Origin of the sequence: Shewanella sp. M-Br (assembly GCF_036245925.1) — a bacterium.
In the GTDB taxonomy this organism is placed as follows: Bacteria; Pseudomonadota; Gammaproteobacteria; order Enterobacterales; family Shewanellaceae; genus Shewanella; species Shewanella oncorhynchi.
In genome coordinates this window covers 57,672-107,686 of record NZ_BJBV01000021.1, presented here as the reverse complement: position 1 = coordinate 107,686, position 50,015 = coordinate 57,672, and the positions used below count along the sequence as shown (strand labels likewise).

The following is a 50,015-nucleotide window of genomic DNA, read 5'->3' as shown; positions in this document are numbered from 1 at the left end:
AAAGGCGGGGTTCTTGTTTATGTGCGCTGCAGTTATTGAGGCCTGAAAAATCACTTAGAGTATTTATCCAACAGAAGTAACAAAGATTGGATCAGGCTTTTCCTGTCCAATAAGCCTCTTCTTTCGTTCCTTCTCTCTTTCTTTGATTGCGTCCTCCCTTGCATTGTTAAACATTGGGGCATAATGTGACCACTTACAATTTGTCGGAGGTTGCCTACTAATGCGTGCATCCATGCAGGTTTTGGCAATAATTAGATTTAGCCAGAATTCTTCTTGTGTTGGTGCGTCCCACATATTTTGAACCCATTTTTGTGTCCATAGAGCATTCTCATACTCTGTAAATGCATGTTTAGCTGCTTGTGCACATATACCTTTACCATTGATGTGTTTATCAATAATGCCAACGTGTTTATCAGACTGGGCCGAGTATCCTGCAATCGTTATGGCGTATGCTTGATCCAAACTATCTTCGCTGGAAGCAAATTGTCGAATCAATGATGTGATAAAGTCAGCCGCACCAAAACGCTCTGCTGCGAGTATTTCTCGCGCAAGAACTGCATCATTTTCAGCACCTAAAAGTCTTTGATACCACAATTTTTCTATTGGTTCAGACGCTTCGCTTCCCCAAATAGCTTGATGCTCAAGGGTTAGTTTGTCTCCCAACGCTAGTGTTACGAAACCTTGTGACGTTGCTGCTCGGTTTAGCAATGTCACAGCTTTTTCTGGATATTTCGAGGAAAGCAGGTTCGCCACGGCAAAGGCCAAGTTCTTGAGCCAAACGAATTTAGCAGTGCCTGTCTGCTCTAAAATGTTGAGCAGTTCATCGAGCAGCGAAGGCACTTGAAAAACTAGGCGTCGGAGATTGTCTATAGTAATTTCTTTAACTAAGAGTTCTGCATCAGTGCCTTTCAGTTTTGCGAAAAAAGCCTCCGTTACTGCATTGAGTCTGTTTTGCTTTTCGTCGAAATAATCATCGTTATCTAGAATTTCCCCTAAGCTCTTTTGCTTAGGGAAGCGTCTATCTTCTCGAGCTGTATCTTCGATAGATATGAAGGCATATGGATCAGGTTCAGTTCTCGAGAGTTCAAAGTCTGCAAGTGGAAGTTGTATCTTACAGGTGGCTGTAATCCCGCAACGAAGTCGTTGTACAAAGCAATCTACCATTGGTTTAGCAAATGCTGTTCCTAATCTATTGGCTGATGCGAACCAAGTCTTATGGCTGATCCGATTTAGAAGCTCTTCAACTGATAATTCGTTTTGAAAGCACGCCTCGACCAATAGCATAGAGCCGAACCACTCTTCATCAGTTTTTTCGTCAACTGAAGTTGCGTTCCATCTATCTACCGTATGCATCTGTCGAACACGCTCCAAATCATTGAGCACCGCTAATTGATAGATAACTGAGCGAAGCATAGAAGAATCATAAAGAAAACACTTTAATATAAGCTCTTCAAGTTCACTATTTATCTGCGTGTTTCCATATAGCGCAGCCGAAAGAGCTCCATACGCAGCATCTTTATCGTTACTTTCTAGTGATTTTTGAAGTGCTGCGACGATTGCTTCTGTTGGTTGTCGTTTAAGGCTTGGGATGACTTTTAGTAAATAGTTTGACCCGAAGATTTTGCCTGTCATGTATTTGAGCTGTTCATCTGCTGAAATTTGTGCGGCGGCATAGTAAAACGCAAACATCTTACAAATCGCTTGATCATTTTCTGGCAGTGTCTCAAAGGCATCGCTTTCCACCATTCTATTGAGCAAGTTCTTCGCTAAGTCAGGGGGGACCAATGGAATGTAATCTTCACTGTTCAGAATGAGTTGGCGCAGAGGAAGTCCTGTTCTTGTCAACAACCCAGCAAGGAGACTTTGAGTTTTTTCAATAGCGACTGCGGGTTCAAATCGGCATGCAACTGGCAGAAATTGTATGAAGCTGTGGTCTTCGCTGCTTTGCCCCATCATTGTCTGCAACATCATATCGGGAGCAAGAGCTGTGAATTGTTGGATCCCTTGCTCTATATCTGTTGGTCGAGTAGCGTCAGGATTTGCCACTTTAACCTGACGCCATTTGTCGGGTGATGGCGGTTCAAAGTTATACCACCCCTTTCGTAGCTCTTCAGCAATCGCATCGGCCTCTGTCGCGTCAACTTCTTCACCGCTCGAATTAAGCATTCGTACAATCGTCCACTGAGCCCCTTTCGAAGTAGTATTGGTGCGTAGTGGCTCAATCGCTCTGAGGAAGGAATATCTGGTTGCGGCGCGCTCCACCCGATTAAATGTAGTAAGTTGCTGAAATGCTTTTCGTACAAAAGACATATCTTTACTCAATGAAAACGCTAAGCCCATTGCAACAAAACTATCAGCGAAGTCAACGAGGGAGCGGCCCGCCAGTAGCCGAAGTGCCATCGTAAACAATTCGTCAGGCTCGCTTGATACCTCGGTCATCTGCGTTAGTAGTTGCTTTTCAAAAGAAGATAGAGAAGACAAGGTATCTTCGATTTCAGATTTCTTTCTCTCAAGCTGTTTTTCGTACTCTGAGTCATTTCGCCTGTGGTAACGATTAGTCTGTTCAACGGGATCCTTGTTATAGCAGTGAAGCCACTGATGTATGGCGGCTTCAGCCGCTTGCCATCCTTTTTCAGATAGCGTGACTTCAAACGCGGCGTGGATGAACCAGTCTTGATTTATCCTCCGCCCTTTTTCGAGACACAGAATCTTTAATATATCAAAAAGCGCTTGTGGCTGATGCACTACAATTCCAACGAACTCCTCAAAGCGACGGTCATCCACATTTTGGAGATTGGCAAACTCATTCAGTAGACCAGAAAAGATTTTAGTATCGAACCGTATGTCGTCGAGCACGCAGATCAATAAAGATGCAAAGAGCACATCAGCGGTTCGGTCCATGGCCTGTATCGGCTCGACAAGTTGGCATATCCGAGTGGCTAAATCCTGTTCTGCCAAAAGCGTTCGCCAAAGTTGGTCGACAAGCGTGAAGCCGAGTGCGAGAGTCAAACCCTCTTCACGCAGTTCGTACTGATCACCAGGCCCCGGGAGTGTTCGGAAGAAACGTGTCTCAATGACAGCGCTGGAATCTGCCTTAAAGTTCTGAGGCGGTTCGTTTATAGATGCCTGCACTCGCTTTAACACCTCTGTTGCGTGTGTACTGAGGCGGTTGGTCAAGTCCGTGAAGGTTTCGTCTTCGTAGTTTTCAAGCTGTGACGCGCGAAGGTGCTCCATTAGCAGCCTATCGGTTGTCAACCCTTTCCAAGCCATTGCCTCCTTATGAGGAAGTGTCGCAATGGCAATGCTGAGTAACCTTGGGTTTTGGAGTGTTTTCAGTGTTTGTTGGTCGAGCCAATCAAGGGATATACCATGGTATGTAAGCAGCGTATCGCGCTCTATTGGTGACCATTCAGGAACTTCAATGACTGTGGGGGTAAATGCTATTCCCCTTGCTATTATTTTCCGCCAAAAGTGAGGCCTGACAGTCACAATTAGCCTACCTCCAATTTGGGATAGTCGGGATTGTATACCGTTAATCAGCTTGTCCCAGCGGAGGTCTTGACGTTGGTTTGAACCATCAATAACGACCAAAATCTGAGCTTGTGGTGGTGCAAGTTTCCATGCCTGAAGGCGATGTCTCCATCGACTCTTAAGTGCTTCAGTAGCCACTTCGTTGGTTTGTTTAATCAAAATATCAATGAGGAAGTCATCAAGTTCTTCTAACGATGTTCCCTCAAGTTGCTCTGCGCTGACGAATAGCGCCAAGCCTTTAGCCTCAGAACACAATTGCGCTGAAAGCCATGACTTTCCGTGGCCTTCATCACCCAATAGTATGACTTCTTTGCCCGCTTGAGTTTCACTTGCAATTTGATCTCGCAGTTCATTGCGCATTGACGGGAAGGATTTATCTTTTAATACTGCTAGCCCTTGCCCTAAACGCTGCTGTGCTAAGCGCGTGTTGCAAAATGTTTCAACTCGCCATTCACGGTTCAACTCAATCGCTCGTTTTAACGCCAGCTTCGAAACATTGAGGTTCAACTTGAGCTTTTGAAGGAGATTTTCGAATTCTGGATGATGCAAGATATCTCGGAATGACGCCTTAAGGTCACCATCAGTTACCTTTGTTAGGTTCGTTTTCTCTGAGTAATTTTTGACGATGAAATCGATGGCAGTATCGCCACCTGCAACCACGGCTATAGCTAAAAGCGGGAGTGGGACGGAGGTCCAATCCAATATAAACGTAGAAATAGCATATCGGTCACCATCTTCCTGGATATCCCTTGCAATCTGTGAACTTACCTCTGTTGTCGCACCAAGAATCCACAAACGATCTGCGGCACTTTGTTTGCGAGCTAAATCCGCTATTTTCGTCAAGACGTCATTTCTATGAATATCACCAGAGTATCGCTTGGCTTCGAAACAAATTGAGTCGAGGGGGAGAGCAGCATCTCCGTCCATGCCACCCTGTAGCCCACTTGCAGCAAGACGAAATGGAATGCCTGTCAAATTCGTCAACACAATGCGAAGGAGACCTTCAAATCCATCGGCGCCTGCTGCCTTTAGTGATAAAATCCCAGTTTTGATTATTTCAAGGCTTTTTGAGTATCGACAAAGAGATTCGCTCATGTGTTTTCTCGTTTAATTTGGATGGAGCGTTGTCCCTATTAACAATGCTATTCTTTTTAAAATTAAATTACTGATAATGGGAATAGCTTAATTGAAAGGGATATCTATAGTGCGCATTCTTCTCAACATAGTAATTCCTCTAGATGTTACTTACCACACCAGATTTTTTGTAACTGATTTTTTTTAAAGGTATTTCTACTAGTTTTATACTTCAGTGGAAATAGTTTAAGAGTGATAAGTCTTCTAGGCTAAATGCGCCAAGTGCGCCTTTTTTATTGGTTATAGGTATAATTGCCGTATTTTTACAGATGAGTGACAGCCTAGTGGACCAAATGAAGTTAGACGAACATTGGATGCAAGTCGCGATGGAGATGGCCGAGAAAGCCGAGGCCGAGGGCGAAGTGCCCGTGGGTGCGGTATTGGTCAAAGACGGCCAGCAGATTGCGATGGGTTACAATTTATCCATTAGCCAGCACGATCCTAGCGCCCATGCGGAAATTTTATGTTTGCGGGAAGCGGGGCGTTTGGTCGAAAACTATCGTCTTTTAGATGCGACTTTATATGTCACCCTCGAGCCTTGCGCTATGTGTGCGGGCGCTATGGTGCATAGCAGAATTGCTCGTGTGGTATTTGGCGCACGGGATGAAAAAACGGGTGCAGCGGGTACTGTGGTGAATTTATTGCAACATCCGGCGTTTAATCACCAAGTTGAAGTCACATCAGGGGTGCTGGCCGATGCTTGTAGCGCGCAATTGAGTCGTTTTTTTAAACGTCGCAGGGAAGAGAAAAAAGCCCTGAAACAGGCTCAAAAGGCGCAGCAAGCTATTGGGTAAGTGCCGATTAACGTGACAGGATTAATCCTGAGACTGAATAAAAGTAAAGAAGAGTTTTTGACGATTTAAAATACGGCGATGACGAATTTTTAGCAAAGTACGACGACGCGCAACGGTATTGTTGATGGTTTTTCTTCTCATATTGACCCCATTAATTGTTATTATCGATGCCCTACAGAGATTTATCTTAGGTCATAACCCAAGACAGTAGCAGTTGCACAGGAGTGCAGCAATAGCACTGGTCAGATAAGCTGAACTAAGCGATGTTTTTCATCGCAAATTTGAGTTAGGTTGGCAAACCTTAATTCGGTTCTCCTGTTGTTTGATATCGCACCTTGTTGAAGACATCTACGTACATCTTGAGTTTTTATATTGATGTTCTTGTTACGTAAAACTCTGTACTTGATATATAAGAAGTGAGTTGTTGGATTGTCGTTTGGCCCATGCACCTGAGCGCTAACGAGTTAAGCTATTTAGGTTGATCAGGGCTTAACGTTCCCGCAGGAATCACGGGTTCTTCCACAGTAAGGTCGCTCGAGTCATCATCGGGGTCAGGTTGTTTCGACTGATTATCCACCCAGACTAACGTGTCATAGTAGCGACGGATGCTGTCGACGTAATGAACGGCTTCACTGCCTCGGGCGTAACCATAACGTGTTTTTTGATAATATTTACGCTTTTGCAGTAGCGGTAGTACCTTTTTTAAATCTCGCCAAGCATTGGGATTTAACTCCATCGATTCCGCAAGCTTACGTGCATCTTCAATATGGGCATATCCTATGTTGTAAGAGGCCAGCGCAAACCACATGCGTTGACTCTCGGGGATCGATTCTGGCAGGCGGTTGATCATATCGTTCAAATACGCCGCGCCGCCGCGAATACTTTCTTCGGCATCGAGTCGGTTGGTGATCCCAATCTCTTTGGCGGTTGGCTGAGTCAACATCATCATGCCACGCACTCCTGTGGCCGAGCGGGCATTAGGATTCCAATGTGATTCTTGATAGCTGGTTGCTGCCAGTTTACGCCAATCTAAATTGCCTGCATGGGTTTCAAATAATTGTCGATAACGCGGCAATACTGTCTCAATGGCACGGATAAATGCGCGAGTATCGATATAATCGAAGCGTTTTACATGACCAAAGTATTTCTCGTTGAGGTGATCCAGCGTGCCGGCAAGCTTCTCTTGGTGCCAAAAGGCCAGCAATTTACTCATAAGTTCATCACTGTGAGTGGGAGGTAACAGCCAGATCACATCGAGTTTTTCTTCTAGCACAGGGCCTGAGCGTAGGTCGGGCAGGTAGCGACGGTTGATCTGTACGCTGCTGGAGTCGGCGATAGTGTAGTCAATTTCTTTGTTGGCAATCATGGCCAACAACTCTTCACTGTCTTTGTCGGTAATTTGATCCCACACCAGCGTTGGATAATGCTTTTGCAACTGGGTCAAGGTCTCGACGAAGGAAGAGTCGGCGATAACGGTGATCTTGCCTTTTAAGTCACTGATGTCTTTTGGGGTTGGCATGCCTTCGCGATACACCAACACTTGATTCACCCGGTATAGCGGTGGACCTAAGCGGAACTGTTCTCGCCTTGTGGGCGTTTCTGTCATGCCTGCAGCAATAATATCGATTTCATTCTTTTTGAGGGCTTCGTACAACTCGATACGGTTTGTGTAGGGCACCATTTTTAAGGGCACATTTAAGTATTCGGCAAACAATACCGCCATATCGTAATCGAAACCGCTATCACCTTGGCCCGAGGTCATATAAATCTGTGGGCCGTAAAGTGTACCGACTCTTAGCTCAGTTAATTTTTTCGGCACGAATTCTGTTTCGTCCACGGTCACCTGCTGACAGGCAGTCAGTAGGAAACCTAAGATAAGAGCGAACAGAAATCGAGTCATTAAATGTACTTATAGTAAATAAAATCAATATTATAGATAGCGAGTTAACAGTGGGGCATTAGTGGTGAACTGGCTGACATTGGTGGGATTATATCCGTTTGTCTGCGATTTCGAAAAAAAATCATTCTGGGGGAAAGTACAGCCGACACAATACTGGGCTTTTTATATCACAGGAAACACTGTTTTGCGTAAGGTCGCAGGTGATTTGTGACAGACATTTCCTTATAATAGCGCCACCTCTGACCCCTGCAATAATAAATAATAAGGTGAATAGACGTGATGGAGATCATCCGCGGAGCCCCTGCACTCTCGACGTTTAGGGTGCAAAAGCTGATGGAGGCCTGCGAAAACGCGGCGCTTCCGGTACGCCAAATCTATGCTGAGTATGTTCATTTAGCGGATTTGAGCGAGTTGCTCGACACAAATGAACGCCAGCAACTTGAAAAAATTCTCACCTATGGACCTGCGATAGAAGCTCATATCCCCCAAGGTTCACTCCTGTTTGTCACTCCTCGCCCCGGTACTATTTCTCCTTGGTCTTCAAAAGCCACTGACATCGCGCACAATTGTGGCCTTGGTAAAGTGAAGCGTTTGGAGCGAGGCGTTGCGTATTATGTCGAGTCAGATGCACTGACAGCGGCTCAGCAACAAACCTTAAATGCGTTGCTGCACGATCGCATGGTTGAAATTATCCTCGATGATTTTGCCAAAGCCGATGTGCTGTTCAAACGCACTGAGCCTGCGCCGTTTAAGAGTGTCAATATTCTTGCCGAAGGTCGCCGCGCACTTGAAGTGGCTAACACTACATTGGGCCTCGCCTTAGCCGAAGATGAAATCGACTATTTAGTCGAAAACTTCGTCCGTTTAGGCCGCAATCCCCATGACATCGAATTGATGATGTTTGCTCAGGCGAACTCTGAGCATTGTCGTCATAAGATTTTTAATGCAGATTGGACCATTGACGGTGAAGTTCAGCCTAAGTCACTGTTCAAGATGATCAAGAACACCTTTGAAACCACGCCTGATCACGTGTTATCTGCCTACAAAGATAACGCTGCTGTGATGGAAGGTTCGGTTGCGGGTCGTTTCTTCCCCGATCCTGATGGGGTATACAACTACCACACTGAACCTATGCACATCCTGATGAAAGTGGAAACCCACAACCATCCAACCGCCATCAGCCCCTATCCTGGCGCTGCAACTGGTTCGGGTGGTGAAATCCGTGATGAAGGCGCAACGGGTCGTGGTTCTAAACCTAAAGCGGGTTTAACAGGCTTTAGTGTATCCAATTTAAAAATCCCGGGTTTTGTTCAACCATGGGAAGGTAACTATGGCAAGCCAGAACGTATCGTGAGCGCGCTGGACATCATGACCGAAGGACCACTCGGCGGCGCGGCATTTAACAACGAGTTTGGTCGTCCGGCATTGGTCGGTTATTTCCGTACCTATGAGCAGGAAGTCAGCAGCCACAACGGTGTTGAAGTCCGTGGTTACCACAAGCCCATTATGTTGGCCGGTGGTTTAGGTAACATTCGTGAAGAACACGTACAAAAGGGCGAAATCACCGTTGGCGCTAAGCTGATTGTGCTGGGTGGCCCAGCGATGAACATAGGTTTGGGTGGCGGCGCTGCTTCATCTATGGCATCGGGTCAATCGAGTGAAGATCTCGACTTTGCTTCTGTGCAACGTGAAAACCCTGAAATGGAGCGTCGTTGTCAGGAAGTGATCGACCGTTGTTGGCAGCTTGGCGATAAAAACCCTATCCAATTTATCCACGATGTGGGCGCGGGCGGTTTGTCGAACGCTTTCCCTGAGCTCGTGAATGACGGCGAGCGCGGAGGTTTGTTTAATCTGCGTAACGTGCCTTCGGATGAGCCAGGCATGAGTCCGCTGGAAATCTGGTGTAACGAATCACAAGAACGTTATGTGATGTCCGTTGCCCCTGAAAACCTCGCGCTATTTACTGCCATCTGTGAGCGTGAGCGCGCACCGTTTGCGGTTGCGGGTGAAGCGACAGCGGAGAAACACCTGACGCTTAGCGACAGCCATTTCGACAATAATCCTATCGATTTACCGCTCGAAGTCTTATTAGGCAAAGCGCCTAAGATGAGCCGCGATGTGGTATCGGCAAAAGCCGTATCGCCAGCGCTCGAACAAAACAAGATTGATGTTAAAGAAGCGGTTAAACGCGTACTGAGCTTGCCTACAGTTGCGGATAAAACCTTCCTTATCACTATTGGCGACCGCACAGTTACGGGTTTAGTGAACCGTGACCAAATGGTGGGCCCATGGCAAGTGCCTGTGGCCGATTGCGCGGTCACAGCGGCAAGCTTTGATACCTACGCCGGTGAAGCTATGTCACTGGGTGAACGTACACCGCTAGCGCTACTAGACTTTGGCGCCTCTGCCCGTATGGCTGTGGCTGAGTCAATCATGAATATCGCTGGTGCTGATATCGGTTCATTTAAGCGTATTAAGCTTTCTGCCAACTGGATGTCTGCCGCGGGTCACCCTGGTGAAGATGCGGGTCTTTATGAAGCGGTGAAAGCCGTAGGTGAAGAACTGTGTCCAGAGCTGAGCCTGACCATTCCGGTCGGTAAAGACTCTATGTCGATGAAGACCGCATGGCAACAAGATGGCGCGGATAAAACCGTGACCTCACCTATGTCATTGGTCATTACCGCCTTTGGTGTGGTGCAAGATATTCGCAATACAGTGACGCCAGAGCTACGCACAGATAAAGGCGAAACGTCTTTACTGTTAGTGGATTTAGGTGCGGGCAAAAATCGTTTAGGCGGTTCTTGTTTAGCTCAAGTGTTTGGTGAGCTGGGTGATATTGCGCCGGATCTTGACGATGCTGCACTGCTGCGTGGTTTCTTCGAAACCATGCAAAATCTGGTGGCTAAGAAGTCGGTTATCGCTTACCACGACCGTAGCGACGGTGGTTTATTCACTACCTTAGTGGAAATGGCTTTTGCTGGTAATACAGGTTTAGACATAGATGTAGAAGACTTGCAGGGCACTGATTTAGAACGACTCTTTAATGAAGAACTCGGCGCTGTACTGCAAGTGAGCCGTGACAATGCTGCGAAAATTGCCGCTCAGTTTGCTATCGCTGGCGTGCCTTGCCATGTGATCGGAACTCTAGCCGACGATCAACGCATCACCATTAAAGATGGCGCGCGTGAAATCTTCAGTGATACCCGTGTGGCGCTGCGTACTGTGTGGTCAGAAACCACGTATCGTATGCAAGCTCTACGTGATAACCCAGCCTGCGCGCTTGAAGAGTTCAAACTTAAGCAAGACGAAACCGATTTAGGCTTAACTGTTAACTTAAGTTTTGATCCAAGCACAGATGTTGCCGCACCTTATATCCTTAAGGGCGCTGCGCCTAAGATGGCGATTTTGCGTGAGCAGGGCGTTAACTCCCACGTGGAAATGGCAGCAGCTTTTGATCGCGCCGGATTTGAAAGCCGCGACGTACACATGTCGGACATTCTATCTGGCCGTATCAGCCTAGAGGAGTTCCAAGGCCTAGTGGCCTGTGGTGGCTTCTCCTACGGTGATGTATTAGGTGCGGGTGAAGGTTGGGCTAAGTCGATTCTGTTTAATGAGCGAGCTCGCGATGAGTTTTCTCGTTTCTTTGAACGTGACTCAAGCTTTGCCCTTGGCGTGTGTAATGGCTGTCAAATGCTGTCAAACCTGAAAGAAATCATTCCAGGAAGCGAGCATTGGCCACGTTTTGTGCGTAACCGCTCAGAGCGTTTTGAAGCGCGTTTCAGCTTAGTTGAAGTGCAACAGAGTCCGTCGCTATTCTTCCAAGGTATGGCAGGTTCACGTATGCCAATCGCCGTATCACACGGGGAAGGTTTGGCTGAGTTTGCCAGCCCTGAAGCGCTGGCGATTGCCGAAGCGTCAGGCACAATTGCATTGCGTTTTGTCAATGGTAAGGGTGATATCGCGACTCAGTATCCACAAAACCCGAACGGCTCGCCAAATGGCTTGACAGGGATTTGTACGACTGATGGCCGCGTGACTTTGATGATGCCACACCCAGAACGTGTGTTCAGGACTGTCGCGAACTCTTGGCATCCAGATGCTTGGGGTGAAGATAGCCCTTGGATGCGTATGTTCCGTAATGCACGAGTGACCTTAGGTTAAGCGTTTAAAGTCAACGGCTTTTGCCTTTGTTGAGGGGCAAAAGCAGGTTAATGAAAGCGTAAAAAAGGAGCGATAATTTCGCTCCTTTTTTTATATATAAAATGCATTTTATGGAAGTGATTGTATTTCAAATTATTAACGCTTATTGCAAATAATCTAATGGACTAAAGTGGCAAAATAGCCACTTTAATCGGTAAATACCTATTAATAGGTATGTTGCGCATTTGATACGGGGCGTGGTGTTTTATGGGGTTCTGGAGTTGTTGGGGGATGCTAGGGTCTTAATATAGAAAAAGCCCCCAATCTCAGGGAGATGGGGGCCCGTTTTGCGCTAACAAAACTTCACATAAATGCAATTAATTTCACGAGTAATTCTGGGGATTATTTCAGCTCATTAGCTGTATAAAGTTCAACAAAAACACGCTTGTAGCTGTTAACCAGACGTTCAAATAATTTAGTCATATCGATATCTCCACACCAAAAGTTAGTACCTATGTGCGCGAAGTTGGTCTTGGCTGGGCTACGACACCAGTTCTACCAAATTGTCTCCTTAACACAGGACATATATTAAACAACTTAGGTTAGCTTCTCAAACGAGAAAAAATACAAATATTCATTATTAAAACTAATGTATTTTAGAGTGTGTTATTGTGATTTTTTATATTTATATGTATTTATATTTGATTTTAAAGGTTTTAAATTATAGGACACTTAAATTTGTGACAATATTTTTTAGTTAATTTGTTGCAACATTATTTATTTGTTGGTTTTTTGATGATTAGAGCTTATTTTTGCTGCCTAGTTAGTGAAAGTATGACTTTATATCAATTAATGGTTGCTCACTACTCTTGTTTTTATCGATTGTCAATCCTCTCTGGTGGGGAAGTGTGTGCCTCACCGCAAAACCCACCTAAACCCCTGAGTTTGATTGATTTGCATCAAAGCGAGGTGGTATAAAATAGCCACAAATGAAAATGAATAAATATCTTAACTATCTGATATTTATATCGATGAAATCATTTGATTGAGTGAGTGGTAGGGTGTCGGTCTCAGTTACTTGTGATAGTGTGACTCGCGTCTCAATATGCAACAGATATTGGTACTTTTTAGCCCTTGCTGCTTCGAACTAATGCAAAAGATTAAATTTAACGGTTTATACTGTTGTCGCAGATATAAACACAAAATGAAAACTCACTATCCTACAAAGGCACTTGCTGTGATTGACGCGGGTTATGTCATAGCAATTGGACGCACCAAGTAAGGAGTCACCGATGATTGTTGAAGAGGTTGTTGAGCTATCGCGGTTGCAGTTTGCGCTGACAGCCATGTATCACTTCCTATTTGTTCCCTTGACTTTGGGGTTGGCATTTTTGCTGGCTATCATGGAATCACTGTATGTGATGACAGATAAACAAATTTATAAAGATATGACTAAGTTCTGGGGTAAGTTATTTGGTATTAACTTTGCCTTGGGGGTTACCACAGGTTTGGCAATGGAATTCCAGTTTGGTACTAACTGGTCTTACTATTCGCATTACGTAGGGGACATCTTTGGTGCGCCTCTGGCTATTGAAGGTTTAATGGCCTTCTTCCTTGAATCTACCTTCGTGGGTATGTTCTTCTTCGGTTGGGATCGTTTCACTAAGCGTCAGCATTTAGTCGTGACTTGGTTAGTGGCCTTTGGTTCTAACATGTCGGCATTGTGGATCTTAGTGGCAAACGGTTGGATGCAAAACCCTGTGGGTTCAGTGTTCAACTACGAAACCATGCGTATGGAAATGACCAGCTTCGCTGAGGTTGTGTTTAACCCTGTCGCGCAGGTTAAGTTTGTTCACACCGTCGCTTCGGGTTATGTGGCGGGTGCCATGTTTGTACTGGCGATCAGTGCTTATTACATCCTCAAGAAACGTGACTTACCTTTTGCCCGTCGCTCATTCGCGATTGCAGCTAGCTTTGGTATGGCGGCGATTCTGTCGGTTATCGTGTTAGGTGACGAATCTGGCTATAAAGTGGGTGAAGCACAGCGCGTTAAGTTAGCAGCGATTGAAGCTGAGTGGCATACAGAGCCTGCTCCAGCGGCCTTTACTGCTGTCGGTTTTCCGAATCAAGAAACCATGAAAACAGATTTTGCAGTCAAAATTCCTTATGCGATGGGTATAGTGGCAACACGCTCGTTAGATGAAGAAGTGACTGGTATTCATGACTTGATTGCTGAGCATGAAGTGCGTATCCGTAACGGTATGAAAGCCTATGCCATGCTAGTGAAACTGCGTGCGGGTGAAGAAACGCCTGAACTACGTGCTGCTTTTGAAGAAGCGAAAGTCGACTTAGGCTACGGTTTCTTACTGAAACGCTACACAGACAAAGTGGTCGATGCGACTGAAGAGCAAATTAAAGCAGCAGCTAAAGATTCTATCCCGAACGTAGCACCGATTTTCTGGAGCTTCCGTGTGATGGTAGGTCTAGGCTTTATCATGTTGTTCGTATTTGCTGCGGCATTCTGGCAAAGCACACGTCATCAAATCGCCGAGAAAAAATGGGTACTTAAAGCTGCACTTTATAGCTTGCCATTGCCTTGGATCGCGATTGAGTGTGGTTGGTTTGTGGCTGAGTATGGTCGTCAACCTTGGACGATTTCTGAGGTACTACCGACCTTTATGTCTGCGTCAAGCTTAACGACTGGCGACTTATGGTTCAGTATCCTTTCTATCACCTTGTTCTACACTGTACTGCTGGTGATTGAGATGTTCTTGATGTTTAAGTTTGCCCGCATTGGTCCGAGCAGTTTGAAAACTGGTCGTTATCATTTCGAGAACCTAGAAGCCTAAGCAGAGGATTTCATTATGTTTGATTATGAAATATTAAGAGTTATCTGGTGGGCTCTGATCGGCGTACTGTTCATCGGATTTGCGGTTACTGATGGTTTTGACATGGGCGTCGGTGCGTTACTGCCAATTATAGGCAAAGACGATACTGAGCGCCGTATCATGGTTAACACTATTGCTCCCCATTGGGACGGCAACCAAGTGTGGTTAATCACAGCAGGTGGTGCGTTATTTGCCGCTTGGCCTATGGTGTATGCAGTGTCTTTCTCTGGCTTCTATGTCGCCATGATGTTAGTGCTGTTTGCCCTCTACATGCGTCCAGTCGGATTCGATTATCGTTCTAAAATCGAAAATCCAAAATGGCGTAAGTCGTGGGACTGGGCTTTGTTTGCCGGTGGTTTTGTACCTCCGCTAATCATAGGCGTGGCCTTTGGTAACTTGTTGCAAGGTGTGCCTTTTGAATTCGACGAGTTCCTACGTGCGACTTATCATGGTGGTCTGTTCGGCCTGTTGAATCCTTTCGGTTTGCTGGCAGGTCTTGTGAGCGTGAGCATGTTTATGATGCAAGGCGCTTCTTGGCTACAAATGAAGACTGACAGTGAGCTGCGTGTTCGTGCTGCGAAAGCCACGCAATTCTTCGCACTGTTAGTGGCTGTGTTGTTTGCTGCTGCGGGTGTGTGGTTAGCCAATGGTATTGATGGTTATGTAGTGACTTCAGTACTGGACCATAATGCGGTTTCTAACCCAGCCATGAAAACCGTCGCAATTGAAGCGGGTGCTTGGCTTGCCAACTATGACAAATACCCCATCACTATGCTGTTCCCCATCTTAGGTGTGGCATTGCCTCTGCTAGTGATTTTGGTTAGCCGCTTTAACCGTTCAGGTTTTGCGTTCCTATTCAGCTCACTCACTGTGGCTATGGTGATTTTGACTTGCGGTGCAGCAATGTTCCCATTCGTCATGCCATCATCACTTAACCCTAACGTCAGTTTGACTATGTGGGATGCAACAGCCAGTAAAATGACCTTAGGTGTTATGACTGCTGCTGCAGCGATTTTCGTACCTATAGTGTTGAGCTACACTGTCTGGACTTACTACAAGATGTTTGGTCGTATCGGCCGTAAGCATATTGAAGATAACAAAGCCTCACTCTATTAGGCATTAAGGAGCATCTGCTATGTGGTATTTTACGTGGATATTAGGGGTTTTGCTGGCCTGTTCTTTTGGGATTATCAATGCCCTGTGGCTTGAGAATACAGAGAACATGGACAGATCGGCAGAAGATGCCGAGTAACGTCTAAACTCGATTTAAAAACCTCGCATCAGCGGGGTTTTTTATTGGGATTTTTTGATGGGCTGAGGTTATTTTAGTTTGAAGTAGAGCTGCGTTATCGTATTAGGCCAAGCAGTTAACTTCGCTGCAGAGTGGTGATGTAACTGCAGCGAATAGGTCTGATATCATTGTTTTTTGATTGTGCTCTCTGCAGATGCTTGCTCTGCATGGTTTTAGATATTTTCTCCATTATTCCTTCACGTCAGGCTCCTAAATCAAAGTCCCAAATCCCATTTCTTAAATGTGGCTCCTATCGTTTTGATGTACTGCTGTTATAAAAAATGCCGCCCTGTTAGGGCGGCATTTAACGTTTGATAAAGCACTAACTCTGTATCTAAGTCTGTATTTGAGTTAGGCCTTAAACTGGCTTATTTGGTGTTTTAAGGCGGCGGCTAAGGAAGACAGTTGATTGGCAGAATGCACTGTTTCAGTGGCACGGTGCTCGCCTTCGTTAGCGAGTTCGCTGATCTGATGCAAATTGTGGGTTATCTCTAGTGCAACACTGCTTTGCTGCTCAGTAGCCGAGGCAATATTGCGTGAGCTAATCGCGAGTTCGCCAATCCTACGGGTGATTTCCTTCAGTTGTTCACCCGTTGCTTCACCCTGTGCTGCAGATTCCATTCCTAATTGATGACTTTGGCTCATTTGTTCTGTGGTGCTTTTCACTTGAGTTTGCAGCTTTTCAATTGTTTGGCCAATTTCTACAATGGATGACTGGGTCCGCTGGGCGAGAGTCCTCACCTCATCGGCAACGACGGCAAAGCCTCGACCTTGATCGCCTGCGCGCGCCGCTTCAATCGCTGCATTTAATGCGAGTAAATTAGTTTGTTCGGCAATGCTGTTAATGACTTCGGTCACCTTGCTGATCGCTTCACTTTCATGGCTGACTTTTTCAACCGATTGATGACTGTTGCTGAGTTGCTGACTGAGTTTGAGTAAATCCTGCACCACTTTCGTCTGTTGGTTTTGACCTTCTTTGGCTGCGGCATCCACTTGCTGGCTTTGAACTGCGCCATCTTGGGCATGATTAGCCACATCACGGATCGAGGTCGACATTTCTTCGATGGCAGTTGCGATTTGATCCGTTTGTAGCATTAGGGCTTGAGCTTCTTCACCATTTTGCTTCGCGATGCTCTGTGCCTTGGAGGCCTGTTGCTCTAGACTCATGACTGAATCCTGCAATGCAATAATCAATTGTCTGAGCTCTGAGGACATAGTTGATACGCTGGTCGTAATTCGATCCACTTCGTTTTGACTCTGTGGTTCTGATGGCGCTAAGTGATGGCTAAAATCGCCACTGCCTAAATTTTCCATATGCACTTGGAGGGCATGCAAAGGTTTGAGTGCGCGAATTAAGACAACTGATAATAGCGCTGTGATCAGCGCGATCCCAGTGATAGCAACGATGGCGTTGATGGTGAGCAATTGCATACTTTCTTCATTAAGCTCACTTGCCTTGACTTGACCCACTAGCACCCAATTCCAGCCTGTTACGGTTTGGCTATAGGCAAACATAGGCTCATTTTTACTATTGCTGTAATGGGATTCCGCATCATTTTGGGTGGCATTTGCAACACTTAAGCCATCAAGCATACTTTCGGTGATGATGTCACCTGCATTGAACTTAGGATGGGCGACCAACACATTGTCTGCTTTGCGTACTAATAGAAAATGGCCACTTTCTTCTAAGGTAATTCTGTTAACTGCTTCTTGTAATTGTTTTAAGGAACTGGTGATGTCGAAGCCAATATATAAGATACCAATAACTTTGCCCTGTGTGTCTTTCACTGGACGATAGACTGTCATGTAGTCTTTGCCGAAAAGTTTGGCATAACCTTCGTATTCATTACCGCTGAGCAGCACTTGATAGCCTGGATGTGTTTTGCCAAGGGAAGTACCTAGTGCACGGCTGCCATCGGCTTTTTTGAGTGAAGTCGAAACTCGCATAAAGTCATCGCCATCACGTACGAATACCGTAGCGGTACCGCCAGTTAGATTAGCAAAACGATCGACTTTACTTTTTGATGAGTTCACTTGTTCTTGTTCATGCATTAGGGCTGGAGAGCCAACTCCCATCACATTGACAGTTTTATTTTGCAGACTAAATTGTCCAGGATACATTTCCTTAAAAACATCGGCGTTGCGTCTCGCAAGTTGCAGAAGACTATCGTACTGCAGCTCTAACATGTCTGAAACTGCACGCATTTCAGATTTCATGGCACTGATACCTTTATCTTCTAATACATTTGAAGCGGCTTTATAGGAGACGGTACTCAGTACGCCAAAGATGAGAAGAGTGAGAATAAACGCGAGGGCGCCAATTTGTTTTGCAATAGGCCAATTTTTATAATTCATCGTAAGATCCTATAGGTAACGGTTACATCAATGTAGCCTAAGTTTTACTTTGTAGTCTTGATGTGGGTCTAAAACTTCTGCAATTTTAAACTCATTTCGTTGATATTTTTGCAGTTTTAGACTTGGACTCATCTGCTTATTTTGCAGAAATGTTAGTAGATAACATGTCCAAGTACTGGCTGTATTTTGAGGGTATAGACTAAGCTGCTTAAGGTAAATGGAGTTTATAGTGTTAGAACCACATTATAGGAGAAGTGTATATGCTAGGTGAGAATCATGCGTTGGTTTATGAGTTTCCTGATTTCGTCGATCAAATTAAGCATTTAAAAGTCAATAATACCGTCTTCGCGACCATGGCTAGTCGTTACCATGAACTCGATAATAAAATTAGGGCGCTGGAGTTAACAAAAGTGCCCACCGCCGATGAGCACTTTTTAGCGTTAAAATTAGAGCGATTAAACCTTAAAGATAAACTGTACCAATATCTAGTTCATGATGCGATTTGAGCTTGAATCGCGGATGGGGTGTTCGCCGTACGGGTTTTCATCAGCAGCAAATACATAGTTGGAACCCATACCAGAGAAAGTAAAGTCGTCAGCAGGGTGCCGCCCGCGATAGCAATGGCAAAGGGAGGCCAAAACCCGCCGCCAGCAATGATGAGCGGAATAAAACCGCCCACGGTGGTAATAGTCGTTGAGCTGATATGACGGCCACAGCTGCTGACGGTAGACACTATGGTTTCCATATCGCCGAGCCGAGCGCTCGGCATATCTTCTAGTTCGGCCAAGATCACAATCGCAGCGTTAATGGCAAGTCCCATTAATCCAAGCAGTCCTATGATGACCGGGAATCCAAAGGGATAACCAAATACAAACACGGCTAATAGGCCAAGTCCTGCTGATTGTATCGCGCTCAATAGAATAATCGCCGTGAGCCTAAAGGAGTTGAACGACAACACCACAGTGGCTAATAACAAGGTGACGACCAACATCATATTGGACAGTAAATTACCGACTGCTTCGTTACGCTTAGCGCTTTCCCCACCGATTTCAATGCGATAACCCGATGGCAACGGTAATTGAGCCACTTTATCTTTAACATCATTAAGCACTTGGGCTGGTAATACCCCACTGACGATGTAGGCTTCTATGGTATTAACCCTTTGGCCGTTGCGCCTTGGAATGGCGCCGCGACTCACTTGCACTTCGTTGTGGGCGAGGGCGGATAATGCAACAGACTCACCCGAAGGTGTCATTAATTGAATTTCAGAAAGGCGGCTCACCTGCTCGCGACTGTCATCAGCAAGGCGAACTCGTACGGGTAACGATTCTGTTTGCTCAAGCACGCTACCACCGATAACGCCTGTGGTTGACATTTGGATCTGTTTGGCAATGTCCGTCAGGCTTAACCCACTCATTAGACTGGCATCTTCATTTACCTGTAGCCACAGCTTAGGTGCACCGGCACTTAAGGTTGCACGTGTGTGAAGTACGTCCGGCGTTTGCGCGAGAATATTACGAACGTTGTCGCCCAATGATCGCAAAGTATCTAGATTCGGGCCGAAGATCATTAACTCCACTGGCGCATTAAAGGGCGGGCCTTGCTCGAGTTTTCGTACTAGTACTTGCGCTTCGGGAAAAGCGTTATCAAATTGCTGTTGTAATTCGGGGATTAACTCATTGGTACGCTCAAAGTCAGTCACTTTTACCATGGCCTGTGCATAGTTAGTCGCCCCTTGTTGGCGCTGCGTCAGGTTGTAATAAAATGAGGGCGTATTACCGCCGACCACCCAATCGACTTGAGTGATCCCTGTGACTGCGTGGAGTTTTTTATCCATCAACTGCACTTGGTTCAAGGTGTTTTCTAAACTCACATGGGGCGCAAGATAGATTTCAATTTGGAACATGTCCCTGTCCGATGGCGGAAAGAATTGCTCCGTCATCTTACCCGAGGCGAAAAAACCTAATACTGGTGTAATGCCGATAAGCAGCGCGCTGACGATAGGGCGTTTAAGGGCAATTCTCAGGCTCGCTTGAAAATATTGGCTCACTAGCGGGAGATTGATCCCGTGTTGATACCAGACATCATGTTTGCCTTCATGGCTAAATCGTCCCGCAAGCCCTGCAATTAACGTATGGGAAATCACGTAAGAGCCCAGCAGCGCAAACATCACTGACATGGCAATACCACCGACAAATTCCCCCGCAGCACCGGGCATGAGTACTATGGGCGCAAAAGCCAAAATAGTGGTGATAGTCGATCCCGCTAAGGGCAGCCAAAGATGGTGTAAGGTTTCGCTCACTGCGGCTAAACGGCTCATTCCTTGCTGACGCCTTTGTGATATGGCATCGACAATCACTATCGCATTGTCCACCATGATCCCAAGGGCGACGACGAGTCCTGTCACCGACATTTGATGTATCGGCAGGCCGATATATTTCATGCAGGCCAAGGTAAACAGCGCTGTGAGCGGCAATGAAATCGCCACTATAATGGCGTTTCTTAAGCCTAGGGTGAGGAGTAATACCAGTAAGATGATGACAAATCCTTGCAGCAGGTTAACCACTAGCCCGCCAAGTCGTTCGCTGGTGTAACTGTTTTGCTCGAATAGCCATTGGATCTGGATATTGGCGGGGACGTCGCGATTGAGTTCGTCAACGACGTTATTGACTTGCGCTTGCCAAAGATCAACACGGGTATTATCGATCATTCGTACTGCAACCATTACGCCTTGTTCACCATCGACTAACGCTATGCTATCCGCTGGGGTTTGAGCTTGGCGAGTCACAGTTGCTATGTCGCCGAGGCGAATAATTTGTCCTTGGCTATCAATTTTAAGCGGAACTTGGCGAATACGGGTTAAAGAATCAAGCTCACCGGAGACTTCAACTAAGGCACGAAATTCACTGTTGTTGATTTCACCGGCAGCAATTTTACTGTCGGCGCCACTGAGAATATGGGCGATGGACGCAGGAGAGAGCTGTAACTGGCTCATCTTGTTACCATCAAGCTGCACTAGCATTTCTTCGGTCGGGGCGCCGTAAAGTTTGACAAAATCCGTGCCCGATAACAGCCTGAGCCGACTCTGTAATTCTTTTGCGTAGCGGTTTAGCATGTCGACTTGTACGGGCGTATTACTATTCCACACTAAACTTAAGATGGCGGTGTAGGCATAACCAATTTGATCATCGAGTGTGGGAGATTGTATGCCCTCAGGTAAATTAATTTTCGCATCGGCCAATAAATCCCGCGCTCGAGACCATACGGGAGCCGTTTCTTTAACTGTGTCTTTCAATTCTAACTGTATAACTGAAATCCCTGGTCGAGAGGTTGATTGGATCAACTTAATTTCTTCCAAACGTCTGAGCTGGTTTTCAATGACTTCAGTCACTAAGGCTTCGACCCGCTCGGCTGAGGCGCCAGGATAAGGGGTGATCACAGAGGCGAAACGGTTAGTTATGTGGGGATCTTCAGTACGCGGTAGGCTCGATATCGCACCAAAGCCTGCGACAAGTAATAGCGCAATAACGAGGCTGACTAAGCGGCCGTTTTCAACGAAGGCTTTAATCATAATTACCTCGTAGCTGCAGCAATGGGAGATACAGTTTGGCCTACGACCAGCTTATGCAGCCCTTGGCTGACATAGATTTCATTAGGCTGAATCGCGCCTTGAATGTAGGCCATGTCTTGGGTGGTGTAGAGGATTTCCACATCGCGGCGCTCTATGATGGATTGCTGTTCATAGTTTGCGATGACATAGAGATTCCATAATCCGCGAATACCATCCGTCAATGCGGAAATGGGTACCCAATAGCCCGGTTGCGGGATTTGCTGTTGTTGATGTAGATACGCAATTTCGCCATTGATTACATGGGCATCATTTGGCAGGCTTATTCTCAGTTGTAGGGTACGACTGATGGGATTGACTTCAGCGCTAATACCGGCAATTTCAGCAGTAAAGGTTTGATCTCGTACACTAACTTGCACTTGCTGTTTGGTGTTAAATTGCTCCGCTAGCGCAACAGGAACACCAATATAAGCTTCAGGATTGATGTTACCCACTAAGGTGAAGATAGGACTGCCCGCGGCAATCACTTCGCCAAGATTATGTAGCCTTTGGCTTATGGTACCGTCAAAGGGCGCCACTAAGATGGATTTATCGAGTTTAAGTTGATTGGCATGCTGTGAGGCAAGTAAGCGGTTTTTCGCCGCGGCTAAGCTATTTAATTGTGAGCGGTTTTCATCTAATAGCTGCTCAGAGACATAGCCCGATTTTTTCAATTCTTGATTACGTTTTAGAGTGCTGGTGGCCAGATCAACATCGGCTTGGGTTTGCGCCAGACTCGCTTGGATCTCTTGACGTTCGGCTTCGAGTAGTCGGGTATCGAGAATTGCCAGTATTTGACCTTGCTTCACTTTGATGCCGGAATCGGCCTGTAGCTCGTTTAACTTTCCTGAAAGTTCAAAGCCGACGCCAGTCGTGTTGCCCGCACGGATAGTCCCCGTGAAGGTCTGCTCGTGCTGATAGCTTGGGGTCAGGATCAACGCTTGGCTCGTGACTGTGGGCAGTACGGTTGTCGTGGCGTGTTCAGTAACTTCCTTTTGACAGGCGGATAATGTGACTAAAGCAAACACGCAGACGCTAATAGTGCGCCAAGAACGTCGGGCAGTTCGATCCATTTTAAGTGCTTCCGCTGTAAGTTAAACGTTAATACAATGTAACTAGACTTGCTAGTCTAGTTGTGCGGAACTAGACTGTCTAGTCTATTTTGTGCTTAACTAATGCCAATTTATTAGGTCTATCTATTCGAGAGTCGATATGACGCATTCCTCTGAGACGCAGTTACCTCTGAGCCGTAGCGAACAAAAACGTCAGCAAGTGCTTGTAGCTGCTATTGATTTATTTTGTCGTCAAGGGTTTCCCCATACCAGTATGGATGAGGTTGCCAAGCTTGCGGGCGTGTCGAAACAAACCGTCTATTCCCATTACGGCAGCAAAGATGAATTATTTGTTGCGGCAATCGAATCTAAATGTGTTGGCCATAATCTTAATGATGATTTGTTAAGTGATCCCACTAAGCCTGAATCGGCATTAACTCAGTTTGCCCTACAGTTTGGGGAGATGATCGTCAGCCCTGAAGCTATTACGGTATTCAAAGCCTGTGTGGCACAATCCGAAAGTCATCCTGAAGTGTCGCGATTGTTCTTTGACGCGGGCCCTAAACACATAGTGGGCTTATTGGCGGATTATTTAGTCGCTGTAGAGGCGTTAGGGCAATATCGATTTGGTAATGCTCACCATAGTGCAGTGCGTTTATGTTTAATGCTGTTTGGTGAGCTAAAACTTAAATTAGAATTGGGGTTAGCGGCCGATGAGCTTTTTGACGACAGGAATCATTATATATTGGGTTGTGCTGACATGTTCTTGAGGGCGCATCGGGTAGAGTAAAGGCTTGTTTGTTTCAAAGGTATTAGTTTGTATCTTCATTTTGAAAGTGTGAACCTTTTTATTCAATAGCGCGTATTATGCACAAAAATTTATCCATTATTTTAAATGCAAGGAGCTAGCGTGGCTAATCGAAAACTCGCACCATTAAGCGTAAAACAGCGGTTGCTGAAAGGCAGTTTGTTATTGTTACCGTTAATGAGCTGTGCCGCTATTGCAGCGGATAAACCTTCGCAGGAATACAAACCTTTTAGATTAAGTGTCACGCAGATCAGCACCCAAAGCGCCGAGGTAGCTAATGGCAATACTGAGCTACAAAGGGACAGCTTATTACTGAACGCTGGGATGAATGTATCACTGGATAAGCAATGGTCGCTAGGCTTTCGTGTGGGCTATGACCGACTTGATTATGACTGGCGTAACATCACGCTTACTGGCGCAAACAATGTCGCACCGCTGTTTGGCACCGACGGGCAGAATTGGGATCATATCAATCGTTACCGTGCCGGAGTGTCGTTAAATTATCGCATGGATAAACATTGGGCCTTCTTTTTAGCGCCGCAGATCCAATATGCCTACGCCGACACTGCATCGGCCAGCGAAGCCCAGAGTTACGGTATTGTGGCGTCTGCCATGTATGCATTTGATTCGGGGAATATGATTGGCTTTGGCGTCGCGTATCTTAATGATATCGATGAAGTTCGCACTGTGCCTTATCTTGCCATGCGCTGGCAGATAGATGAACATTGGACACTGGCTAATCCATTCCAAGCCGGTTTTAGTGGTCCAGCAGGACTAGAGCTTAGTTATCAATTCAATCCTGATTGGAATATTGGTTTGGGTAGTTCACGTCGTACTGAGCGATTCCTTATTGAGGATGATGATATTGCTGTAGAAACGAACGAATGGGTGAGTTATCTGCGTGGCGGTTGGCGAGCAACGTCTGCTTTAACCGTAAATCTCTATGCTGGTTATTACTTTGATGGTGAGTTAGAAGTGACAAATCAAGCCGCGCTTGAAATGAATAACCAAGGCGCAGCGGCCTTGGATATCGAATTCAAATTCTAACGTTAATGTCAGTTATTTGCCCAGCATGGCCTCTTTGAGGCTTTTCTGGGCTGGCTTATCACCTAGCCAAATTTTTAACAGTGCTTGACGGAACATTTCACCTTCGATGGTGGCTTGTTCCTGTCCATTTTTATAGGCCGTCACGCCGCGGGCTTTATTGGCGACTAAGGTAAATTGGTCACCTTCTTTAATTTCTTCCTTAAACAGCGCCATAAAGGTATCTATCTGCGGTTGAATATCGGCGGTGTTTTCTGCCGTCGCTTGCTCAAAACCTTCAGTGATCGCATCGCGCATTTTTTCTGAGGTGATCATGCCTGAGGTAATGTTAAGGCGTATCGCTGCAACTGGTGCATCAATAACCGCTGCAGTGCTACTTAATGCTGCTGGCAAATACAAACTGCCTACATATAAATCCATAAAGAACTTACTGCGAACGCCCACGCCATTGAGCAGTAATGTTTGGCTATCTAATGTCACTGTCTCGGCGACTTGCACTCCTGAGACTTCTTTGGCCATTAATGTGTGGGGTAATAACAGCGCGCTTGCTAGGGTAAGAGTGGAGAGTAACTTCATAATACACCTCATTTTTCTATTTTAATTATTGGGTTTCATACCAATCACAATAAATATCTAATCAGTTCAGAGCCTCACAGGCATCCCAATCCAAGGCGCATTGACGTAGAAATGGTTATTCCCTTTTAAGTCAATGCAACACCGGAGTCTGATGCCTGTGAGGCTCCCGAAGGGCGGGTTTCAACGCGCTTCATACTGCGTTCAAGGCTTTCGACAGAGCACCACTATGCCTTCAAGCCTTCGCCTTGTCTAAAGCGTGTTGAACTCCCGCTGAATGAACAGATATTTAATTCGATTGGTATAAAGCAGATTTTTATGAGTATTTACAGCAAAAAGTTGACCCCAACTTCTCAAATACTCGGCACCGAAAATGGATGTTAATCTAAAGAAGAGGGGAGAGATAGGCTAATTGTGCTTAAGTATCTTTCGAGTATGGCATACTCATCATTAAGTATGAGCATGCCAACAAGATGACTCCTCGCGCTAAACTATTGCGTAAAAGTGTTGGCGTAAAGCTATCGATGGGAAATCATCAGCGTTAAGCGCCCTGTATAAATTATCCGCGAGTGCCTAGCTTGTATTGACCACTCTGTTCGAACATCACCGCTTGTTTCTGTTTTGGCGAGATCAAAATGGGACCGTCATCAAAGAAAAGAAAACACTTCCAATTGCGGACGAACACATCCCAACGAGTTTCAATAATCTGATATTTTTCATAGCAAAAATACACCGGCGTCTCATCGGGCCATTGTATAAACTCAGCTAACATGGTGGGTAAACTGCTATCTTCACTATCCCAAGCGCTCTGCCAATGATCTGTTTCCACCCAAGCATCAGCCTTCGCCGCCCAGTCTCCCTTAGTAAATTGCTCCGCACGACTACTCTTGTTGCTGATCCATTGGTTCCAGATTTCCATCGCACTTTTATCTGTTAACGGCAGGATGTGCGCCTTGTCCTCGTCAGTGACAGGCAAGTCTTTGTGGTTGAAAATCCACTTACGGCGGTATTGATCTAACGGGATATAAGTGTTGGCCAAGCAAGCTCTCCTAGGTTGAGCCCTGAAGACTCATCAAACATCAATGTGGCGGATTATACTGACTTAGCTAAGTTTAGGGAAATGGCGCAATGTGGCTATATCCTAGTATTGGATTTTATAGTAACGATTAAGAGAGCTGTTTTTTTAAGGGATATAGACTGAGGAAGTTTTAAATTGTGTTTCTGAAAATTATTCTTATCAGAAAAATCTTCAAGTAAAGTTGAAATCACACAAGCACTATCTGGTCTCTCCACAGGAGACAGTTCGCGACATTAACGAAAATTATCTGAAATTAATAAATCATTATAAAACATGCTGTTAAGTGTGTTTCGTGCGGTTTTGACATTAACCAAAATTACTGTATTTTAGTCTAAATTAATCCCTATGGTGGCACATAGGCGGCACAGGATTTAAGGCTAAGTCATTATGAGCATTGAAACAAGCTTCACAAAACGTGCTTTCGAACAGCTCGAAATCGGTCAAAAACGCTTCAGAATTGCGGATTTCGGCCATCGAGACTCAATTAATGGCTTAATCTTAGATGTTTTTCCATCGGGAAAAAAGGTTTTTCGCTTTCGCCGCAAGCATTTAGGTAAAGACGTCATAGTAACGATCGGGGAGTTCCCGCATTTAACCATAGAGAACGCCCGCAAACAGGCCAAGCATATTGCCGTAGACTTGGCCGAAGGGGTGAATCCGAATGAGGCAAAGCGCCTTGCAAAACAAGAGGCTGAGCGCAAAGAAGCTCTGTCGATCAGCGTTCAACAGTTGTTTGATTCCTTCGAAGCTGAGTTTATGGTCAAAATCAAAACGGGTGAGCGGCGACTCAATTCCCTTAAGGATATTCAATCCACATGGAAGAACCACATTCAACCGCGCATTGCTCATTTACCCGTTGAAAGCATCACCGCTGTCGAAGCTGAAAACCTGCTTAAGCTGATTATCACCAAAAACTCTGCCGCTGTGCGTAACAAATGCCTGACCTTGCTCAAGTCGATGTTCAATGAGCAACAAATCAATCCCTTTGGCCGCATCAAAAAATTGGCGGCGGTGAAGCGTGAACGGATTTTAAATCAGCATGAGGTGAGGGCATTACTTGAGTCGTTAGAATTTGAGCCGCCACTTTACCGTGATGTTGTCATGTTATTGCTGTTAACAGGGCAGCGTAAAAGCTGTGTGTTTAGCATGGAGTGGCGCGAGATAGATAGGCAGCGTGGGGTATGGAGGATATAGGACGTGCCAAGGTGGCATTTTTGCATTAATTTTACGTGTTTAATTATTTCCGCTCAGGGCAAGTATATCAGCAACTTAGAGCCCTTTGAAAGGGTTGGGGTTGTGTAAAAAAGTAGTCCCACGCAACCAATTTTCGGGCAAAAAACCTCTTTAAGGTGGCATTTTTGTGTCATTTTCTGCAAAAAACGTAAGATCTTTGAGTGGCGTGAAGTGTGGACAATGCAAAACGAGCTAAGGTGGCATTTTTGCATTAATTTTTTACAGATAAAAATTTAGAACTAAACCAATAATATCAAACACATAAAAATGCATAAATAATAAAATCTGTGCAAAAAAGTAGTTTTCCGCAACCAAATTTCAGGCAATTTGATAGGCATTTTTCACTAATTCTAGATTTTAAATTACGTCCGACAATACAACTTAAAGCCATTGTACCAAAGTATCATTTGACCCAAATTAACATAATTAGTGTTACATCTACTAAGCAACGTTCGTTATAAACCTAACTACATGATATACTAAAATAAAAACCATAGCAGAGCACATCATGGCAGTACAAGCTATCAAGATTACAAACTTGTTATCATTTGACGAAATACTTGTAAGTGACTTAAATGACTTAAACTGTATCGTTGGTAGGAATAATGTAGGTAAATCTAACTTACTTAAAGTTTTAAAGTTCTTTTACAATAAATTAGATGGAAAAGAAGAGTTGCCACCAAAGCTAAACTCGAACTATTCATATAAAGGTTCTATATCTATAACATTTAATATGACAAAGATTTATCGGATAGCTAGAAAGCAGCCAGACAATAAATATTTCGCTTTCATTATTAGAAAACTTATCCCAATTCATAAGCGAAGTATTTTTGCATTGATGCGATACGATAACGACCATACCACCTACACTTTAACACTAAATATCTATAATGATGGTAAAGTAAAGTGGTCAACTAACGACAAACAGATACTTAGTCTAATACTCTACCTGTTTCCGTTCTTTCATATTGAACCTAGACATATGGATTTACATGAGTGGGATAGCTTGTGGGATCTTATAGCAAGACTAAAATCATTTAATTTGTCAACCATTGACGACCAATCTGTAATAGATTTTTTTGATAATTCAATAAATGCGGGTGGAGAAAGCTCGTACCGCAATTATATATCAGATTTAAATGATACCATATCAACTAAGCCTAGCTCAAAAAAAGAAAAGCTATTAAGCTATATTAAAGCTGGTTTGAAAGGCTACCGCTTTGAGATAGATGAAAATGATCTTAAATATCATTCAGATGGAACCAACTCTTACCACTTCATCAAAACATTCTTAAAGATTTTGATTACAATATCAAGAAGAGAGTATATAACGCCATTTGTATTCATCGATGAGCCAGAGCTTGGGCTCCACCCAAAGATGAGTGAATTATTGGTTCAAGATATATATACAAGTTACAAATACAATGAAAGTGGAGAAGACAAGGTTGCAAGGCCAAGAGTGTTTTTAACAACTCACTCTCCAAACATTGTAAAAGAAATAATCAAAAAATTTAGAAAAAAGCAAAAAATATATTGCTTCCAAAAGAAATCAGACGCTACAACGACTGTTAACATTCTCAACTCCACCTACGACAATGAAAGTTTTATAAATATATTTAGCGACAATGAAGCTAGATTATTTTTTAGTGACTTTATTTTATTTGTTGAGGGTGAGAGCGACTTAGAAGCGTTTGGAAATATAAAAATGTCGGAGCACTTTCCCCATTTAAAGAATGTTGACATTTATAAATGCAGCAGTAATGTTATAGGCGAGAGAATAAATCCATCATATTCAAACTCCTCCATCCCGTACATGTTTTTATTTGATGCAGACAAAGCTATTTCGATAAAAGGTGCACCAAAAAAACTATCGTTAGAACTAAGAAGTAATGGGAATTATTTTGATTTCAAGTCGGAAACATTAAAAGCAGAACATAATAAATTCAAATTTGGCTTCAGTAAAAAATATAAATTAAAAAGAGAAAATATATCTAAATTAATAAGCTACAAAAAGATGCCTCTCAAGGTGAACTATACAACGCAGAATTTTTTACAAGAGTCTAATTTCGAACAAATATTTACGGAAGTTAAACGTAGATTGCTTAGTAAAAACATATACATAAACAGAACGACACTTGAAGGGTGTTTAATTCAAAGTAATAGCTCTAAAATAGTATACGGCTGGTTAGATAAAGAGCATAGTTCAAAAACTGAATTGATTTTAGACAGAATTAAACGAAGTAAATATATAACGGAAGAAATGCTAATAGACTACATAAGGGTAATATTTAATGGTAAATCTAACATCTTATATGATTATAGTTACTTTAATATAGAGGCATATATACAGACCCTACAAAAAAATAAGCAAGTAGATGGTAAGTTACGCTACACTTCTAGGCACGCAAAAAAACTTATGATGCTTTTAGAAAAAAATACCGTAGAAAATAAGTTCCTAAATAAGACAGACGGATGGACAACAAGCTTTATAAATTATGCTATAAAATACATTGAAATGGAGTCTGCGGATAAAAAACAACCATTTGGTAGTCTTTTTAAGGTTTATTTTCCTGAACTCTATGATATCATCCGAATGCTTCAACCCGATAGTAGAGGGGAGATATGAGTTTCGACAAATATCTGAGAGCTTGCCTCTCCCGCCCAAAGTGTAAGGGATTTTGTCTTCCTTGCACTTTTTGCATAGTCCTAGTAGTTACTAATTCTGGTCGCCTAATTAGTATGCCTCGTTATACACACCTACGGTGTAATGGTGTTCTTTTGTATCGGGTTGGAGTTTTATGAATAAAAATAAAATTAGTCATATATTCTTTAAGAATGCAATTCTTAAAGGGCAAGATGAACTATTCAATGACTTCTCTCCCGTTGTGAAAGAGTTCAAGATAGGTGCAGATAGTTTTTTCGAAATACCTAAAGACTCTATTCATAGAGATATAAATAATAGAATTACTAAATTTGTATTAGATAAAAACCCTATCAATTCATCGGCATGTGGATTCGTATCTGATAAATCCTATTATGATTTCCTTAGGCCACACATCACAGGTTACTACTTCCTAAGACTTGATATTACAAAATTTTTCCATTCAATACCTTCAATTGAAGTTAAAGACCTTCTTAGTCAGCATTTTAAAAATGATAAAAATGGAGCAAAGTACTCAGATCTTGATATTGCATACATGTCTGTAATTCATAAAGTAAGTAATGCTTATAATGTTCCAGATCTCAAAGGAAAGGAAATTTTACCAATCGGATTTCCATCTTCACCAGTCATATCAAACATTATATTTCGAAGAATAGATATCTTAATTCAGAAACTTTGTGAAGATAAGAGCATTACTTATACTCGATATGCAGATGACATGCTTTTCTCTTCAGCTAAAAGCCGATATCTGCACTCAGAACAATTTGAAAAAGAAATCTCTATTTTCATAGCAACCTTATCACTAAAACTAAAAAAAACAAAAAGAAAAGCAACAGAGAACACTATTTCACTCAATGGCTACGTCATTCAAAACAAAAAAATCAAAAAAAACCCATTCCATACCTACATGGAAGAACCGATTGGAACAATTAGATTATCTGACAAAAAACTAAAACTACTTAAGAAGCTATCAGCATCACTCAGAAATGAGAAAGAACCTGTATACATTATGGAAAAATTGTTTAAATTAAATCATGAAAAATTCAAAAAAAACCACGGTAATAACTTAGAGTTTTATAGTAAATTTGCTGACAATCAATTGCAGAACAAAATAAAAGGATATCGTTCATATTTGGTGTCATTAATAAAGTATGACTATATTCACAGTTGTGTAAGCAAAGATTGTATTTGTACAGTTAAAGAGCTTGTTAAAGTTTTAGAATCAAATATTAAGTAAATTTTAGAGGGGCTAGACTGCTAGCCCCATTTCTATGTACACACGTTTTACTTACCCGAGTGTTTTTTAAAAGCAAATTAAAATTATGATCTTCATTTTTAACTCTACAAGAATAATTCACGCTCCCTAAATCGTTGTATCGCGCGAAGCTCCTCTTTAGTTAAAGAGGGCGGTGTTTGTAATGGTTTAACCTGCTTCACTTTCTTCACCGCTTTAGGCTTTGGCTTCGCTGTTGGTTTTCTTTCTGGCAGACGCTTTTGCTTTACTTTTACGGCTGGCGTGGGAGCCTCATTAGTTTGAGGTATATAGGGCTTGAGGGGGTAAGACTGAGTAAAAATGCCTTTGAAGACAGCCCCAATAACCTCAGCGGCTTGCTCTACGCTATCATCCCCAACATGGGTATATCGTAACGTCATTGTGACTTTTTTATGCCCCAGTAAAGAAGCCACCATCGGAATACTGCATCCGTCCATGACAGCGTAACTTGCAAAGGTATGCCTTAAATCGTGCAATCTTACATCTTCAATCCCTATCTGTTTTCGTAACCTTAGCCATAGCGACTGTACCAACGAAGTGGAAGCGCCTTGTTTCATCGGAAAAAGTTCTGTATTGGCCTTACAGTGATAGCGACTTAATATGTCAACTGCGGCTTGACCAATATAAAGCACTTTTGCCCCTGTTTTACTGTCGGGTAAATGCAATTCATTGCCGCGAACGTACTCCCCTTTTAAAAAGGTTATTTCCGATAATCGGCAGCCTGTGAGCAGTAAAAGCCGCAAAATATCAGCACATTGAGCAATACTGCCGCCGACCTCTTCACATTCATCAAGCGCCACAGATAAACGCTGCATTTCAGCAACACTCAAAAAGCGATTTAATACCCGCCTTTTGTTTTGCCGAATACCAATACAGGGATTAGTCAGGCAATGCCCCTGCCTCAATGCTAACTTGAAAACGGATTGCAATGTATCAAGGTTACGGTTAGCGGCACCTTTGCGCGTTTTACTAATCTCATCAAACCATGCTTGCACCATTTTATGGTTAATCATGTGCAACGGGTAACGGCCAAAATGAGCTAACAAGCGTCTATTCAGCGCGGGCAAAACTGACCGTTTTGTACTGGGTTTCCAGTGTTCAAAAATCATCGGCTTCCATGTTTGTTCAACAAACACATCAAAACGGGGTGAAGCACTCATGCTCGGCTGAATGTGTTCCTCTCGCCATGCTTGAAGTTGCCCTGTTGCTTTCTCCCGTGCCGCTTTAACCGTTAGCGCACTAACAGGCGCAAGAATCCGTGTGCGTGTTCGATTATCAATAAGGCGACTAATAACGTACTGCATCGGTTTATCGGGCATCACTTTAACGCCAAGGCCATGACAGAGACTGTCTTGAATGGTGTAGGCGCGTGTTTGACGGGCTAATGACCGAATAAACACTTGTGTTAATTTCACTGTTTTCATCGTTGCATCTCCCCTGCAATGAGTTGAGAAACGACATTTGCCGCCTGTTGAACATCACGTTTAGCAAGGTGTGTGTACTTTAAGGTTGTTTCAGGTAAGGCATGCCCTAATAAGCGGCCAATCGTGAGGATGTTGATATTGTGCTTTACTGCGATACTGGCGTAGGTGTGGCGTAAGTCATGAATGCGAACATCATTAAGATGAATAGTGTGGCGCAATGGCCGCCAAAATCGGTCTAAACAAGCAGGGGTAAACGGCTGTGAAGGTGATTGATGCCAAAAAAGATACTCGCTGACTTGCGGCCAATCACTCAGCAACTCCCGCGCAAAGGAAGATAGAAACACCGTTTTAGCGCCTGTTTTACTGTCGGGCAAATACCAATGCCCTTGCCGATAATCAGCCCATTTGACGGAGCACACTTCGTTACAGCGACAACCCGTTAAGATTAGTAACCGTAAGACCATCACCGCAACGGGTGACGCTTTTTCGTGGCTATCTAAAGCCAACCATAGCCGCTTGAGTTCTTCCTCAGATAAATAACGCTCACTGTGCGTAGATTTATACCGCTTAAAGCCTTTGCAAGGGTTACTTTGCGCTGGACGATACTCATACACTTCGGCTTGCTGCATCATTACCGACAACAACGGCAACAAGCGATTAGCCATGCCTTTCGAGGCATGCATACCATCAAACCACTGCTCTATGTGTTGTCGTGTCAACGCTGCAAGCGGAACATCACCCAACACAGGGGCGATATGCCGCGTAAAACCACGCTGGCTATTGAGTAATGTTGAGGGCTTCCAATGACGGGCATATCTTGGAAAAAACTCTTCTGCGAACGCACAGAGCGTAAGAGAGGGCGCAGGTTCACGCACCACCCCATAACGTAACGCATCTATGTGCTTTCTTGCCTCAAGTCGCGCATCATCAAGCGTGATATCATTTGCATTGCCGATAACATGAAGTTGTCGCAAGCCTTGATACTGGAAACGAACGTAATAACACCGAATACCAGAGGGATAGGCTCGCATAAAAAAAGCGGGAAAATATTTATCGTAAAACACCGTTATTTTCTGTGGTGTGGGTAAATTATCTATCATTGACTGTTGTAGTTTAATACTCGGCATAGGTTTTCCTCGTTCAGTAAGGTGGCATTCATGAGGTGTTTTCGAACCATTTTCGGGCTAAAAACACGTAAAAAACGCATTAAATTTCACTGAGCAAAAAAACAATAAAACACATCAAAATCAACATACTAAACTCAACAAACAACCATTCCCTTGGAGCGTGGGGTGTGGATTATCCCGACCAGCAAGATTAAATCGAAAAAGCCCCATGCGGTGCCGTTAACCAAAGAGGTGATGGCAATACTCGAACGCCGAAGCCATGACGCGGTGCAGGGGGATAAGTATGTGTTCCCTGCCGAGCGTAGTCATTCGGGTCATATAACCGAGAACGCAGGTAAAGGCAGCTTCTGGTATCGCATTACTGAGCGGGCAGGGCTGCGAAGTCCTGAAAAGTCAGCAACAGCGAAAGAGGATAACGTCACTATCCATGACCTACGGCGAACCATTGCCAGTTGGAGCGTGATGCGTGGTGGCAATATTCAAACCACAAGTAAGCTGTTAGGGCATAGTGATATTAGTATCACTGCTAGTACCTATGCTCATTTAGACATTGAAAATGTCAGGGCAGAGTTGGGGATCACCACGGCGCAACTCTTGGGGACTTATGTTCAAGAGTCTAAGGTCGACATACTGGTTCGTGAAATTAAAAAGCTAACAAAAGAAGAGCTTGAAGAGTTAAAAAGTCAAATTTACTTAATTAACAACAATAGTAGTTTTATAGGTTAGTAAAGGATGGTTAATTTCCTATGTTTTAATTCACTGGGTAAATCATTTTCGTCCCCTGATATTAGTGCTTTGGTGAACGCTTCATAATAAGATGGTATTGGCTTTTCCTCGTCACGATTAAAATATTTTATTCCATCAACAGTTAGTTTATACAACCCATCTCCATAATCAGTGATTCTTCCTGCATGTCTGTGGGTTGTAAGATGAGGTGTTTTTTTCCATAGTTTGAATGGCTTTTCAGTATTTAGCTTTCCTATCTGTAGTTCAATTAAAGCAATAAAATAAGCTCTTAATAGTGCTTTTTGAGTTTTTGGAACTGTGACTAACCTAAATAATGTTCCATTTTTATTGAAGTTGTCAAAAATATCCTTGTTATTTTCTATAATTTCTTCGCAGTTCATTTTGTTAACTGGTATTTTTAATATTGATGATATAAAGCTGCGGTCAATAGTTGTTGCCTGCCCAATAAGATTATTAAATATAACTAATGACTCTGAAGTTAATTTAGGGTTGTCTGATATTTGAATTATTTCATTTAGATTGTTCATAGAGTTTTTTGAAATATTGCTTGAGCCAATAATAAGAGTATTCCCAAAAATTAGCATTTTTCCATGAAAATTACTAATGGAGTATAAGCATACGCCTTTATAAAATAAATTCTTTAAAGCTAGAGCAGATGTTACACCCGATGCTATGGCATCAGGTGATGCATCGACTATTAGTTGATCTCCACTTTCAAAGTTTAATAAACTCTCATCGGTAAAATATGAAACGGCTACTCTCTTAACAGTAGCTGTTTTTGATATGGAAATTATCAATCCCCAGACACTTCCAGATAATATTTTCATTTGTAATCCAGTCATTTTTAATGTTAACTCAAAGGTTTGTTATAAATGTAGTAGAAAAATTAAAATTATGAAGCTATTCCTAGGTAGATATTAGAGAAAAATATGTAATTAGTGAGCTAGTCAATCAGCGGAACTTAGATTATCGCCTATTTATGTGTTACTGCTGCAATTGCGAATGTCATTAAGTCTATGTATTATAAAGAATTTTATTTTATTTCTTGAGTGTTTTGCATTGTTTTCGTTAAGGCATAGGATTTGCTTTCCGATTGCTCTAAAATGCTTACTTATTCTTATGTTACTAAATAGTCTAGAGTTAGATTATTTTTGAGTTAAATCAGATGCTTGAAGACGATATAAAGGTAGCCCTTATTAGTTACCTTCGTGATAAAAATAAAAATTATTCAAACTCTATTATCGCGAGTGAATTTGTTTTTGATAATTTTTCCCGCAGGGCTGATTTACTATTGATTGATTCTGGTAGATTTTTTGCTTATGAAATTAAAAGTGAGTTTGATAGCTTGATCAGATTAGAGGGGCAAATAGAGCAGTATTTAGACTATTTTGATAAGCTGACACTTGTTGTTGCACCGAAACATTTGAAATCAGCTTTAGCTAAATCTCCTGAGTGTGTCGAAGTATTAGAAATTAAAGATAATAAGTTTAAATTAATTAGGCGAGGTAAGATTAACAAAAAACACAATCCTGAAAAGCTATTAAAATTGTTAAAAGTAAAAGAGCTTAAATCATTGGCGAAAAAGTTTGGAGGTACTAATGAAACTCGTAAAGAGTTAATTGTCAATTCATTATTGACTCTGGCTCATCCGTTTTTAAAAAATTATGTTGTGGAAACGATTTCTTCCAGATTCAAATATTCAAGTGAAGCATTTAAATTAGTTAGTTGTGAACGTGATATATGTACAGATGATTTGAAATTGCTTTCTAATTCAAAGTTCATAAAATTAAACAAAAGAGATATTAGTAAGACTTTTAATCACGTAGATGAAAAAATGGAAGCTATGCAAAAAAGCTCAAATGAACTTGTATTTGGTGAGCCTCCAATGTATATAAAAAAACTATTGTAAAACTAACATTTAATCTACCCAATCATCATCAGTATCGATCTCTTCAATATCTTCACCATAGTGAAGCTGTTGAAACAAATGAATGTTAATTCTTGCTGCTGTAGCTTTTTGAGCATCAGTAATACCAAAGTTGTCCCCAATAGCTGTTTTTTGGATTTGTTGCGTTCCCCAAACTAATAAATTTGGGTCCCAATATTCCTTTTCAATTATTTTCTTAGCTAATAATGTATATATATTATGCTTTTCTTCCTTGGTTGCAGTTTTTACATCATCAAAATCCTTTCTTATATGTTTCCACTCCAGTTTTCTTGGGTAGTCAATTCTTGGTGGAGGTATTCTAGATGCTCCAGTGGCTTTGTTTAAGGAGACTGAACCGTAATCAGAATAGATTAGTTTAGTTACTATTGCGTTACTTACCTTATCAAAAATAATTCTCTCATAAATAGAACTCTCTCCTTCAGATATTCCTGAAAAACTACTAGGAAATGATGTTGCCGCTAGAGAGTACCTGCAGTTTTTCTTACAGGATGTTGCATCAATAATATATTGAACAAATTTTACGATAAGAGGAATGTTATTAATGTAAGAGTAATTAACTTGGCCTAAATCAATCAATATGTATAAAGGGTTAATTAGAGTCGAACTTACAATACTAAGTATATGTTCAATTTCAGTTTGCTTGTAATTATTTAATCTAATTCTCAATGCAACAGGCATTTCAGAGGCGTCAGGTTTGCTATACTGAAAGCATTGGAGTTTTAACTCTGATATGTCATCAAGTTGTATTGTTGGAATTGCATTTTTTAAAGATGAACAGTATTCAATCCAGTTCGAATAACCATTGTCTGGTTGAGATAAGTTTAATACTTGGTCATAGACTTCTCGTGGATATTTTCCATCAACTAGTAGCTTCTTTATTACAGTACTATTCCTTATGAAATCATAATCAATATCAGCTATCCAAGCTCTGTCTTTGTATATCTCTTTGATTTTGTTAGTTGTGTTTTCTAGCTTATTAGAAGCCATCCAGCCTTTTAAGGGGAAGTATGGTAATATTAAGTCTTTGTCTTTTTCTGGAAGTTCTGACAATCCTTTAATTTCCGAGCCACTAATTGAGAGAATTGGGATGTATCTAGGTGCGAAATCTGACACTACGTTCTCCTTGAAATTAAAGTTTTCCGAGTCTAATTTTTATTGCTGTTGTTGAAACTTCGAAAATTGATGATAACTCCTCATACAGAGGTTCATGTTTCAAGTTATCAAACTCTTCAATTTTAACTTTCATTTGACTCCATGGCATTAATATTTCTGCTGCCAACCTGTTAGCTTCGGCTTCAAGTTTATCGGATAGTTTTGAGCGATATAATGCATCATCAATAATTCCATCACCTATTAATTCTTTGTGCAGTAAATAATGAGATATTTCATGTGCGATTGTAAATCGTTGTCTTTCCTTTGTATCATGTCGATTTACTTTTATTATATAACTATCACCATCCTTCCTTATCTCTCCAGAAATTCCATTTTGCAATGTTGATACTTTAATTTTTAACCCAAGGGCTGAAGCAATCTTCCCAACTTTTACGGGAAGTTCAAAATGAAACTCTGAAATAAATGAGTTTATATCTTCAATATGATTAGCGGTATGAGAATTTTTTTGCATTTAAATATCCTCTATAGTTTCTATCTCAATGCCTCTGTAGGTTATTTTCAATACTGCATTTTCAATTACAGCATTAAACGTACCACTTTCAATCAGTTCTATTAGCTCATTTTTTGTGTAGTTAGGTAAAATTTCTGGAAGAGTCTCTTTGGTCTTTTCTGCTGCAATTTTTTTCGTTTCTTCAATAATTTTTCTATATCCATAGAAAGAGAAAAAAGCTATGAAAACACCAAAAGTTGTTACAATTGCTGCAACGGATGCTAATAATATCCCAACCCAATCAACCCATGATGTTGAATTTTGTTGTTTGAATGACTCTAAATTTTTTTGTGTTAAATCATATTTTGCTTCGAGATTTGCTAAATTTGAAATTGATTCTTGTAGCTTTTCCCTTAAGTAAATATTTTCATTTGTTAATTTTATAGTCTCAGATTGAATATCTATAAGCTTATTTAAAAGAAAGCCTTTCTCGATATCTATCTCAGTGACAATATTGTTAGATGATGATGCAGATTGTTCTTCTTGTGCATAAGATTTTCCTATTAAAGAGGTAATAATTATGCATAAGATTGCCATAATACAAAATGTCCATTTTTTGTAGAAAACACGATAATTAGCAGATTTTTTCATTCTTATTCCTAAGCAATATACAATCTCTTTAGTAAGTGATCTTGCATCGTAATGATGTGATTTTAAATTAGAAAGCTCATGGTGTATATAAATTTGCGTACACTTATTGACAGAACTCCAAGTGAGAGCAAAAAGCATTTCTCTGAACCTGAGATTTAGTTGCTAGCGTCCATGTATGGACGCGGGTGATGATCTCCACGCCGAAAGAGATAATCCCCTTTAGCTGGGCTAGTGCAGTATCGCCATAGCGATTGGTTTTGAGTGGCTGATAGTGTTCTGGAGCTATTTCCGCATCTATTCCCGAAGCTAATCCCGTATTTAACCCCGAAAATCCTGCAACAGTTCCTGAAATGATTTCCTGCATTCCTGAATCGTAGTCTTGAAATTCCCGAGATGGTTCTTGCATGTTCCTGAAAGCGTCCAGCAATTGAATCTCGGAATTTTCGGGATTATTTCCGCATTCTTTCTGGCTATTTCCGCAATCCTGCAATGCGTTTCGGGATTGTTCTTGGATTAATGCGGTAATTGGCTTGCTTTGTGTGTCAGTGGCTCCACTGTGGCGTGTTTGGGCTTGGAGCGCATTGGTTTGGGTTTGGTATAACGGACGAATGGTTTGTTCGGCTCGTTTACAAAATACACCGCCCATAAGTTGAGTGTATAAAGCCCAATTGCTGCTGTCGGCCGCTTGGCGAATGGCTTCTATCCAATCAAGTGACGGATCTTTAATTGCGTCTAGGCGTCTTAATTCGCGCCAAGGGGTTACACCAACGCCACCGATTTGTTGAAACTGCCGTATGCCCCAACAGGACGCCCATACTTTTATCCTGATTGCTGAGCTTGAGGCATCTTTGCCGTAGCTGTCGTATTCGATGCCTTCACCGTCAATATTCTTGTAGATGTATTTCATTATGTAGCCAGTGGCAGAACCTTTGGCTGGATCAATATATTCCACTTTGAAGCGGCGCTCCTTTGCGCCTTGCTCATCACCATCTTCCTCTAAGCAATAGTGTGTGAAGGTATCGACTAAGGTTTGCTGTTGCTCACTTGGGACAAATAACAGTAAGTGCCAGTGTGGGGTGCCGTCATGGTGTGGCTCTGCTACCCGAAAACCGAAAGGGGTGACTTGTTCACGGGCAAGGGCGGCACGAATGCGGGCAAAGGTGCGATTTAAGTATTCTTGGGCATCGAGAGGGGTTGCGCCATTCCAATTGGGATTTTCATCGCCCGTTCTGGCAAAACAGCGATGGTATTTAGACGGTGTAGTCATGGTTAAGAATAGGGCGCTATAGCCCATTTCTTTGGCGTAATCTTCAAAGCCACGGATGCGAACCATCAACTCGGCCTTGCGAATGGCGGGATTAGAGACATTGAGTTTGGATAATTCGGCAAGACTTGCACTATAGCCGTGTTCGTTGGTGGCTATGGTGTTTTCTAATAGCTGTTGATTGCTCTGCCATTGGGTCTGAAAATTGCTGACGGTAATGTTACTGGCATAAATGCCTTTTTGTTTACTGACCAAATTGAGTTCCCGTGAAATGGTTTCAATTTGCAGATTGCGCTGTTTTCTTAATTTCCGTTTCCACCAAATTTCATCGCCAGCGCGGGCGAGTACGCCATAGACTTGGGCAAGCTCAAAGTCATCAAGTGTGTCCAACTTAAGATGGTTGATAATTGTCTCGCTCAGTTTTGGCGGCTTAATGCTATAGCACGCCATGTAATGCAATAGCATGTTGTAAATAGTGAGTAATCCCTTACCTTCTGCTTGCGCTGCAATCTGTATACAGCGGCGGGCGTGTTGCTTTGCCTTTGCGCTTATATCTTGCTGCTCAATATTCACATGGTAGAAATGTTTATCCTTACCCATAACGGCGGCAATGCGTTTAGTCAGGTGTAACACGCTTAGATTGGCCTCACGGCGGTTTGGCTTCTTACGATATTGCCGCATAATCGCTATACGATGAGGCGAGGGTAGGCCATAGAGTTTACTGTCTAGCCAGTGTTTATCGTGTTCATGGACATTAAGCATATGCCTTTACCTCGTTGTTAGTCAGTAATTGCTTACCTCGCTCGTTAAGCGTGAGCTTTTGCCAACGAATGCCCATCTCAAATATTGTGCTTTCTGTGAGTAGCCCTTCACGTTTTAACCGAAACAAGGTGCGTTTTTGAAAGTGACCGTTAAAGGTTTCAATACCGTCAACCTTGCCAAAGTCACTGCAAATTTCTGAACATAGGAAAAGGCTATTGCCCTTTAAGAGCCATTGGGCAAATTCCTGTTGTTCATCGGTGAGTTTGGGCATGGGGATAGAAGGGGAGGTCATCATTATTTCACCTCCCCGTTATGTAATGGAACAGTTTGCTTTTGGTCAGTGGCTTTTAAGGTGTACCCGTTAACAGAGTCAAAGCTTGTTAACGGGTACACCTGTTCGATTTCGGTCTCTGTACCCGTTAACGGGTACTTGGACTCGTTATATAACCTAATGGTCTCTAGGGATTGTTGAAGTGTGTGGTCGATCATCGCCAATTGAATGATGACGCAAAACAAGAAACCGAATTTAAAGAGTGTGATCATAAACCCTCCCGTTAATGAAGGATTCAACATCACTTTGGCGATACTTAACGCTGCGGCCTACTTTAACGAAGCGCAACGGGTAGCGGCCAGTACAGCGCCAAACGGATAGAGTGCCGATGGTGACGCCGAGAAATTCGGCGACCTCTGTCGGACTAAGTAATAGATCGTTCATGGTAACTCCTGATTAAAGTAGATTTGTCAGGAGTTAAGATAATTGTGAGGGGTTAGGGTGTATGCGTTTGTCAGGCTCAAAAAGGTGTTTCTCACCCTGAGAAACACCTTTCTACTGATTACAATTTCGAGATTACTTTTTGGATGTTGAGCATTTTTTCAACACGTTTAATAACTTGTGTTTGTAGCTCGGATGGTAATTGAGGAAGGGTAATGCCTTCATAACCATCAACGTATACGGGGCCATCAAAATCATGCTCCCAAACTTCACCTGTATATGAGTTAACGAGGTGCATATCATCCATTTCGAGGTCAATACCATTCGCTTTGGCAAACCCTAACCATGAATGTTGTTTTATAAGATCTGTTTCGGACTCAACTAATTCTGCTAACTGTCCTCTATAAGGTTCTTGAAAGGTCGCTAAGATTTCCCACTGAGTGATAAATTCCGATTGTTGTTCTGATAACTCATTCTCATCTAGCCCCCATAGATCAATAGCTAAATTTTTTATAAACCCAGCATTTACTCGGTAACAGACGGATTGCTTAATACTTGTAACTGCATGGGACGATATGAGTTCTTCGATATTGGGTACAGGTAGATCAGTAATTGAATGCATTTTTACAAAGGTATCTAGCGCCTGTCTCGCAGGTACCAATTCAGCGAAATTATCAGCCCATTTCTTTTGAGCTTCCCCTAACACTTCGCCTGCAAGTTGACGTTGATACCAGTGTTCACTGGATTCCCCCTGCGTGACACTTGCGTAGTGTTCAACTAACAGTAACAACTCTAAAAGCTGAGAATCTTTAACCCCATTATTTGAAGCATTTTTTAGAGCTACAAGCATTGAAGGGATATAGATTTTTAATCCTTCAAAATAAAAATACTGCTCATTAAGCTCAATGTTACTTTCTAGGTAGCTAAGAACTTGGCGATTAATCAGTGTGGGATTGACTGAGTTTACTGAATCCAATTCACAAGTCACTATCAGAGATAATTCTTTGCTGGTCTCATGATTTACTCCCATAGAAATAGCTCTCTGAATGCAGCGATCATTTGCTTCATCAGAATTAGGCTTTTCTAGCTTTGTACTTACATCAGAATTTTTCAGCGCTGCAAAACTCTTCTGCCCGTAATAGGCCGCAATTAACTCGAATATTTGCGCTCGGCTGATTTTGCATTTAGCTAGAGTTTTAGCTTTGTTGTGAATGTTGTGTGCGTGGTTAGATAGTGAACACATAAATAGACTCCGCGGTTGAGTGCGAATTGCATTTAAGCATTACCACATGCGATTACGGCGAGGCTTCTCAACCTAGTCATTTATGTATATTGGGTTTAATTCAAAAGAGGGACTTTCGTCTTGGTGCCTGTTTTCACTCGCATGTAAGTGAGGCGGGCGCCTATGACGAATTTATATTAACTAGTTGGCAGAATCAAGTTTTGCTGCGTTCCTTTTTATCGGCATCTAAAAACCAGCGATATACCGTCTGAAAACCTTGATACTCACTGGAGAATGGATGCTTAATATCGTTGGCATATTGGTTAACAATATCAAAAAGTCGTTCTGCTGCTTGCTTAGGATTTCTTGAGGGCTTTTCTAAATAGAGCTTAAGTGCAAAGTCTTTACGCTGGCGGTTTTTTGAGTGACGTTTATCTTGCCCCTTCTTGGAATTGTTGCCCGAGGTTTCGATTACCCCTTTGTGCCTTGTTATATCACCACAGAGTGATTGGTAGCTGTCGTTTTCAATGATCAATACGTGCTGTGCAAAAAGGCGACTTAGTAGATTGGCTGCTTTGGTCATTCCAGCCATGTGGCACGCCATCATCGCTTGCATAAACTCAGCTATGGCCTCTGGTTGGCTGTTGAGTAAGTTTATTAATACAGCTTCATCTTCATCACTAGTGTCCGATGACAGCGGAAAATTGGCATTTGCGAACCATCGTACATAGTCCATATCGATCTGAGATTCATTGCTCGATGATGAAGATAGCATTTCAATAAATAGCTCCACCATTTTCTGCTGTTCTTCACTAAGGATTTTCTGACTGTCTGGAATTTTTGCCAGCTCTTTTGCGACCGTATCTTCAGTTGTGCCTTTGGGGAGTTTGCTGGATAGTTCAGAGGGTGAAGTTATGGCGCGAAATACTTCATCCATACCTTCAAACATTTTGTCTTTATCTGGAGAGTCAGGGAGAGCGATGAGGACTTTCAAAAATTCGGGTGGTTCGGAAATTGAATATTGCTCGATGATCCCTTCGAGTGTTTGAGTGAACTTTTCTTGCGATGAAGTTTCCGTCATAAAGCTATTTTCCCTGTTCGTTAACTCATAGGGAAAAGTATTAGAAATAGGGTTAATTGTCCATAACTGAGATGAACAGGGCAAAAGGGGGATTTTTTAAAATGTTACGAAAAAAATTCTAAAAAACGTCATTCCTATGGCGGCACATAGGCGGCACAGGATTTTTTGTTTTTCATAACTTATTGAGTTATAAGTATAAAAAGTGACTTATGGTCTCTCCACAGGGACTCGAACCCCGATCGGCCGCTTAGGAGGCGGCTGCTCTATCCTGTTGAGCTATGAAGAGACGACAGTGATTATACTGGTTTTATCTTTGATTAAAAGGCTTATGATTTAGTTGCTTAAATCTTAAGCGCTATGTCGTTTATCTGTACATTGTAGGCGGCATTTTGGTCTACAAGTACTGCGGTGGCACTTTCTTCGCTTACTTGCTCAATTTTTACCGTTGCACGACTTTTGGTCGCGACGGCGCGCATTTCATTGAGTCTATCGGGTAAGTTTTGTTGTAATACTACTTGGAATTTATCACCGACACGAATGCCATGTTTACGGCCTAGATTTAATATAATCCTGTCTGCTTGTCGGCTAACGACTTGGCCAAGTAATGGCCTGCAATTAAGTGTGCTGTCTAAATCTCGGGTAGCCTGCAATATTAATTGAGTAATACTTTTTCCATAGGAGGAACGCCAGAATCTATTACTGTTGGGAGCAATGATAGCCTGTTCTTCAAATTCCCATGGGGCCGATGTGCTGTAGCTTTTGCTCCAGACCTCTTCGCCACTGATCCCATGATAGAGGCTGAGTTTGAATTGAAATTGCCTTAGCGGAGCTTCATCCCAAAATCCTAAGAAGGTGGGTTGTACAGGCTCTATCGATATATCAATGATCTGCGGTTGAAGAATATATTGGCTGTCGGTAATTTCACTGAGCCAGCTTGGGAGTCGATAACCGCGAATATCCACTAGGTCTTGTTCAATATCGAGTCGCTCGTTAGCATGGATGTGACTAAAGCCAGTTGAAGAGTAATCTTCTATAGTGTTCCCTAACGCCTCTGAAATAACCTCTTCAAAGCCTGAAAGTTGTCCATATCTAAGCTGAGAACGATCTTTTATTTGTGTTTGAGGTATTAAAATAGCGGCCTTTAATTGGCCATTAGGACACTGTTGTGTTGGATCATCATTTAGATCGAGGCGTAGGGATACATATATTTTATTTCCCTGAATTTGCTCGCTTACGAGTTGGATGTTTATGGCTTGGGCGTTACGATTTATCGCAAAGTTATTTTGTGTGAGGTTACCATTAGAGGTTTGTTGCTCGCTGGATATTTGAATACCTGTGCTTAAAGTCGCATAGCTAACAGCTTGATTAATTGCTTCTTCCCTTGCTTGAGCTGTATTACCATTGATAATAGTTGCTTCTCCGCTGGCTTCTATCCATTCGGCTCTGGTGGGCAAAGAAAGTAGTAAAAGGCTCAAAATGATGAGCGAAGCTGAACCTGGTATGTGCATCAATTCAATCCTTATCGCTAAGCTAATGGCGATATTACCAATCGAGCCAGTTTTCTGACTCTTAATCTAATATGTCAATAAAGCAAATTTCGTGCCTGAGTATGAGAACTTTTGATAAAGTTTCCAGCGTTACAGTCGATATACTGCGTAATAGAAGAATATTGTCGGACTGAGGTTAATATTGGTCTGAAGATTGCTGGTTTTTGTTACTCATTAAAAATTTGAAGCTTAGAAAGTGAGTCACTTGACTGCCAATGCACCCATAGATGAGGTAAATCCAATGCTAAAGCGTGTGATTATTCCCTTAACATTGATAATGTTAGGTGGATGTGTAGCTAAACCGGTTACGCCGCCCAAACCGAGTTTAGTGGATGGCAATGGGTTGCCGCCAACGGCAGTGATTAACCATTTAGCACAGCGAATAGTGACTGAGCTCGTTAAGCAAAATGATGCTTTGCGTTCTGATCAACCTATCGTAGTTGCAACACCAGTATTAGTGGGCGATTTGAATGGCACTAATGCGTTAGCGCAACAGTTACAGCAAGGATTAATGACGTCGCTCCATAGCTTTCAGTTTAATGTGGTGGATTTAAACTTAGCTGATGGCTTGAGAGTCACATCTGACGGGGATTTTATTTTGACGAGAGATTGGCAAAAATTGTCGAAAGATCTTCCTGTTGAACATCTTGTCGTTTCGACTATGAGCGTAGTAACCAATGGTATGGCGATCAATACTCGGATTGTGAACATTAGTAACAATCGCGTGGTATCGGCATCTCAAACTTTTGTGACTCAAAAAGAGTTGGCAAACTACATGCAGCCTTCGGAGCAAATTGTGTCACAAAATGGCATCTTATATCGTCAGGCGAGTCCAGGTATGAATGAAGTGCGTGTTTTAGGAGATGGAAAATGAAACGCTACCTTTTAGTTATTGTGGCGCTAATGCTAACTGGCTGCGCTGCTAAAGATAGATATGTGCAATGGGAAGATGTGCCGCCGCCGAGTTTTCCTAAGTTAACGGCTATAGGATATGCGCCGTTAGCGACTCAACCTGCTAAAGAGCAATCACAAAGAGTGTTGATGGCTATGCAGGCATCAAAAATTGTGGCTTATCGTGAATTAGCGGAACAAGTTTATGGGCAGAAAATAACGGCAAACAGCAGTGTCAGTGATTGGATGTTGACGGACGATAATGTCAAAGCGTCAGTTTCTGGCGTGATCCGCGGCGCACGAGTCGTTAAGAGTTATCCAGCAGGCGAGCATTATGTCACTGAGTTAGAACTTGATTTTTCACAGGTTTGGGCGCTTTATCAACAACAGAACCGTCCACAACGAGTGAAGGAAGTGACGTATTTCTAGCGTTATTGAATGTATGTTCAACAGCATGTATTGAGCCGCGTATTTACGCGGCTTTTCTTTTTGTACAAGACATTAATATCTAATCAGAGCTTAGAAAAGGGAATGCTAAGTGGGAGTGATGCGCTTATTAGGCCTTTAAATCATTGCCTAAACTTGAGATAGTCGAGGTCTTGCCTTTATCGTTATAGGTGAGGCTGGAGGCGTTTCTGCTGGCTTGTAAAGCTTGAGCAAAGCGATTTAAACTCGCTAAATTCATCTCAATTAAACTAGCATTTTGTTCGTTTAATTCTTTGCATTCAGTCAATGCGTCTTTGATCTCGGCCATTTTATGCACGAGTTCGACTTGCTGAGTGAGTAGCGATTTATCACTGTGTTTTGCCAGAATATCATCATTAGTCTTTAGTTCTTTGAGACATTGCGATTTTTCGTTAGCAAGGGAAAGCAGTAAATCGGCGTTTTGGTCAACCAAAGCGCCTTTTTCCTTGAGTATGATTTGCTTAAGAACAGCCAAATGGGCGTGTTGTAGATCTACCAGTTTAGCTATTTCAGTCATAGTTACTCTTTATTTAAGTCATTAAGTTCGGCTTCAAAACTTGCAATATTGGCAGCCAACTTTTCAGGGTCAATTTTATAGCGACCTTCGGCAATAGCTTGTTTGATTTCTGCTACTTTCTTTTGATCAACTTCAGGAAGGCTAGCCATTTTAGTCTGAGCTCCTTGAAGTTGTTGTGCCTGGGCCGTAATGACCACTGAGTCGCTTCTCTGTGGTGTTGTCGATTTTGTAGCAACTTGAGCAGATTGATCGCTGCTCGTTTTCGTTGCGCCTGAACGAACTTGCGCAGTCGTTGCAGTGTTGAGTTTGCTAATATCAATTGCCATTTTAGGCTCCAGCGTCGTGTGTACGGGATTTCTTAACTGGGGTATCGGCAGCTTACAAAAAAGCTTTAGATTATTTTACATTCTTACTTCAACTTCGCCAATGCCTGTGACTATAGCATCTAGTTCTTTGTTTGAACTGCTATTTTTGACTCTGATCCGATCACCTTTATTGCCATCTTGTAGGGCTTCGCCTACTGTTTTGAGCTCGAATGAGCCAGAACGAACGTAGATAGATACCGAATCATTTTTACAAACGAAGCATAAGTTGTTGCTTAATATGGGATTATCTTTTGCTACTCGTCGTTTTACTCGCACGCCAGCCAATTTACTCGGGTCATCGAATTCGGCACCTCTCAAGCTATTTTGTTCAATGTAACGGACTTCTACTTGACTAGGAGAGATGAGTTCGCCTGGTGCTAAGATTTCGGTTGAGACAACAACGGGGAATAAGATATCCACCCGAACCGAGATATAGATTTGCCAAGGGTAAGCTAAGTCTTGTGTATCGCAGCTGACTTTTAAGGTGTTATTACGGCTAATTTCCCTATCGCTAGCCAGTTCAACTTTCATTGGAGACGAACATTGTGACGGCAGCATTCTTGCGTCAACCATCTGTGGCGAAATATTTACTTTGGCATTTTCTGGAACGGATATTTTTTCTGAAATAAGCGCTTTAGCTAATTCTGAGATTGCCGATACGGTGGGGACAATAGGCTCTGCACTCGCAAAAGCGGGCATGAAGAGGGTGAAAAGACTAAAAAAACAGACTAAATTTACTTTCATAATGAAGAGACTAGCTTGTAACGCCAGAATGCACCTATACTTTTATTAAGTTCGAAGCTGACCACTGTAATAATAATTTGCATCACTGTCAGAAGATTGACTCAGTTTCGACTATGTTTATCGATAGATAAGACGTAAGCAATTAATATGCCTATACTCAACTGAGTTATAGGGCCGAACATAAACAGAACAACAAGGCAGAGTTATGTCGAGTATTCTTGATTCAGTCAACAAACGAACCCAGCTCGTTGGACAAAACCGTTTAGAATTACTGCTTTTTAAATTAAACGGTCGTCAACGGTTTGGGATTAACGTGTTTAAGGTGAAAGAAGTACTGCAGTGTCCACCACTGACCACTTTGCCTAAACTTAATCCTTATGTGAAGGGTGTTGCTCATATTCGTGGAACAACCATTTCAGTGATTGATTTGAGTGCGGCAACAGGGGGAAAACCTTTAGCGAGCACTGAAAACTGTTTCATCATTATTTCTGAATATAACCGCAGTGTTCAAGGCTTCTTGGTCAGTTCTGTTGAGCGGATCATCAACATGAATTGGGAAGCGATTATGCCTCCGCCGCAAGGTGCTGGCCGTTATTCTTATCTGACAGCTGTGACTGAAATTGAAGGTGAATTAGTTGAAATTCTCGATGTGGAAAAAATCTTAGATGAGATTTCACCAGTTAAAACGGCTATCAGTGAAGAAGCCAATGAAAAACTGACCCTCGACAGAACTCAGCATTATCATATTATGGTTATTGATGATTCTGCCGTGGCGCGTAAACAAATTATTCGTTCACTCGAGTCATTGAATTTACAAATTGATACCGCAAAAGATGGTCGCGAAGCATTAGACAAGCTTAAAGAGATCGCCAAAGAGATGGATAATGTGGCCGATGAGATCCCCCTCATAATCTCTGATATTGAGATGCCTGAAATGGATGGCTACACCCTGACCGCTGAAATCCGAGATGATCCTAAGCTTAAGCATATTAAAGTGGTACTGCATACTTCGTTAAGTGGTGTATTCAATCAGGCAATGGTTCAAAAAGTGGGGGCTAATGACTTTATCGCTAAGTTTAATCCCGACGAATTGGCCGCTGCTGTGAATAAGCATTTAAGTTTGTAATTGCTGTAGGTTAGTACCTAGATACGCTTTACGCTATAATCTCGACTTTATAACATGATGGTTTCGCACTGATTTTGGTGCTTGCTATAGGATTTAGGATGTGAATGTGCCAAATAAATCACTCGCTGAGGCTGAATATAATCAATTTAGGTTGTTCTTAGAGCAACACAGCGGCATCGTACTGGGTGAAAATAAGCAATATCTTGTGCGCAGTCGTCTTGCTCCTTTGATGGGCAAATATAACCTGCCATCCTTATCTGATGTGGTTAAGCATTCGATGAAGCCTACTGAGCGTGCGCTCAGAGCTGAAGTGATCGATGCTATGACGACCAATGAAACCCTTTGGTTCCGTGATCGTTATCCATTTGAGTTGTTGAATAATGTCCTACTACCTGAATACAGTCGTCTGGGGCGTCCGCTCAAAATTTGGTCTGCGGCTTGCTCGTCAGGCCAAGA

At 42.6% G+C, this 50,015-nt stretch carries 41 protein-coding genes and 1 tRNA gene (1 of these 42 only partly in view); 18 read left to right on the top strand and 24 right to left on the bottom strand.

Annotated features, from left to right (window positions below; genetic code table 11):
* Window positions 1–63: 63 nt before the first annotated feature.
* Complete coding sequence (locus AAA952_RS17175) at window positions 64–4,626, bottom strand: hypothetical protein (protein ID WP_338258676.1); 4,563 nt, start codon at window positions 4,624–4,626, stop codon at window positions 64–66.
* A gap of 308 nt (window positions 4,627–4,934) precedes the next feature.
* Here AAA952_RS17175 and tadA point away from each other — a divergent pair, with 308 nt between their 5' ends.
* The gene (tadA, locus tag AAA952_RS17170) at window positions 4,935–5,459 is read left to right on the top strand and encodes a tRNA adenosine(34) deaminase TadA (RefSeq protein ID WP_445190389.1); all 525 of its coding nucleotides are present in this window, start codon (window positions 4,935–4,937) and stop codon (window positions 5,457–5,459) included.
* A 469-nt stretch (window positions 5,460–5,928) separates the two neighbouring features.
* Here the strand turns inward: tadA and mltF are convergent, their stop codons facing one another.
* Window positions 5,929–7,359: a membrane-bound lytic murein transglycosylase MltF gene (mltF, locus tag AAA952_RS17165; protein ID WP_028761246.1), complete on the bottom strand. Its 1,431-nt coding sequence runs from the start codon at window positions 7,357–7,359 to the stop codon at window positions 5,929–5,931.
* Between the two features lie 279 nt (window positions 7,360–7,638).
* Here mltF and purL point away from each other — a divergent pair, with 279 nt between their 5' ends.
* The 4 genes from purL to cydX all read left to right on the top strand — a co-directional run bounded on the left by purL (window position 7,639) and on the right by cydX (window position 15,639).
* Window positions 7,639–11,520 (top strand): phosphoribosylformylglycinamidine synthase, encoded by a 3,882-nt coding sequence (gene purL / locus AAA952_RS17160; RefSeq protein WP_338258678.1) that lies wholly within the window; start codon window positions 7,639–7,641, stop codon window positions 11,518–11,520.
* A 1,271-nt stretch (window positions 11,521–12,791) separates the two neighbouring features.
* Window positions 12,792–14,348, top strand: coding sequence for a cytochrome ubiquinol oxidase subunit I (locus tag AAA952_RS17155; protein WP_028761244.1), 1,557 nt, complete (start codon window positions 12,792–12,794; stop codon window positions 14,346–14,348).
* 15 nt (window positions 14,349–14,363) lie between these two features.
* Window positions 14,364–15,503, top strand: a complete 1,140-nt coding sequence (gene cydB / locus AAA952_RS17150) for a cytochrome d ubiquinol oxidase subunit II (RefSeq protein ID WP_028761243.1) — start codon at window positions 14,364–14,366, stop codon at window positions 15,501–15,503.
* A gap of 19 nt (window positions 15,504–15,522) precedes the next feature.
* Window positions 15,523–15,639, top strand: coding sequence for a cytochrome bd-I oxidase subunit CydX (cydX, locus tag AAA952_RS17145; RefSeq protein WP_011788717.1), 117 nt, complete (start codon window positions 15,523–15,525; stop codon window positions 15,637–15,639).
* 390 nt (window positions 15,640–16,029) lie between these two features.
* Here the strand turns inward: cydX and AAA952_RS17140 are convergent, their stop codons facing one another.
* On the bottom strand, window positions 16,030–18,033 hold the full coding sequence (locus tag AAA952_RS17140) for a methyl-accepting chemotaxis protein (protein WP_338258674.1): 2,004 nt from the start codon (window positions 18,031–18,033) through the stop codon (window positions 16,030–16,032).
* A gap of 260 nt (window positions 18,034–18,293) precedes the next feature.
* Between AAA952_RS17140 and AAA952_RS17135 the strand changes: the two genes are divergently transcribed.
* Complete coding sequence (locus AAA952_RS17135) at window positions 18,294–18,539, top strand: YdcH family protein (RefSeq protein ID WP_113939445.1); 246 nt, start codon at window positions 18,294–18,296, stop codon at window positions 18,537–18,539.
* Here AAA952_RS17135 and AAA952_RS17130 read toward each other — a convergent pair.
* Both AAA952_RS17130 and AAA952_RS17125 read right to left on the bottom strand, forming a co-directional pair.
* Window positions 18,524–21,604: an efflux RND transporter permease subunit gene (locus AAA952_RS17130; RefSeq protein WP_338258673.1), complete on the bottom strand. Its 3,081-nt coding sequence runs from the start codon at window positions 21,602–21,604 to the stop codon at window positions 18,524–18,526. The genes AAA952_RS17135 and AAA952_RS17130 overlap by 16 nt on opposite strands.
* 2 nt (window positions 21,605–21,606) lie before the next feature.
* Window positions 21,607–22,713 (bottom strand): efflux RND transporter periplasmic adaptor subunit, encoded by a 1,107-nt coding sequence (locus tag AAA952_RS17125; protein ID WP_338258672.1) that lies wholly within the window; start codon window positions 22,711–22,713, stop codon window positions 21,607–21,609.
* 139 nt (window positions 22,714–22,852) lie between these two features.
* Here AAA952_RS17125 and AAA952_RS17120 point away from each other — a divergent pair, with 139 nt between their 5' ends.
* Both AAA952_RS17120 and AAA952_RS17115 read left to right on the top strand, forming a co-directional pair.
* Window positions 22,853–23,482, top strand: a complete 630-nt coding sequence (locus tag AAA952_RS17120; RefSeq protein WP_131523683.1) for a TetR/AcrR family transcriptional regulator — start codon at window positions 22,853–22,855, stop codon at window positions 23,480–23,482.
* Window positions 23,483–23,602: 120 nt separating this feature from the next.
* The gene (locus tag AAA952_RS17115) at window positions 23,603–24,547 is read left to right on the top strand and encodes a DUF6268 family outer membrane beta-barrel protein (RefSeq protein ID WP_338258671.1); all 945 of its coding nucleotides are present in this window, start codon (window positions 23,603–23,605) and stop codon (window positions 24,545–24,547) included.
* A 12-nt stretch (window positions 24,548–24,559) separates the two neighbouring features.
* Here the strand turns inward: AAA952_RS17115 and AAA952_RS17110 are convergent, their stop codons facing one another.
* Complete coding sequence (locus tag AAA952_RS17110) at window positions 24,560–25,120, bottom strand: chalcone isomerase family protein (RefSeq protein WP_338258670.1); 561 nt, start codon at window positions 25,118–25,120, stop codon at window positions 24,560–24,562.
* 192 nt (window positions 25,121–25,312) lie between these two features.
* Here AAA952_RS17110 and AAA952_RS17105 point away from each other — a divergent pair, with 192 nt between their 5' ends.
* The gene (locus AAA952_RS17105; RefSeq protein WP_263196120.1) at window positions 25,313–25,501 is read left to right on the top strand and encodes a hypothetical protein; all 189 of its coding nucleotides are present in this window, start codon (window positions 25,313–25,315) and stop codon (window positions 25,499–25,501) included.
* A 175-nt stretch (window positions 25,502–25,676) separates the two neighbouring features.
* Here AAA952_RS17105 and AAA952_RS17100 read toward each other — a convergent pair whose 3' ends face one another.
* Entirely contained in the window at window positions 25,677–26,156 is a 480-nt protein-coding gene (locus AAA952_RS17100; protein ID WP_113939450.1) for a DUF2947 domain-containing protein, read from the bottom strand.
* Window positions 26,157–26,582: 426 nt separating this feature from the next.
* On the opposite strand from AAA952_RS17100, the gene AAA952_RS17095 reads away from it, so the two are divergent.
* The 3 genes from AAA952_RS17095 (at window position 26,583) to AAA952_RS17085 (ending at window position 31,327) form a co-directional block, all read left to right on the top strand.
* Window positions 26,583–27,389: a tyrosine-type recombinase/integrase gene (locus AAA952_RS17095; RefSeq protein ID WP_338258669.1), complete on the top strand. Its 807-nt coding sequence runs from the start codon at window positions 26,583–26,585 to the stop codon at window positions 27,387–27,389.
* A 547-nt stretch (window positions 27,390–27,936) separates the two neighbouring features.
* Window positions 27,937–30,054 carry a retron Eco8 family effector endonuclease gene (locus AAA952_RS17090; protein WP_338258668.1) on the top strand — a complete coding sequence of 706 codons (2,118 nt, stop codon included), beginning with the start codon at window positions 27,937–27,939 and terminating at the stop codon, window positions 30,052–30,054.
* Between the two features lie 172 nt (window positions 30,055–30,226).
* Window positions 30,227–31,327 (top strand): reverse transcriptase domain-containing protein, encoded by a 1,101-nt coding sequence (locus AAA952_RS17085; RefSeq protein WP_338258667.1) that lies wholly within the window; start codon window positions 30,227–30,229, stop codon window positions 31,325–31,327.
* Window positions 31,328–31,431: 104 nt separating this feature from the next.
* Here AAA952_RS17085 and AAA952_RS17080 read toward each other — a convergent pair whose 3' ends face one another.
* On the bottom strand, window positions 31,432–32,682 hold the full coding sequence (locus AAA952_RS17080; protein WP_338258666.1) for a tyrosine-type recombinase/integrase: 1,251 nt from the start codon (window positions 32,680–32,682) through the stop codon (window positions 31,432–31,434).
* 101 nt (window positions 32,683–32,783) lie between these two features.
* The gene (locus tag AAA952_RS17075; protein WP_338258665.1) at window positions 32,784–33,914 is read right to left on the bottom strand and encodes a tyrosine-type recombinase/integrase; all 1,131 of its coding nucleotides are present in this window, start codon (window positions 33,912–33,914) and stop codon (window positions 32,784–32,786) included.
* 153 nt (window positions 33,915–34,067) lie between these two features.
* Here AAA952_RS17075 and AAA952_RS17070 point away from each other — a divergent pair, with 153 nt between their 5' ends.
* The gene (locus AAA952_RS17070; protein WP_338258664.1) at window positions 34,068–34,640 is read left to right on the top strand and encodes a tyrosine-type recombinase/integrase; all 573 of its coding nucleotides are present in this window, start codon (window positions 34,068–34,070) and stop codon (window positions 34,638–34,640) included.
* Here the strand turns inward: AAA952_RS17070 and AAA952_RS17065 are convergent.
* The gene (locus AAA952_RS17065) at window positions 34,637–35,488 is read right to left on the bottom strand and encodes a phospholipase D-like domain-containing protein (RefSeq protein ID WP_338258663.1); all 852 of its coding nucleotides are present in this window, start codon (window positions 35,486–35,488) and stop codon (window positions 34,637–34,639) included. The two genes, AAA952_RS17070 and AAA952_RS17065, sit on opposite strands and share 4 nt — an antisense overlap.
* A gap of 338 nt (window positions 35,489–35,826) precedes the next feature.
* Between AAA952_RS17065 and AAA952_RS17060 the strand changes: the two genes are divergently transcribed.
* Window positions 35,827–36,570, top strand: coding sequence for a sce7726 family protein (locus AAA952_RS17060; RefSeq protein ID WP_338258662.1), 744 nt, complete (start codon window positions 35,827–35,829; stop codon window positions 36,568–36,570).
* A 9-nt stretch (window positions 36,571–36,579) separates the two neighbouring features.
* Here the strand turns inward: AAA952_RS17060 and AAA952_RS17055 are convergent, their stop codons facing one another.
* From AAA952_RS17055 to AAA952_RS17005, 11 genes are all read right to left on the bottom strand, one after another.
* On the bottom strand, window positions 36,580–37,722 hold the full coding sequence (locus AAA952_RS17055) for a beta family protein (protein WP_338258661.1): 1,143 nt from the start codon (window positions 37,720–37,722) through the stop codon (window positions 36,580–36,582).
* Between the two features lie 16 nt (window positions 37,723–37,738).
* Complete coding sequence (locus tag AAA952_RS17050) at window positions 37,739–38,233, bottom strand: ImmA/IrrE family metallo-endopeptidase (RefSeq protein ID WP_338258660.1); 495 nt, start codon at window positions 38,231–38,233, stop codon at window positions 37,739–37,741.
* Window positions 38,234–38,863, bottom strand: coding sequence for a hypothetical protein (locus AAA952_RS17045; RefSeq protein WP_338258659.1), 630 nt, complete (start codon window positions 38,861–38,863; stop codon window positions 38,234–38,236).
* A gap of 103 nt (window positions 38,864–38,966) precedes the next feature.
* Window positions 38,967–40,889: a replication endonuclease gene (locus tag AAA952_RS17040; protein ID WP_338258658.1), complete on the bottom strand. Its 1,923-nt coding sequence runs from the start codon at window positions 40,887–40,889 to the stop codon at window positions 38,967–38,969.
* Window positions 40,882–41,184 (bottom strand): hypothetical protein, encoded by a 303-nt coding sequence (locus AAA952_RS17035; RefSeq protein WP_338258657.1) that lies wholly within the window; start codon window positions 41,182–41,184, stop codon window positions 40,882–40,884. The genes AAA952_RS17040 and AAA952_RS17035 overlap by 8 nt, the downstream gene beginning before the upstream one ends.
* Window positions 41,184–41,432 carry a hypothetical protein gene (locus AAA952_RS17030; protein WP_338258656.1) on the bottom strand — a complete coding sequence of 83 codons (249 nt, stop codon included), beginning with the start codon at window positions 41,430–41,432 and terminating at the stop codon, window positions 41,184–41,186. Before AAA952_RS17030 ends, AAA952_RS17035 begins: the two co-directional genes overlap by 1 nt.
* Entirely contained in the window at window positions 41,416–41,604 is a 189-nt protein-coding gene (locus tag AAA952_RS17025) for a helix-turn-helix domain-containing protein (RefSeq protein WP_006082439.1), read from the bottom strand. The genes AAA952_RS17030 and AAA952_RS17025 overlap by 17 nt, the downstream gene beginning before the upstream one ends.
* Before the next feature lie 118 nt (window positions 41,605–41,722).
* The gene (locus AAA952_RS17020) at window positions 41,723–42,844 is read right to left on the bottom strand and encodes a hypothetical protein (RefSeq protein WP_338258655.1); all 1,122 of its coding nucleotides are present in this window, start codon (window positions 42,842–42,844) and stop codon (window positions 41,723–41,725) included.
* A 193-nt stretch (window positions 42,845–43,037) separates the two neighbouring features.
* Window positions 43,038–43,904, bottom strand: a complete 867-nt coding sequence (locus tag AAA952_RS17015; protein WP_338258654.1) for a hypothetical protein — start codon at window positions 43,902–43,904, stop codon at window positions 43,038–43,040.
* Window positions 43,905–44,114: 210 nt separating this feature from the next.
* Window positions 44,115–44,190: transfer RNA gene (locus AAA952_RS17010), tRNA-Arg, on the bottom strand.
* A gap of 55 nt (window positions 44,191–44,245) precedes the next feature.
* The gene (locus tag AAA952_RS17005; RefSeq protein WP_131523072.1) at window positions 44,246–45,412 is read right to left on the bottom strand and encodes a flagellar assembly protein FlgT; all 1,167 of its coding nucleotides are present in this window, start codon (window positions 45,410–45,412) and stop codon (window positions 44,246–44,248) included.
* A 280-nt stretch (window positions 45,413–45,692) separates the two neighbouring features.
* On the opposite strand from AAA952_RS17005, the gene AAA952_RS17000 reads away from it, so the two are divergent.
* Entirely contained in the window at window positions 45,693–46,325 is a 633-nt protein-coding gene (locus tag AAA952_RS17000) for a FlgO family outer membrane protein (protein WP_028761216.1), read from the top strand.
* Window positions 46,322–46,771, top strand: coding sequence for an LPP20 family lipoprotein (locus AAA952_RS16995; RefSeq protein WP_028761215.1), 450 nt, complete (start codon window positions 46,322–46,324; stop codon window positions 46,769–46,771). Before AAA952_RS17000 ends, AAA952_RS16995 begins: the two co-directional genes overlap by 4 nt.
* A 127-nt stretch (window positions 46,772–46,898) precedes the next feature.
* Here AAA952_RS16995 and AAA952_RS16990 read toward each other — a convergent pair whose 3' ends face one another.
* The 3 genes from AAA952_RS16990 to flgA all read right to left on the bottom strand — a co-directional run bounded on the left by AAA952_RS16990 (window position 46,899) and on the right by flgA (window position 48,433).
* Window positions 46,899–47,324, bottom strand: coding sequence for a flagella synthesis protein FlgN (locus AAA952_RS16990; RefSeq protein ID WP_131523073.1), 426 nt, complete (start codon window positions 47,322–47,324; stop codon window positions 46,899–46,901).
* A gap of 2 nt (window positions 47,325–47,326) precedes the next feature.
* Window positions 47,327–47,650, bottom strand: coding sequence for a flagellar biosynthesis anti-sigma factor FlgM (flgM, locus tag AAA952_RS16985; RefSeq protein WP_107948432.1), 324 nt, complete (start codon window positions 47,648–47,650; stop codon window positions 47,327–47,329).
* A 75-nt stretch (window positions 47,651–47,725) separates the two neighbouring features.
* Window positions 47,726–48,433, bottom strand: a complete 708-nt coding sequence (gene flgA, locus AAA952_RS16980) for a flagellar basal body P-ring formation chaperone FlgA (RefSeq protein ID WP_028761212.1) — start codon at window positions 48,431–48,433, stop codon at window positions 47,726–47,728.
* 205 nt (window positions 48,434–48,638) lie between these two features.
* On the opposite strand from flgA, the gene AAA952_RS16975 reads away from it, so the two are divergent.
* A complete protein-coding gene (locus tag AAA952_RS16975; protein ID WP_028761211.1) occupies window positions 48,639–49,559 on the top strand; it encodes a chemotaxis protein CheV in 921 nt (306 codons plus the stop codon).
* Between the two features lie 100 nt (window positions 49,560–49,659).
* Window positions 49,660–50,015 carry the 5' end (the start) of a CheR family methyltransferase gene (locus tag AAA952_RS16970; protein WP_168824478.1) on the top strand. Its footprint extends 484 nt past the window's final position, so only the first 356 of its 840 coding nucleotides appear in the window; its start codon is at window positions 49,660–49,662; its stop codon lies beyond the right edge, outside the window.

Bases quoted from the DNA above. Each gene is read 5' to 3' on its own strand.
- AAA952_RS17085 (WP_338258667.1), top strand. From the start codon at position 30,227: ATGAATAAAAATAAAATTAGTCATATATTCTTTAAGAATGCAATTCTT.
- mltF (WP_028761246.1), bottom strand. From the start codon at position 7,359: ATGACTCGATTTCTGTTCGCTCTTATCTTAGGTTTCCTACTGACTGCC.
- flgA (WP_028761212.1), bottom strand. From the start codon at position 48,433: ATGAAAGTAAATTTAGTCTGTTTTTTTAGTCTTTTCACCCTCTTCATG.
- AAA952_RS17125 (WP_338258672.1), bottom strand. From the start codon at position 22,713: ATGGATCGAACTGCCCGACGTTCTTGGCGCACTATTAGCGTCTGCGTG.
- AAA952_RS17040 (WP_338258658.1), bottom strand. From the start codon at position 40,889: ATGCTTAATGTCCATGAACACGATAAACACTGGCTAGACAGTAAACTC.
- AAA952_RS17110 (WP_338258670.1), bottom strand. From the start codon at position 25,120: ATGAAGTTACTCTCCACTCTTACCCTAGCAAGCGCGCTGTTATTACCC.
- cydB (WP_028761243.1), top strand. From the start codon at position 14,364: ATGTTTGATTATGAAATATTAAGAGTTATCTGGTGGGCTCTGATCGGC.
- cydX (WP_011788717.1), top strand. From the start codon at position 15,523: ATGTGGTATTTTACGTGGATATTAGGGGTTTTGCTGGCCTGTTCTTTT.
- AAA952_RS17050 (WP_338258660.1), bottom strand. From the start codon at position 38,233: ATGCAAAAAAATTCTCATACCGCTAATCATATTGAAGATATAAACTCA.
- AAA952_RS17035 (WP_338258657.1), bottom strand. From the start codon at position 41,184: ATGATGACCTCCCCTTCTATCCCCATGCCCAAACTCACCGATGAACAA.
- flgM (WP_107948432.1), bottom strand. From the start codon at position 47,650: ATGGCAATTGATATTAGCAAACTCAACACTGCAACGACTGCGCAAGTT.
- AAA952_RS16990 (WP_131523073.1), bottom strand. From the start codon at position 47,324: ATGACTGAAATAGCTAAACTGGTAGATCTACAACACGCCCATTTGGCT.
- AAA952_RS17090 (WP_338258668.1), top strand. From the start codon at position 27,937: ATGGCAGTACAAGCTATCAAGATTACAAACTTGTTATCATTTGACGAA.
- AAA952_RS17030 (WP_338258656.1), bottom strand. From the start codon at position 41,432: ATGATCACACTCTTTAAATTCGGTTTCTTGTTTTGCGTCATCATTCAA.
- AAA952_RS17175 (WP_338258676.1), bottom strand. From the start codon at position 4,626: ATGAGCGAATCTCTTTGTCGATACTCAAAAAGCCTTGAAATAATCAAA.
- AAA952_RS17000 (WP_028761216.1), top strand. From the start codon at position 45,693: ATGCTAAAGCGTGTGATTATTCCCTTAACATTGATAATGTTAGGTGGA.
- tadA (WP_445190389.1), top strand. From the start codon at position 4,935: ATGAGTGACAGCCTAGTGGACCAAATGAAGTTAGACGAACATTGGATG.
- AAA952_RS17135 (WP_113939445.1), top strand. From the start codon at position 18,294: ATGCTAGGTGAGAATCATGCGTTGGTTTATGAGTTTCCTGATTTCGTC.
- AAA952_RS17130 (WP_338258673.1), bottom strand. From the start codon at position 21,604: ATGATTAAAGCCTTCGTTGAAAACGGCCGCTTAGTCAGCCTCGTTATT.
- AAA952_RS17025 (WP_006082439.1), bottom strand. From the start codon at position 41,604: ATGAACGATCTATTACTTAGTCCGACAGAGGTCGCCGAATTTCTCGGC.
- AAA952_RS17015 (WP_338258654.1), bottom strand. From the start codon at position 43,904: ATGACGGAAACTTCATCGCAAGAAAAGTTCACTCAAACACTCGAAGGG.
- AAA952_RS17140 (WP_338258674.1), bottom strand. From the start codon at position 18,033: ATGAATTATAAAAATTGGCCTATTGCAAAACAAATTGGCGCCCTCGCG.
- AAA952_RS16995 (WP_028761215.1), top strand. From the start codon at position 46,322: ATGAAACGCTACCTTTTAGTTATTGTGGCGCTAATGCTAACTGGCTGC.
- AAA952_RS17005 (WP_131523072.1), bottom strand. From the start codon at position 45,412: ATGCACATACCAGGTTCAGCTTCGCTCATCATTTTGAGCCTTTTACTA.
- AAA952_RS17120 (WP_131523683.1), top strand. From the start codon at position 22,853: ATGACGCATTCCTCTGAGACGCAGTTACCTCTGAGCCGTAGCGAACAA.
- AAA952_RS17155 (WP_028761244.1), top strand. From the start codon at position 12,792: ATGATTGTTGAAGAGGTTGTTGAGCTATCGCGGTTGCAGTTTGCGCTG.
- AAA952_RS16975 (WP_028761211.1), top strand. From the start codon at position 48,639: ATGTCGAGTATTCTTGATTCAGTCAACAAACGAACCCAGCTCGTTGGA.
- AAA952_RS17065 (WP_338258663.1), bottom strand. From the start codon at position 35,488: ATGAAAATATTATCTGGAAGTGTCTGGGGATTGATAATTTCCATATCA.
- purL (WP_338258678.1), top strand. From the start codon at position 7,639: ATGGAGATCATCCGCGGAGCCCCTGCACTCTCGACGTTTAGGGTGCAA.
- AAA952_RS17080 (WP_338258666.1), bottom strand. From the start codon at position 32,682: ATGCCCGATAAACCGATGCAGTACGTTATTAGTCGCCTTATTGATAAT.
- AAA952_RS17060 (WP_338258662.1), top strand. From the start codon at position 35,827: ATGCTTGAAGACGATATAAAGGTAGCCCTTATTAGTTACCTTCGTGAT.
- AAA952_RS17095 (WP_338258669.1), top strand. From the start codon at position 26,583: ATGAGCATTGAAACAAGCTTCACAAAACGTGCTTTCGAACAGCTCGAA.
- AAA952_RS17045 (WP_338258659.1), bottom strand. From the start codon at position 38,863: ATGAAAAAATCTGCTAATTATCGTGTTTTCTACAAAAAATGGACATTT.
- AAA952_RS17020 (WP_338258655.1), bottom strand. From the start codon at position 42,844: ATGTGTTCACTATCTAACCACGCACACAACATTCACAACAAAGCTAAA.
- AAA952_RS17075 (WP_338258665.1), bottom strand. From the start codon at position 33,914: ATGCCGAGTATTAAACTACAACAGTCAATGATAGATAATTTACCCACA.